Origin of the sequence: Streptomyces sp. NPDC005863 (assembly GCF_042871345.1) — a bacterium.
Lineage (GTDB): Bacteria > Actinomycetota > Actinomycetes > Streptomycetales > Streptomycetaceae > Streptomyces.
This window is the reverse complement of the sequence record NZ_JBIAII010000013.1, coordinates 68,176-122,779: the sequence shown is the minus strand read 5'-3', so window position 1 is coordinate 122,779 and position 54,604 is coordinate 68,176. Positions and strand designations below refer to the sequence as shown.

Below are 54,604 nucleotides of genomic sequence, written 5' to 3'. Positions count from 1 at the left end.
ACTCGGCGAAGCCGGGATCGTCCCTGTCGGAGGCGTACCCGCGGCGCGTCTCCAGGTGCCAGGCCGAGTGCGCGAACGTCTCAAAGAGCTGACCGAACTCTTCGAGATCGATCAGCTTGGGCACTCGCACCATCTCCTTGGGCCCATGGTTGACGAGCAGTTCGCGCGGTACGGCCACGGCGGCGTCGTCCGGACCGAAGTGCTGGAGCTGGGACACGTCGTCGGGGTCACTGACGGGTGTTCCCTGCACGATCACCTGCCCGGAGTCGAGGTCTTCGTGAATCGCCGGGCAGCCGCCGTTCTTGCTGTCCGTGCCGTTGAAGCGCAGTCGTCGCGCCATGCCGCCTCCCTCGGTTCGGCTTGTCGCCACCAGCATCACGCTGCGATGCGCCTCCGCTCCAGAGGGTGCAGCACCCGATACGAGAACACACGAGAACATCCGGCCAGAGTTTGGGAACATTCGAGAACACCGCCTAGGTTCTTGCGGCTGTGCGTCCCTACCGTCCTCGGCATGGCCTCAGCATCCGAGTCGAGCGACGCCGCGAGCGTCGCCCCGTTCACCGCCGTGGAGTCTCTCGGCCAAAGAGATGGCTCGGCCATCTCCGACTGGCTCGCCCGCTCCCTGCAGGAGCCTGCGCAGGCCTGGCGCGAGTGGGCGGCTACCGGAGTGGCCCTGCTCCCGTGCGGCCGCAGGTTCGACGCGGTCCGCCTCCCCGAGCGCCTCGTGCACAGCGCGGTGCGCTCCACCGACCCGAAGGTCGTCGCGGCCCGGCTCACGCAGAGCCTCGACGGCCCGGTGATCTACGACGGCCGCACCATGGGCGGCACGTACTACACCCTGACCAGACGGCGCCGGAAGGGGACCTGGCGGCACCAGGACGTCGCACCGTGGCTGGGGGTCGACTTCTACCTCGGCGTACCGAGGCTCAACCGCACCGAACCACCCGGCACGCACTGGGTGGTGGCGCCCCGCTTCGAGGGCGACCTGTGCGAGCCCCTGGCCGTGAAGGCTCTGAGTCGTGTCGGACGGACAAGCGAGGAAGCAGAGCCGTGTTGACCGGGCGCACGGCCGAGGAGCGTCGGGAGCAGGACACGTACCAACACCTCCTCGCACACCTCGACGGGTGCGCGCCCTGCCACGCGTGGGCGGACTGCGCTGAGGGCGAGAGGATCCGGCGCGCACTCCGCGCCGCACGCGCCGCCACCCGCTCGGCCTCGCGCACCCCCAACTCCCTCCGCGCACACGGGGTTAACCAGCCCTTGGAGGAACCTCATGAGCCGGGTGGAGATCAGCAAGTTCTTCGACGGGGTGATCGCGGGTGAGTTCGACGGGTTCCGGGCGAGCGCAGCGGAACTCGCCGAGGCCAGCGCCGCAGCCTGAAACCGCGGGCGGAGAGCGCGCGGCCTGGACTCCGCCTCGCGACAATCTCCGTTCGCTGGTGGGTGGCCCGGTCTGCTCGCAGCACCCGGGACCGCCTGCCCCGACAGTGCACAGTGCGGCGGGCAGCTACATCTGCCACCTGTGCACGCCGCTCGGCTCTACGCCCGAGCAGACGTGGGCGGCCGTACGACGGCAGAACGCGATCCTGAACAGTCCGTACTGGCGTGAGGGCGGGCCAGCGACCTGACCGCGTTGAAGGTCCGGCTCGTTCGCTGAGTCGGACCCTCTTCAGGTCGGACGAGGTCGCGGAGCGGGACGCCGAGGGCGTCGGCGATACGGATCAGGTTGTCGAGGAGGGGAGAGGCGTGGCCCTGCTCGATGCGGTTGACGGCGTGGCGGTCGAGGCCGGCCTTCTCGGCAAGGCGCTCCCGGCTGAGTTTCGCGCGGAGTCGTGCGACTCGGATGCGATCGCCTACGGCCCGTCGGGCGGCGAGGACTCGGGACGACGGCGGAGCGGGCGGCACCCGCTCAACGCTCGCTGCGGCATGTTCCGGGCGAAGGGCCAGCGGCGCCCCTGCCTCACGGCGGGGGCGGGGGCGGGGGATGGCTACCGTTTGGCCACGGCCAAACCGGAGAGCACGCGATGCGGCGTACCGACACTGACTGACATCGAACTGGCCCTATCTGCACCGACATTCTGCATCGTCGCAGGTCACAATAGGGTCAATTATCTGGTTCAAGTCCCGTCACTCACCCTGATCGGAGAGGCCCGGTCCGCGAGAGCGGGTCGGGCCTTTTCGTGTCGTCGTCGGGCCCCACTAGGGTCGCCACATGATCCGTACCATCGCGTTCGACGTAGGCGAGACCCTCGTACGGGACGACCGGTACTGGGCGGCTTGGGCCGACTGGCTGGGCGTACCGCGCCACACGGTGTCAGCGCTCGTCGGCGCGGTGGTCGCGCAGGGCAAGGACAACGCCGAGGCGCTGCGCCTGATCCGGCCGCACATCGACGTCCCGGCGGAGTACCGGGCCCGCGAAGAGGCCGGCCGGGGCGAGGGCCTCGACGAAAGGGACGTGTACGACGACGTACGTCCGGCCCTCGCCGCGCTGCGCCGAGCCGGTATCCGCGTCATCGTCGCGGGCAACCAGACGGTGAAGGCCGGCGAACTGCTGCGGTCCCTCGACCTGCCGACGGACGTGGTCGCGACGTCTGGGGAGTGGGGCGTCGCCAAGCCCTCGGCCGCGTTCTACGAGCGGCTCGTCTCCGTGTCCGGCACCGCGGCCGAGGAGATCCTCTACGTCGGCGACCACCCGCACAACGACACGTTCCCGGCCCATGCGGCGGGACTGCGCACCGCCCACCTTCGTCGTGGCCCGTGGGGCCATCTGTGGGCGGACGCTCCGGAAGTGATCGCTGCGGCGGACCACCGGATCGACTCACTCATGGATCTCGTGGCCATCGTCCACCGCTGATCGCGGATGAAGCGGTGCCACCAGCTGATGAAAGGCTGCCGTACCCGTACGGGCGTGTGACGACGTGAGTACGGTTCGAAGCGGATGCCTCGAACCGGAGCCAGTATGAGCGCAGTTGACGATCACGTGGGGCGGCGCATCGCCACCACCCGTAAGACGAAGCGCCTGCGACAGGTCGATCTGGCCCGCAGGGCGTACCTGTCCCTGGCCACGATCAAAGGAATCGAGCGGGGCGCACGCCGGCCGAGCGACGCGGCTCTCGAAGCGATCGCAGCCGCGCTCGGCGTCGACCCGACCCGGCTCCTGGCCTCCTACACGGGGACCGAACGCCGCGTGCATGCGGCACTGCCGGACATCTCGGCGAGCATCGCCGGTTACGACATTCCCCCTGTTCCGCCCCGTCGTAGCCCCGACGAGCTGTACGACGCCGTGGGGGACGCCATCGCCTGGCGGCTCGGTGCCCAGTACGGCCGGATCGCCAAGCACGCCCCCGCTCTCCTCGGTGACGCGCTCGCCGCCTTTCACACCGCACCGGACCGCAGGACCGCAGCACGCCTCGTGGTCGGCGCCGCCCGCTCCGCCGACGCCGTCGCCTACAAGTACGGCGCCCGCGACCTCTCGGCCCGCCTCATCGACCTCGTGCGGTGGGCCGTTCCACACGTCGAGGACCCTCTCCTGACGGCATCGGTGGCATACGTACGCACAGAGACGTTCTTCGTCGCCCGGGCTCACGATGCAGGCCTGAAACCCCTGGAGACGGCCATCGACGCCGCGCCGGCCGCGACCGGCCCGCAGGCCTCGGCCGCAAGGGGTGCCCTGCACATGCGCGCCGCCGTCATCGCCGGCAGGGGCGGAGACGCGGACGCAGCGGAGGAACACCTGCGCGCGGCCCGCCAGTTGAGCGAGGGCGTACGCGAGGGAAATTATTTGGGCACGGCGTTCGGGCCTGAATCGGTACGGATTCATGAGGTGTCGGTGGCCGTGAGCCTGGGCAGCGACCACATCGACCGCGCCTTCGCCGTCGCTCGGGATTGGGCGCCGTCCGACGCGCTGCCCGCCGAACGGCGCTCCGGCTTCTGGATCGAGCTCGCCCGCGCGCAGTTGTGGGGAAAACGCTTCGACGAGGCCTTCGAGTCCCTGAAAGCGGCCCGCGCCATCGCTCCTCTGCATACGCGCGAGCATCCGTGGGCCCGCGAGACGGCGGTGACCCTGCGCCGGCTGAAACGAGCGGACGAAGAGTCACTCGACAACTTCGTCGGGTGGCTCGGGGCCGCGTGACGCAAGCGGTTCCGGGGATACAAGGTGTAGTCCTTACCGCCTCGTCCCACTCCCATGATCTGTGCATCGACGCCGACAGGTCAGGGGTCACGATGGGTGAGACGACGAGCGAGGAGAAACTCCTCGCGTCCGTGGAACAGGTAAGCACCGCACAAGTGGGTGGGCCGATGGCTGCCGCCCACCGCGGACGGCCCGCAGGGGTATCGCCATGAGCACCGTGGCGGAACAAGCCGCCGACTGGTTCGCACGTTCCCAGCAGGAGCCGGCGCAGGCCCGGCGCGAATGGGCCGACACCGGCGTGGCCCTGCTGCCCTGCGGTCGCCGGTTCGACGCGGTCCGCCTCCCTGAGCATCTCGTACACAGCGCTGTGCGGTCCACCGACCCGACGGTGATCGCAGCCCGGCTCGCGCAGAACCTCGGCGGACCCGTGATCTACGACGGCCGCACCATGGGCGGCACCTATTACGCGCTGACCAGGCCCCGGCGCCACGGGACTTGGCGGCACCAGGACGCCGCACCGTGGCTGGGGACCGGCACCTACCTCGGCGTACCAAAGCTCACCCGTACCGAACCTCCCGGCACGCACTGGGTGGTGCCGCCCCGCTTCGAGGGCGATCTGTGCGAGCCCCTCGCCGTGGAGGCCCTCAGCCGCATCGGCCGCAGCGCCGGCGAGGGGGCAGAGCAGTGTTGAGGGAGCGGACAGCCGAGGAACGCCAGGAGCAGGAGACGTATCAGCGCCTCCTCGCGCACCTCGACGGGTGCGGTCCCTGCCAGGAGTGGGCGGACTGCGAGGAAGGCGAGCGGATCCGGCGCGCGCTCCGTGCCGCCCGGATGGCCGCCCGTCCGGCGGACTGACCCGCTCCCCCCTTCAGCCCCCTTCGCCCATGCGGAGGGTGACCGGCCCTGGGCTGAACCCAGGGTTCGAACCACTTAAGGAGGCGCCCTATGGGCACGCTCACGAACGGCCGCACCACCACCCCCTACGAGCACCACACCGCACCCGGCCTCGACTGGCGCAAGGCCGGCCGCACCGACCTCGACCCGATCCTGAAGGAGCTGCCTGACGGGGAGGCCATGTCCGGGTCGTCGCGGCCGCCACGCGACAACGGCGCCTCGCTGAAGGCCGGCCCGGTCTGCTCCGAGCACACCGGGCCCCCGGCCCCGACGATCCGCAGCTCGGCGAGGGTGTCCATCTGTCCCATCTGCACGCCGCTTGGGTCCACCCCAGAGCGGACACGAGCGATCGTGCAACGGCAGAACGAGATCCTGGACAACCCGTATTGGCGTGATGGCGGGCCGTGCACCTGACGGTCCGGTCACGGAGCGAGGCGGGCTTCTTCATGAGCTCGTGCGTCGATCCCGTCCGGCACCCGGGTGTCGACGGGAGCCCGTGCGGATCCGTAACGGCGACGGCCGTACTGACCAACCCCCACCATCTTCTGGCGGTGGGGGTTCGTGTCACCCCGGTCAGCCCTTTTCACCCATGACCGCGTGCAGCCAGTCGAGCGGTGCCTGCGCCAGCAGCTGGTCGGCAAGTTGCTGCCCCGACGCCGTGGTGATCCGGGCCCGGCTGTTGTCGACCCAGCGTTGGGCCGACTCGTATCCCTGGGACTTGTACTCCAGGCCTTGCAGGAGACACTCCAGCTTGTCCGCGTCTCGCGCGCAGCGGGCCTCGGGTGACTCCTGCGCCTCGTATTCCGCCACGACTGAGCGCACCGCGATGCGCAGGATCTCGGGCATGCCGTCCGTCTGGTCCGCGGTGACCTCCTGCGGGTCGGCCTTGCGGCCGATGTACTTCCTGCCCAGGTGGTTGACGTCGCCCGTGCGGGATTCCTGGCTGTCGTGCCAGACGGCCAGGTGCGCGGCGCGGGCGGCGTCCGCGCCCTCGAGTGTCGCGATGACCGATGCGATGACGGACGTGCGCCACGAGTGCTCGGCCACGCTCTCCGGGTCGCGAACCCCCGCCATCCACCAGCCTGTCCGGCGAGCCTGCTTCAGCGTGCCCGCCTCCCACAGGAAGTGGGCCACGTCCGCCAGGTCCTCAGCCACGGTGTCCCCTTTCACGCCTCGGCGAGGCGGATTGCGTACCGGATGCCTTCCAGCTCCCGCCGTGTCCGAGCGGAGAGCTGCAAGTCATCCAACATCACGGGGAGCCTGGCGCGTAGCGCCTTCCCCGCCGTTGAGGGGGTGCGCAGCAGGGTGGGGCGCGCCGCCAGGAGCGCCCACAGGGTGTGGACGTTGAGATCAAAGAAGCCATGCCGGGGTGTCAGCCCCTGGACGAGGTGTTCAAGCAGGCGATTCCCATGCCATGGGCCCGGGGCGGGTGAAGCGATGAAGTCGTCCGACAACTGGATGTGTGGCGTCTCGCCGATCCAGTAGGCCCAGTAGTTGAGGTTCGCAGTTTCAGCAGCGTCGTCGTCCGCGAGTGTGCGTGTGATGAAGTGCGCCATCCGGTCTCGGTCGCCTCGGCGGGCTGCAACCGCGGCCACGGACCGGGAGTTGAGCCAGCGGCTCAACCAGTCATCCGGGCGTACGAGCTTCTGCTGGTGGGCCAGCCAGTCGGATGTGTCGGTCTCATCGTCGAATCCCGCCAGGTACAAGGCCTGGCGGCGCAACAGAAAGTTGCTGCTCCCCCGTGCCTGTTCTGCGGTCTCGCGCATGCGGGCGAAGAAGCGAGCGCGGTCCTCGGCGGGGATGTCCGGAGCCCTCAACCGGCCCGCGCCGCACACGCCGTGGTGAGGGGAGGGCTCGGATCAGCGCGGGCGCCACTCCGTTGAGCGGCCAGATCAGAACCTCGACGAGATCGCGCTGCATGACCCAGGCCCCGAGCGGGCCGGTATCGGTGGACGCGCCGTCATCGAGGGCACTGGCCAGAAGGACGTCCGCCTCCGTGGCCCTCTCCAGGGCAGCCAGCAGTTCGGGGCCCACTCCCATGTGCATCAGCCGGTGCCGGTGGACGAGCATCTGCCCGACGGGCACCGATGTCAGCGGCCGTCGCCCGGATTCCCACCCGGCGATGGTGTCCGCCGAGACACCAAAACTCTCGGCGAAGCCGTCCTGCGTGAGGCCCAGTTGCTCGCGGATCACCCGGAACACGTACCCCGAGATGATGCCCGCTCGCCCGCGCTCCACCTTGCCCTGACCCCCGGTCAGGGTAGGTCGCGTGTGCTGCTCCATGTCGCCCCTTCGCCCCGGTCGGGGGCAGGCCTTTACCCGTACCCACGGTCACTTCTGGCGACGATCACCGCTCCCTACTGTCGAAGGGTGATGACCAGCAACTCAGCGTAGTGGGAGTGGTGCCGCCGTGGACGTCGTAGAAGGAACCTCGTTGGCACACCTGAATGCGCCGACGAAGGAAGCAGCAGCATTCGACTGGCTCGCACGTGCGCAGAGGGAGCCGCGCCAAGCGCATCGGGAATGGGCCGAGCGGGGCGTCGCCCTGTTGCCGCTCGGCACCCGGTTCAACGCGGTGCGCCTGCCCGCGCGGACCGTGCACGCGGGCGCCGGGACCGACGATCTCCGGAAGGTGACCGAGACGTTGGCTGAACTGTTCTGCGGGCCGGTCATCCACAGCCGTCCCCAGCACGCGTACTACGCACTGACCGCGCCGCAGCCCACTGCGCGATGGGTCTACCCGGACGAGGCCCCCATGCTGGGCGCCGGACACTTCCTCAGCATCCCCGCCCCCGATCTGCGCGGCCCGTACGGCCTCTACTGGGCCGTGCGGCCCCGCATCGTCGGCGACGTCTGTGCCGTCCCGTCGGTCGCAGCCCTGGTGCACATCGCCCGCGAGGCGCAAGGGAGGCCGCAGTGAGCAGTTCTACCGACTTCACCCTCGGGACGGCCGAACTGGAACAACAGGCTCAGGAGATCTACGAGGTCCTGCTCATGCACACCTTGGAGTGCGGCGTCTGCGGGGCCGACGAGGACTGCGAGGAGGCGCCACGCATCCGACGCGCGCTCCGGGTCACCCGCCTGGTCCTCCGCCACGCTCGGGCAGCCGACACCAACAAGTCGTCGGAGGAGGGCCCATGAGCGCCTCACTGCGAACGGCATGGCCGTGGCTCGCAGGCGCAGGACATGAGTGAGGGCGCGCCGTTCTGCTGGCGCTGTGACGAGCCCATCACCAAAGGACAGCCGCGCAGGCAGTACGTCAAGATCTCGGTATCCGCAGGCGGCGCGACCATCCTCGTCCACGAAGAGTGTCCGCAGCCGCCGAACCCCGCTCGCTGATGAGCGGCGCCGTCTGCTCCGAGCACTAGGGTGCCGTCGCTCACCCCTGAATGCCCAAGGGCCGATCCGTTCGCACGGATCGGCCCTTGGGTATGCCCTCAGTCCTCGCCCGTTCCCGCCGCTAGCGGCGCGGGGCGGGGGCGGGGGTGCGGTTGGCCGCGGCCCTGAGGCCTGCCACCGTGAGCGCCACCACAAGGAGCGCGGCCAGCGTCGCGACCATCGCCGACAGGGCGGGAAGCGGGGGCGCCACCCCGTCGGGCCGCAGCACGTAACCGAGCGTCTTGGAGTTGACGCGGTCGTCGACCAGATGACCCACGGTCAGGGCCCCGGCCACCAGCGTGGCCGCCACCGCCACGAACGGCGAACCGCTCAGCAAGAGCGCCACGCCCGCCACCGCGCAGACGGCGGCGACGCCGACCGCGACGGAGAGACCCACCGTCGGCGTGTGCGACCAGTCCATCGGGACGTGGGCCGCCGCGCAGAGCAGGAACAGCACGCCGGCCACCCGGCGCAGCCACGTCACGGGGGTGCGCTCGCGGCCCCGCCCCGGAGTGGTGGCCGTCGCCACGGCGGGCGAGGGCTGACCGGCACCGGCGGGCTGCGCACCCGGCGTGCCCGGCGCGGCGGAGGTGTCCGCCTCGGCGGGCGCCCGCCTGGTGAGCGCGGCGAGGTTGATGGGGTGCGTGGCGGAGCCGTCGCCCGTGTGGTCGCGCAGGCTGTCCATCAGCTCCATCAGGTCCTCGACGGAGCGCGCCGTACCGGCCGCGTGCACCACCTCGGCGCCGCTGTGCGGGTCGTGCGGGGGGCGCGAGAGCAGCTGGACGAGACGGCTCACCTCGGGGATGGGCCGCTCCTCGGCGGCGTGCCGGATGGCCTCGTCCATGTGGTCGGCCGGGTACTCGGGCGGGCCCAGGAGTTCGACCAGCCGGGTGACGTCCTCGACGGAGCGCGCCACGGCCGCGAGCCGCAGGACCGACCGCGCGGTCGCACGTTCCTCGGGCGACTGCTCCAGGCGGGTGACCAGGTCGACGACGTCGTCCAGCGGACGGGAGACCACAGCGACTCGTATGAGCTCGACCACCGCGTCGTCGTCGGCATCGGCATCGGCTTCGGTGGCGACGTCAGGGGTGGGCGTCGTCTGTTCCGCGGGTCGGTCGGCCGGCGCGTTCGGGGGCCGGCCCGGCTCCTGCGGAGGCCGGTCGGGGTCGGTGGGGGGCCGGTCCGGCTCGTGCGTCGGCCGTTCCGGGAGTACGACGCCGGCCGGCGGACCCGCGACGTGACCCGTGTGGGCGGTGACGTGGCCCGCGTGGTCCGTGGTGTGACCCGTGGGGGCGGTATTGGGGCCCGTGGGGGCAGTGGTGTGGCCCGTGGGGTGGTCACCTGCGGGGTCCGCGGCGGGACGCGTGCCGGGTTCGGCCGTCTGCGGTATCGGGGCGGGCTGGTCACGGGGTGGGGCGCCGAGCTGCGCGGTGCCCCAGTGGAGCGTCGTCGAAACCAGGGGTTCGCCGGGCCCGGACGTCTCCCCGGCGGCAGAGTAAGGCTCAGCGGCCATGTCACTTCTCCATTTCAGCGGGCGTTCTCGCCCCGCATGGTGAGCGTGTGTCTCCCGTTCTATGCACGCTTCCTGCGGCCCGCCACCGGAGACGCCGTGCGGGGCCCCCGATCGAGGTGACGGCGGTTCAGCGACCGCGCTGGCTCGTGGGGCGCTGCGCGGGATACGTCTCGCGGTGCGCGACGGGATACGTCTCGGGGTGCGCGACGGGATACGTCTCGGGGTGCGCGACGGGATACGCCGCTGGATGTGTCACTGGACCCGTCACGGGGCCTCGTGTCGTTCATATGGCCGTCAGCGGTCGCGAGTTGGGCCGGACTGAGGTGAGTTGGACTCGCACGCGTTCCCGAACCCTTGGAGGTCTTCCATGCGCCGTGCCCGAGTTCTCACCGCCGCCGTACTGCTGTCGGGTCTGACCGTTCTGGGAGGAGCCGGGCAGGCTCTGGCCGACGACGGCCCGACCGCGACGACCGGCAACAGCCCCGGCATCCTCTCCGGGACCAACGTCCAGATCCCGGTCGAGGTCCCCGTCAACGCCTGCGGCATCGGCGTGGACGTCCTCGCCCTGCTGAACCCGGCCTCCGGCAACACCTGCGCCAACGTCAACAACTGAGAACCGAGAACACACGACGAGCCCCCGCCTCGATCGAGTCGATCGAGGCGGGGGCTCGTTCACGCATTCACGGGGCTCCACAACAACCCCGCGTTCACGGGACGCCACAGCCGCCACCGTGCGCACGCTGGGGCCCTGGCCATCGGCCGAGGACCTGCCAGGATCGCGCGGTCAGGACTGGAAGCGGTCCCGCGCGTCGTCCGCGGTGTCGCGGAGCTCGTCCTGGCCCTTGCGGGTCCGGTCCTCGGCCTGACGGCCGCGCTCCGACGCCTCGTCCCGGGCGCCGCCTCGCGCCTTCTCGGCCTGCTCCTTGAGCGCCTTGGCCTTGTCCTGGAACTGGTCCTTCATGCCCATGGTGGGTCTCCTTCGCAGTGGGAACTCCTGCCCCCCGCTCACAGCTTCCGGCGCGGCGCGGCGAGGCGCACGTCGAAGCGTCACGCAGCGTGGTGACGGCTGGTCACGGGCCGGTTTCACGCCCCCTGGACCCCAACGGGGCTCAGGACGAGGCCCGCTCCACCAGCTCCGTCGGCAGCACGATCTGCCGACGCCCACCGGACCCGACACCGCCACCGCCACCGGCCCCGGCCCCGGCCCCGGCCCCGGCAGCACTCCGACGCCCCGTCTCTCCGACTCCCCCGGCCTCCCCCCGCGCCGCGATCTCGGCGAGCAGAACCTCCGTCATCGTGCGGCCCATCTCCGTGATCGGCTGGCGCACGCTCGTCAGGGGCGGGTCCATGTGGCGGGCGATGGCCGAGTCGTCGAAGCCGACCAGGGCCACGTCCTGCGGTATGCGGCGCCCCGCCGCCCTCAGCACCTGCCGGGCGCCCGCCGCCATCACGTCGGAGCCCGCGAAGACCGCGTCCAAGTCCGGTGTACGTTCCAGGAGTTCGGCCATCGCACGGCGGCCGCCCTCCTCGGTGAAGTCGCCCCGCACGATCAGCGTCTCGTCGACGGGGTGGCCCGCGGCCCGCAGGCCCTCGCGGTAGCCGTCCAGGCGGCGCTGGGCACCGTACACGTCGAGGCGGCCGGTGATCGTCGCTATCGTGCGGCGGCCGCGCGCCACCAGGTGGGCGACGGCCGCCCGGGCGCCCGCGAAGTTGTCCGAGTCCACCGAGGCCAGCGTCTCGTGGGCCGACCTGCGGCCGCTGATCACCGCGGGGGTGTCGAGCTGCTGGAGGAGGTCGGGCAGCGGGTCGTCGGCGTGCACCGAGACGAGCAGGACGCCGTCCACCCGGTGCGCGGCCAGGTACTGCGCGAGCCGGCGGCGCTCCCGGTCGCCGCCCGCGAAGGTCAGCACCAGCTGCATGTCCGTGTCGGCGAGGGCCTGGCCGACGCCGTGGATGATGTCCGAGAAGTACGGCTCGGCGAAGAACCGCGCCTCCGGTTCGGGCACGACGACCGCGATGGAGTCCGTACGGTTCGCGGCCAGCGCCCGCGCCGCCGTGTTCGGGACGTATCCGAGCTCCGCCACCGCCTCCTCGACCGCCGCACGGGTGTGCTCGCTCACCCGCGGCGAGCCGTTGATCACCCGGGAGACGGTGCCGCGGCCGACTCCGGCGCGCGCCGCCACCTCCTCGAGCGTGGGCCGCCCACCACTGCGCCCCCTGGGCTGACCAGTCCCCATCGTGCCTCCCGTCGACGCGAATCTAACAGCCGGTCCACGACCCGCCCGCCGGCCGGCCCCCGCCGGACAAACGCGGGTCGGACACCGGGCAACCACCGGGGCCGACGCACCGCGGACGCCAAAACCAATGCCTTCAACTCTTGGCGTCCGCTGCCTTGACACCCCCGCGGAGAGCCGCGACTCTTCAAGGCATCACACATGGGAGCGCTCCCACCGTACTCGGCTTTTACCCGACCCGCACGTCCCCCGCCCGCGTTCGACTCTTCAACTCGCAGTCACAGCCGTCGAGTTGGCCGAGGGCGGTCGGCACGTCAGGGGCACGAGGAGGACGTAATGCGCCACAGGACTCGCACATACCGCAGGGTGACCGTCCTCGCGGCCGTCACCGCTCTGGCCGCAGGGCTGCTGGCCGGCTGCGCCGACGACGGAGACGACGCCGGGGGCTCCTCGGGCGGCGGAGGCGGTGGTGGGGGGAAGGGCAAGACGACGCTCACGATCGGCGTCTTCGGTGCCTTCGGCCTCCAGGAGGCCGGTCTTTACAAGGAGTACGAGAAGCTCCACCCGGACATCAAGATCAAACAGAACTCCGTGCAGCGCAACGAGAACTACTGGCCCGCCCTGCTCACCCACCTCAGCAGCGGCAGCGGCCTCTCCGACATCCAGGCCGTCGAGGTCGGCAACATCGCCGAGCTGACCACCACGCACTCCGCCAAGCTGATGGACCTCGGCAAGGTCGACGGCGTCGACAAGAACGACTTCCTGGACTGGAAGTGGCAGCAGGGCACCAGCAAGGACGGCAAGACCATCGCGCTCGGCACCGACATCGGCCCGACCGGCATCTGCTACCGCAAGGACCTCTTCAAGAAGGCCGGCCTGCCCACCGACCGCGAGGAGGTCGGCAAGCTCTGGGCCGGCGACTGGAAGAAGTACCTCGCGGCGGGCAAGCGCTACCAGGCCAAGGCGCCCAAGGGCACCTCCTTCGTGGACGGCGCGACCGGCGTGATGGCCGCCGTGCACGCCTCGGGCAAGGAGAAGTTCTACGACAAGGACGGCGAGCTGATCTACAAGGACAGCGCCACGGTGAAGGAGGGCTGGGACCTCGCCGCCGACTTCGCCGAGGCCGGCCTCACCGCCAAGCTCCAGCAGTTCCAGCCCAGTTGGGACCAGGCCATCTCCAACGGCTCGTTCGCCTCCATCACCTGCCCGCCCTGGATGCTCGGCTACATCAAGGACAAGGCCGGGTCCGGCGGCAAGGACAAGTGGGACGTCGCCCCCTCCCCCAGGCCCGGCAACTGGGGCGGCTCCTTCCTGACCGTGCCCGAGGCCGGCAAGAACAAGGAGGAGGCCGCGAAGCTCGCCGCCTGGCTGACCGAGCCCAAGCAGCTCGCCACCCTCTTCGACCAGCGGGCCAGCTTCCCGAGCGCCGACGCCGCGTACGACCTGCCCGAGGTGAAGGGCGCCAAGAACCCCTACTTCGGCAACGCGCCCGTGGGCCGGATCTTCTCCCGCGCCGCCGAGGGCGTGCCGGTCCAGCCCATCGGCCCCAAGGACGGAATCATCTCCCAGTACCTGGCCGACACCGGGATGCTCGGCGTCGACCAGAAGGGAACCGCTCCCGACGAGGCCTGGGACAAGGCCGTGAAGACGATCGACAACGCTTTGGACCAGTGACCGGGATGACCAGCGACGCCACCACCGCCGCGCCCTCCCACGGGGAGGGCGCGGTCCCCCGCACCGAGGCCACCGCGCGCCCCGTGGACCCGGAGGAACGCCGCCGGGCACGGCGCAGCCGCCGTTACCGCTGGGACGTCAAGTGGAGTCCCTACGCCCTCATCTCCCCCTTCTTCCTCTTCTTCATCGCCTTCGGCCTCTTCCCCCTGCTCTATACGGGGTGGGCCTCGCTGCACCGCGTGGAGCTCGGCACCCCCACCGACATGGAGTGGGTGGGGATGCGCAACTTCACCCGCCTCTGGGGCGACGAGTTCTTCTGGAACGCGCTGGGCAACACCTTCACCATCGGGCTCCTCTCGACCGTGCCCCAGCTCCTGATGGCGCTCGGCCTGGCCCACCTCCTCAACTACCGGCTGCGCGGCTCGATGTTCTTCCGGGTCGCGATCCTCACGCCGTACGCCACCTCGGTGGCCGCGGCGACCCTGGTCTTCGTGCTGATGTTCAGCCGCACCGACCACGGCATGATCAACTGGGGGCTCGGCCTGGTCGGCGTCGACGCCGTCGACTGGCAGAACGGCGACTGGTCGGCGCAGTTCGCCGTCTCCTCCATCGTGATCTGGCGGTGGACCGGCTACAACGCGCTCATCTATCTCGCGGCGATGCAGGCCATCCCGCACGACCTGTACGAGTCGGCGGCGCTGGACGGCGCGAGCCGCTGGCAGCAGTTCCGGCACGTCACGATCCCTTCGCTGCGGCCGACGATCCTGTTCACCTGTGTCGTCTCCACGATCGGCGCGACGCAGCTCTTCGGTGAGCCGCTGCTGTTCAGCCAGGGCGCGAGCCCCACCGGAGGCACCGAGCACCAGTTCCAGACGCTCGGGCTCTACCTCTACGAGCAGGGCTGGTTCAACCAGCACCTCGGCCGGTCCTCGGCGATCGCCTGGACGATGTTCCTGATTCTCGTGCTGATCGGCCTCGTCAACTGGGCCATCAGCAGCCGGATCCGCAAGAGCGTGTGAGGGGATGACGTGACCACCACTCTGTCCACCGGCAAGGGGAACAAGGGGGCCAAGGGCAAGCGGGGGGCCGGACGCCAGCTCCACGGCGGCAGACTGACGTACGCCGTGCTGATCCTGTTCACCGTCGGCTCGCTCTTCCCGCTGGTGTGGACCGCCGTCGCGGCCTCGCGCAACAACACGCGGCTCGCCCAGACGCCCCCTCCCTTCTGGTTCGGCGGCAATCTCTTCAAGAACCTGGAGATCGCCTGGACCGACGCCCACATGGGCACGGCCCTGCTCAACACGCTGGTGGTGGCGGGCTCCATCACCGTCGGCACCGTGCTCTTCTCGACCCTGGCCGGCTTCGCCTTCGCCAAGCTCCGCTTCCGCTTCCGCGGCTTCCTGCTGCTCCTGGTGATCGGCACGATGATGGTGCCGCCCCAGCTCAGCGTCGTCCCCCTGTTCATGGTGGTGGCAAAGCTCGGCTGGACCGACCAGCTGCAGTCCGTCGTGCTGCCCACCCTGGTCAGCGCGTTCGGGGTGTTCTTCATGCGGCAGTACCTCAAGGAGGCGCTGCCCACCGAGCTGATAGAGGCGGCCCGGATGGACGGGGCGAACAGCTGGCGCGTCATCTGGCACGTCGTCTTCCCGGCCGCCCGCCCCGCGATGGCCGTCCTCGCCATGCTCACCTTCGTCATGGCGTGGAACGACTTCTTCTGGCCGATCATCGCCCTGACCCAGGGGGGTGAGCCGACCGTGCAGGTGGCCCTCGCCGGGCTCGGCATGGGGAATATCCCCGACCAGTCCGTGATCATGGCCGGCGCGCTGCTCGGCACGCTGCCCCTGCTGCTCGCCTTCGTGCTGTTCGGCAAGCAGATCGTGGGCGGCATCATGCAGGGCGCGGTCAAGGGCTGAGCCGCTCCCCGGCCGAGCGGATGCCCCCGCCTCCGGCCCTCGTACGACCGGCCCGTCGCCCGCCCCCTCATCGACTCCCCGCACCTCCCCCTTCCGTACCACCCATGGGAGCGCTCCTATGTCTCTGACCTCCGTGAACCCGACCTCCGCCGACCCGACCTTTCCGCCCGGCTTCCTGTGGGGCGCCGCGACCGCCGCGTACCAGATCGAGGGAGCCGTGCGGGAGGACGGGCGCACGCCCTCCATCTGGGACACCTTCAGCCACACGCCGGGCAAGGTGCTCGGCGGTGACACCGGGGACGTCGCCGTCGACCACTACCACCGGTGGCGCGACGACGTGCGGCTCATGGCGGACCTGGGCCTGTCCGCGTACCGCTTCTCGGTGTCGTGGTCGCGGGTGCAGCCCACCGGGCGCGGGCCCGCCGTGCAGCGCGGGCTCGACTTCTACCGCGCGCTCGTCGACGAGCTGCTCGCGCACGGCATCCAGCCGATGGTGACCCTCTACCACTGGGACCTGCCGCAGGAGCTGGAGGACGCCTTCCCCAGCGGCTCGGCGGCCGGCGGCGGCTGGCCGGAGCGGGACACCGCCCACCGCTTCGCGGAGTACGCCGGGATCGTCGCCGGCGCGCTCGGTGACCGCGTGGAGATGTGGTCGACGCTCAACGAGCCGTGGTGCAGCGCGTTCCTCGGCTACGGCTCGGGGGTGCACGCACCGGGCCGCACCGACCCCGCCGCCGCCCTGCGCGCGGCCCACCACCTCAACCTCGCCCACGGCCTGGGCGCACAGGCGCTGCGCGACGGTCTGCCGGGCCGCGCCCGGATCGGCGTCAGCCTCAACCCGAGCGCGGTGCGCCCGCTCACCCCGTCCCCCGCCGACCAGGACGCGCGCCGCCGGATCGACGCGCTGGCCAACCGCGTCTTCACCGGGCCGATGCTGCGTGGCGCGTACGACGACGATCTGCTGGCGGACACCGCCGCCATCACGGACTGGTCGTTCGTCGGCGACAACGACCTGCGCATCGCCCACCACCCGCTGGACTTCCTCGGCATCAACTACTACGCCCCCGCGGTCGTCTCGGCCGCCCCCGCCGACGCGGTGGACCGGCAGCGCGCCGACGGTCACGGCGCGAGCAGCCACTCCCCCTGGCCGGGCGCCGACGAGCACGTCAGCTTCCACCGGGCGCCCGGTGAACTCACCGCCATGGACTGGCCGGTGGACCCGACCGGCCTCAAGGACCTCCTGCTCGACTACACCGCCCAGGCCCCCGGCCTTCCGCTCTACGTGACGGAGAACGGCGCGGCCTTCGACGACGTGCCGGGCGCGGGCGGTCAGGTCCACGACCCCGAGCGCATCCGCTATCTGCACGGCCACCTCACCGCGGTGCGGGAGGCGATCGCCGCGGGCGCGGACGTGCGCGGGTACTACCTCTGGTCACTGCTCGACAACTTCGAATGGGCGTACGGCTACAGCAAGCGGTTCGGCGCGGTCTATGTCGACTACGCGACGCAGGCCCGTACCCCGAAGTCCAGCGCCCACTGGTACGCGAAGGTCGCCGCGGCCGGCGAGCTGCCGCCGAGCCCGACGCTGGACTGAGCCTGGACCGAGCGGGGTGGTGCCCCGGCCGGGTGGGGGGAGGTCCGGCCGGGGCGCCGGCTCACTTGTACGCCGCGAACGCCTTCGTGAACGCGAGCGGCTCCTGCTCGATCGACGAGCACGTCGGCTGCGCGGAGCCCGACGCGCCGCCCTCGCAGGCCTTGTCGCGGGTCGAGGACCACATCGAGAGCCAGCCGATGCCCTTGTCCTTGGCGAAGGTCACGAGCTGGTCGGCGTCGTCGGTCTTGAACACCTCGGTCGCGACGTCGTTGACGCCGATCATCGGGGTGACGGCGACGGCCTTCCACGCGGCCTCGTCCGAGAGGCCGAGCGCGGACTTGATCTGCTTCTGCGTGGCGGTGGCGGCCTGCACGGCGTACGTGCCCATGTCGCCGCTGTACGAGGCCCCGTAGTCCATGGCCATGACGTTCACCGCGTCGATGCGCACGCCGTTCTTCTTGGCGTCGGCGAGCAGGTCCACGCCGGGCTGGGTGAGCCCTTCGGGCATCACGGGCAGCGTGAACGACACGTTCAGGTCCGGGTGCTGCTTCTGCAGGGTGGCGATGGCCTCGGCGCGGCGGGTGTTGGCCGCGGTGTCCGGCAGGGCGGCGCCCTCGATGTCGAAGTCGACCTTCGTCAGCTTGTAGGCGTCGACGACCTTGCCGTACGCCTTCGCCAGCGCGTCCGCGCTGTCACACTTCAGGCCGAGCTCGGAGCCGGCCTGCCCACCGAAGGAGACGCGGACGTCGCCGCCCGCGGCGCGCAGGTCGCCGATCTGCGCGGCCACCTTGTCGTCGCCGAGCCCGGTCGTGCCGCCCCACAGCGGCTCACAGCCGCCGCCGGAGGTGATGAAGGCGAGGTTGAACTCCTTGACGCCGGTCTTCTTCGCCGTGTCCACGAGGTCGTAGGCCGGGGCGAGGGAGGTGTCGACGAAGGGCGCGAACCTGGCGCCGTCCTTCGCCGCGTCCTTCGCCGCTCCGGCCTGCGCGGGCGTCTTCCCGGTGGGGGCCTTGGTCGCGAGGGCCGTCCCGGAGAAGAGGAAGGCGCCGCCGCCGACGAGAGAGGCGGCGACCAGCCCTCCTATGACCTTGGAACGGGTGCTCACCGTGCGCCGGTGCGTGCTGCTCATCGCGTGCCTGCCTTAGCTGTACGGGGGTGGGGGTGCGGCAGCACGCTAGCCGCGCCGGAACCGACAAAACGCCCATGCGGGACGCGGGTTGAGGATCTTAGGGCGCGCTTAAGGAAGGGATGGGGGCCGATTAAAGATCGCGGCCCGGAGAGCCCGAAATGGCCTGTGCGTCTTCAGCAGGACAGACGGGGGCCCAGGAATGAAAATGGGTGTTTTCACCACAATGGCCTCACCTGCGGGAAAGGGAATCATGACCGGAACGCGCAGAGCAGTGCCCGCCGGAGGGTTCGTCCTCCTCCTCGCCGCCATGCTGGCCTGCCCGTCGGCGGCGGCGGCCGAACCGTCACCACCCGACTGGCCCCCGCCGGCCCCGTACGAGCCGTCGGCCGAGGCCCCGCCCTGGTCGACGCCGCTCGCCGCCCCCGAGGGGCACCCCGCGTTCCGGGCGGGATCGTCCGCCCACGTCGTCGCGGAGATCAACCGGCACCGCGCCGGGGCCGGTTGCGCTCCCGTACGGCTGCGGGCCTCGCTCAGCCGGTCCGCCAGGGAGCACAGCGCCGACATGTCGGACCACGAGCGGCTCACCCACGTCGGGACCGACGGCAGCCGGCCGCTGGAGCGGATGCGGGAGGCCGGCTACCGGCCGCGCCGGGCCGGCGAGGTCATCGCGGCCGGTCCGCGCACCCCGGAGGCAGCCGTCAGGGCGTGGATGCGCAGTCCCTCCCATCGGGCCGTCGTCCTCTCCTGCCCCTACACGGACGCGGGCGTCGGCGTGACGCGCGGCTCCGGCGGGCCGTGGTGGACGCTGGATCTGGCCGCGCGGCGCTGAGGCCGGGTGGGTGAGCGGCGCGTCCCAGCGGGCCGAAAAGGGGTGGCAGTTCCCCTCGGTGGGGCGGATGACGGCCGCGCGGGCCGTCAGCTCGGGGTGGGGGTGCGCCTGCGTCGGCGTACCGCGTCCCCGCGGTGGCCCCGGCGGACGTCGGCCGGGCGGCGCGCGTCGCGCTGGATCCAGATGCGGACCTCCGTGCCGCCCAGCACCGAGCTGCCGATCCGGACGTCGCCGCCCGTCGACTCGGCGAGACGCCGCACGATGTCGAGGCCGAGCCCCGTGGAGCCGTCCTCGCCCGATCCGGTGCCCCGGGCGAGCGCGGCCTCGGGGTCGGCGATGCCGGCCCCCGCGTCGGAGACGAGGACGATCACCGCGTCCTCCCCGCTGTGCACGTCGACCGAGAAGGCCGTGCCCTCGCGGGTGTGCCGGAAGACGTTGCCGAGCAACGCGTCGAGCGCGGCGACCAGTTCGGTGCGGGCCACCGGGATGCGGACCGGCCGGTCGAGGCCCGCGACCCGGACCTCGCGCCCCTCGTCCTCGGCGAGCGCCGACCAGAAGGCCATCCGGTCCCGGATCACCTCGGCCGCGTCGCAGCCCGCGCCGGGGCCGACCGTCGCCGTCTGCGGCTTGGCGTCCCGCGCGGTGCGGATGATGGTGTCGACCTCGCGCTCCAGCGTCTCGACCGCGGTGCGGGTCTGTTCGGCCGCGGGCCCTTCGCCGAGCGAGGCCGCGTTGAGCCGCAGCACGGTCAGCGGGGTGCGCAGCCGGTGCGAGAGGTCGGCCGCCAGCTCCCGTTCGTTGGCGAGGAGTTGGACCACCTGGTCGGCCATCGAGTTGAACGCCACGGCGGCCAGCCGCAGTTCGGTCGGCCCCTCCTCGGGTACCCGCGCCCCCAGCTTGCCCTCGCCGAGGTCGTGCGCGGCGCCCACCAGACGTCTGGCCGGCTGGACCATGCGTACGCCCAGGCGGTCCGCGACCGCCACCGAACCGATGACGAGCGCGATGCCGACACCGGCGAGCACCACCCACGCGGTGGTCACGCCGTTGCTGATCTCGGCCTCGGGCACGTAGATCTCCACGACGGCCGTGCCCGAGCTAAGCGCGGTCGGCTGCAGGACGACGAAGCCGCCGGGCACCTCGGTGGTCCTCGCGCGGCCCTCCTTGCGGGTGGCCTCCACGGCCCGTGCCTCGGCGCGCGGGTCGCCGACCTCGAAGGCGGGGTGGTCGTCGACGGCCGGCACGTACACCGCCATCCGCCCGTCGCCGCCCGCCTCGGAGGAGGCGACGGCGCGGGTGAGCTCGGCGCGGTCGGTGGTGATGGAGAGCGTGGGGCCCATGCCCGCGCCGTGCCGCTCCGCGTTGGAGATCGCCCGGTCCCTTGCCATCTCCTTGACGACCAGGCCGAGCGGCACCGCGAAGGCCACCACGACCATCGTCGTGACGGCCAGGCAGACCTTGACGAGCGCCCACCTCACAGCGCCTGCTCCGGCAGCGGCGGCTCCAGCTTCACGCCGACCCCGCGCAGGGTGTGCAGATAGCGCGGCCGGGCGGCCGTCTCACCCAACTTCCGCCGCAGCCACGACAGATGTACGTCGATGGTCTGGTCGTCGCCGTAACTCTGCTGCCACACCTCGGCGAGCAGCTCCTTGCGCGGTACGACGACGCCGGGCCGGCCTGCGAGGAAGGCGAGCAGATCGAACTCGCGGCGGGTCAGGTCGAGGCGGGCGCCGTCCAGCTCGGCCTGGCGGCGCAGCGGGTCGATGCTGAGCCCGCCGACCCGCAGCACGTTGCTGGGCGGCGCCTCGCCGGCGCTGACGCGGGCGCGGCGGAGCACGGCGGCCATCCGCGCCGAGAGGTGCTCGACGGAGAACGGCTTGGTGAGGTAGTCGTCGGCGCCGTCGTTCAGGAGCCGGACGATCTCCGTCTCGTCGTCCCGGGCGGTCGCGATGATCACCGGGACGTCCGTGATGCCGCGCAGCATCTTCAGCGCCTCCGACCCGTCGAGGTCGGGCAGGCCGAGATCCAGGATCACCACGTCGAAACGGAAATGGGCGACCTCGCGCAGCGCCTCCAGGGCGGTGCCGACGCTGCGCACGGTGTGCGATGCCTCGGTCAGATGCCGGATGAGGGCGGAGCGCACGAACTGGTCATCCTCGACGACGAGCACACTTGCCATGGGCGGCACCGTACGCCATACGGAGGAACGCGGTCCTGCCAGGGACGCGCCCGCCCCCGCCGGTCAGGGGCCCGGCCGCCCCACGGGACAGGTGTGCGGGACGTGGTGCAGTATGGCCCGCGATGCACAGAGGACTCGTACACACCATCGCGTGGTCGCTCGCCACGGGCGCGGCGGTCACGCTGTCCTGGTGGGGCGTCCACACGGTGATGGCGGGCACGGCCTACGACCCGCCGCGCGCCCTGCCGCTGACGGCCGACGACGGCGGCCCCGACCGCGCGGAGCCGCTCGCCTCGTCGACCCACCGCACCCCGTCGTCCCCCTCCGACAAGCCGTCGAAGTCCGCCGAGCCGCCCAAGTCGTCCACGTCGCCGAAATCGACCGAATCAAAGGATTCAACCGGAACAGGGCATTCCAAGAAGTCCTCGCCGCCGCCTCCGACGCGTGCGGGCACGGGCACGGTGAAGAGCTACAACACCACCGGCGGCCGGGTCGTCCTCGACCTCGGCAAGGACTCCGCGACGCTGGTCTCCGCGACCCCTGCGGCCGGCTGGTCCGTGCAGACGTGGAAGCAGGACAAGTGGATCCGGGTGGACTTCACCGGGGGCGCGGCCCAGGTCTCGGTCTTCTGCACCTGGCACGACACGGAGCCGCGGGTGGAGATCGAGAAGTCCTGAGCCCGGGGCCCTTCGCCCGGACCGGGCCGGCTCAGCGGAAGACCGACGGGGGCGGCGCGGGTGAGGCCACCGCGCCGGCGTCGGTGACCGCCGCCGCTCCGCCGGTGAAGTCCGTGAGGCCCCGGCCGTGTTCGACCCGGCCGGGGTGTGGGTCGCTCGCGCAGCGGCGGGTCAGCTCGGCGACCGGGAGCGCCTGGTCGGAGCCGAGCAGGACGGCGTTGCCGAAGCGCCGGCCGCGCAGGACGGCCGGGTCGGCGGCGAGCGCGAGTTCGGGGAAGAGCGCGGCGGCGGTGGCGATCTGGCCGCGCAGGTGCGCGAGCGGCGGGCCGTCGGCGAGGTTCGCGGCGTAGTACCCGCCGGGCCTGAGGACCCTGCGGACGTCGGTGAGGAACTCGGTGCTGGTGAGGTGGGCGGGGGTGCGGGCGCCGCTGAAGACATCGGCGATGACGAGGTCGGCCCAGCCGTCGGCGATCTTCGCGAGCCCTTCGCGGGCGTCGGCGGCGCGCACCCGGACCCGGGCCTGGGAGTCCAGCGGCAGTTCGCGGCGGACGAGCCGGACGAGCGCGGTGTCGCGCTCGACGACCTGCTGGGTGGAGCGGGGGCGGGTCGCGGCTATGTAGCGGGCGAGGGTGAAGGCGCCGCCGCCGAGGTGCAGGGCGTGAATCGGCTTGCCGGGCGGGGCGACGAGGTCGGCGATGTGGCCGAGCCTGCGCTGGTACTCGAAGTCGAGGTACGCGGGGTCGTCGAGGTCGACGTGGGACTGCGGGGCGCCGTCCACGAGCAGCGTCCAGGCGCGCGGCCTGTCCCGGTCCGGCATGAGCTCGGCGAGCCCGCCGTCGACGTCCTCGACCACGGCTTCCCGCGCTTCCCGGGCCCGCTTGTTCCTTGCCATCCGACCATTATCGGGGGGTGCGGGGGCGGCGGCCCGGCGGAGGGGGCGGGAGCGGGCCGGAGCGGGGCTCGGAGCACGGGTGCGGGGGCGCGGCGGCGGGTACGGGAGCGGGCGCGCGGGCCGGCGCGGGGTGCGGGTGCGGGCGGGACGGCAGAGAGGGCGGGAGGGGGTGCGCGGGCCGGGGCGGGGGGGCGCGTGCGGCGGGACGGCGGAGAGTACTGGAGGGGGCGCGCGGGCCGGTGGATGGCGGCGCCGGGGGTCAGCGGCAGCTGTCGGCGGCCTCGATGGTGCGGGCGGCCTGGCCGAGGGCGGCGCGCAGGACGGCCGGGTCGGTGACGGGGTCGCTCTCGCCGTCGGGCGGCAGCAGCCAGCCGGTGCCGGCGACCGGCGGGTCGGGGACGACGGGGCCGCTGGGGCCGGGGGCGGGTCCCGCGTACACGCTCAGGCCGCGGCCGAAGGTCTGGGTGCAGGCGCTGCCCGGCAGGTCCCAGCCGTCCGCGGTGCCGGGCGGAACCAGGAAGCCGAGGGTGTCGCCGCCACCGTCGTGCAGCACGGGCCCGATGGTGTCGGCTGCGCCGCGGCGCAGGATGTCGACCGCTTCGAGTCCCTGCCGGGCCGGGACCGTCACCAGGTCGCAGCACTCGTCGTCGCAGGGGGCGGGGGCGGGCGGGGCGCTGGCGTCCGGGGTGGGCCGGTGCCGCGCCGTGGTCAGGGATGCCGGGGACACGCCGCCGCGCACCGCCGGGTACCTGCCGTTCGTACGGGAGTCGCCGTTCTCCGTGCCGATCTCCAACAAGGGGACCCCTCCTCGCAGTGCGGGGACCGCCTGGCTCCCGCTCCTCATGGTTCAACGCGGGTCGGCGTCAACAGGCACTGCGGCTCGCCGCCGCAAAGGATGGCAGTTCATGGCGGATCGTGGGTGAGATATCCGGTTTGTAGCCAAACACCGTGTGGCCGACCGGTCACAGCGGGTACGTTCGTGCTCCGCCGGAACAGGGTGGCCCCGCGAGATCCCGTGCGCGGGTGTGACACCCGGTGCGCGAGCGTGGGCACGTTCCGGCACGCTCCGCACGAGAGGGTCCGGCCATGGCGTCGTCACCGATGGCATCGTCAACTCAGTCCCCACGACCGAACCTTGCCTTCCGCCGACTCCGCGGACAGCGCTCGCCGGGTGAGTTCGCCGCGGCGGTGCGGCGGGCCGCCCGCGAGATCGGCGAGCGGGTCTGCTGCGACGCGCGGTACATCGGGCGCGTGGAGGCGGGTGAGATCCGTTGCCCCAACTACGCCTACGAACGCGTGTTCCTGCACATGTTCCCCGGCCGGACCCTGACGGACCTGGGGTTCGCCCCCCGCGCCCTGGTGCGCGGAAGAGGGGTGCGCGCCGAGTCCCCACCCGCCCCACCTGTCGCACCTGTCCCGCCCACCCCACCAACACCCGTACCAGCGACCACCATCCACCTGTACGAGTCCCATCCGACCGGGTCCGACCCCCGCGCCTGTGATCCGTACGCGGTCCAGACCCACGAGGAGAGCGACGTGCAGCGTCGCGCGTTCATGACCGGCTCCACGGCCACCGTGGTGGCCGCCCTCGGGCCCATCGGGCTCACCCTGGGCGGCCCGGCGGAGGCGGCCGCCCTGCGCGGGCGCCGCGTCGGGGACGCCGAGGCCCGCGCGGTCGAGACGGCCGTGCGCAGGATCAGGCTGCTCGACGACCGGCACGGCGCCGACGGCCTCTACCGGCGGGCCGCCGCGCCGCTGCGCACCGCCTACGCCCTGCTCGACGCGGGCACCACCACCCGGCAGTCCACCTCGGACCGGCTGCACGCCGGCGCCGGTGAACTCGCCATCTCCGTGGGGTGGCTGGCACACGACTCGGGCCGCTTCGGCGACGCCCGCTCGCACTACGCCGAGGCCCTCGCGACGGCCCGGGTCTCCGGGGACGCCGCCTTGGAGGCGCACGCCTTCTGCAACACGGCGTTCCTCGCACGGGACGCCGGGCGCCCCCGGGAGGCGGTACGGGCGGCGCAGGCGGCCACGCACGCCGCCCGCGGGCTGGGCTCGCCCCGGCTGCTCTCGCTGCTCGCGCTGCGGGAGGCCGGCGGCTGGGCGGGGCTCGGCGACCGCGCGGGGTGCGAACAGGCGCTCTCGCGCGCCCACGGCCTCTTCGACCGCGGCGCCCGCGACGAGGACCCGGAGTGGATGACCTTCTACGGGCCCGCCGAGCTCGCGGGTCTTGAGGCGCAGTGCTGGTCGGCGCTGGGCGAGTGGGCGCGGGCCGCCGGGCACGCGCGGCTCGCCGCGACCACCGCCGCCGCGCAGACCCCGCAGTTCACCAGGAACATCGCGCTCTACACCGCCGAGCTCGCCGACGACCTGGCTCGCGCGGGCCGCCCCGACGAGGCCGCGCGGGCGGGACTTCGGGTGCTCGCGCTCCTCGGCGAGGTGCAGTCGTCCCGCATCCAGTCGATACTGGCCGCGACCGCGCGGGTGCTGCTTCCGCACCGCGGCGTCCCCGAGGTGAACGACTTCCTGGAGGGGCACGCCGGGCTGCCCCGCGCCGTGTAGACGTACGGGATGTGCAGACGTACGGGCCCAGTAGACGTACAGGCCGAGGTTGCTAGAACAGGTGGCCCGTCTCGTTCCACGACTCGATGGCGGGCTCTCCGTAGGCCCAGCCGAGGACCGACAGGGACGTCGGGTTGAGGCGGACGCGGGCGGCGAACTCGATGCCGGAGCCCAACCAGCGGGCGGCGATGACGCGCAGGATGTGGCCGTGCGCGAAGACCAGGACATCGCGGTCGGCGCTCCTGGCCCAGTCGACGACCTCGTCCGCGCGCGCGGCGACCTGCCCCAGGGTCTCGCCCGCGGGGACGCCGTCGCGCCAGATGAACCAGCCGGGGCGGACCGCCTGGATGTCGGCGGGGGTCATGCCCTCGTACCCGCCGTAGTCGAACTCCATCAGCGCGTCCCAGGTGCTCGCCCGGTCGCCGAAGCCGGCGATCTCACAGGTCTCCCGCGCGCGGGAGAGCGGGCTCGTGCGCACCTCGACGTCCGGGAGGCCGCCCAGGGGCGCCCGGTGCAGCCGCTCGCCCAGCAGCTTGGCGCCGCGACGGCCCTCCTCCAGGAGGGGGATGTCGGTCCTGCCGGTGTGCTTCCCGGACAGCGACCATTCCGTCTGGCCGTGCCGGGCCAGCAGGATGCGGGGTGCCATGAGCTCTCTCCAACTCCTACGCGTAACCGCCCCGTCACCTGCACCGACGGGACTTTTGCTGCTTTTTGCGGACTGTGGTGGCCCGCCCCCTCCATCATCACCCACCCTGGAGCGGACACCGGCCGTCCCTGGCAACCCGCTCGCCGATCTCTGCGTCTTAGACGGCCGGGGGACTCCTCGACGGCCTTCGCGCGCGCCGTAAAGTGATGCGGCGGCGTACGCCGCATGAACAGAGACGATGGGGGACCGACCGGATGCCGAAGACCGACGTGCCGGGCACCGCGGGCATAACCGGACACCGGCTCCGCTGGTGGACCGAGCTGCCGCTGATCGTCCTGGTGTACGCCGCGTACTCGGCCGGCCGGCTGATCGTCCGCGGTGACGTCGCCGAGGCGGTCGACCACGGCGTGGGGATCCTCAAGGCCGAGCAGTTCCTGCGGCTCAACGCGGAGAGCCCGCTGAACCGGCTCTTCACCGCCAACTCCTGGATCGGCGTCCCCGCCGACTTCTGGTACGCCTCGCTGCACTACCTCGTCACGCCGGCCGTCCTGATCTGGCTGTTCCGCAGCCGCGCGGTCCACTACCGCGCCGCACGCGCGTGGCTGATGATCTCCACCATGATCGGCCTGATCGGCTTCACGCTGCTGCCGACCTGTCCGCCCCGGCTGCTGAGCAAGGGCCACGGCTTCGTCGACACCATGGCGCAGTACAGCGACTTCGGCTGGTGGGGCGGCGAGGCGAGCGCGCCCCGCGGCCTCGGCGGGATGACGAACCAGTACGCGGCCATGCCCAGCCTGCACGTCGGGTGGGCGCTGTGGTGCGGCGTGATGCTGTGGCGCTGCGGGCGCTCGCCGCTGTCCAAGGTGGCCGCCGTCGGCTACCCGCTCATCACGACGCTCGTGGTGATGGGCACCGCCAACCACTACTTCTTCGACGCGCTCGCGGGCTGCGCCGTGATGGGCGTCGGACTGCTCCTCGTGCGGCCCGTGCAGCGGCTCGCGGAGCCGGTGATGGACCGGCTGCGGGAGCGTTTCCTGTCCTCCTCGGCGACCTCGCCCGCCCCAGAGTCCTCATTTGTCGGTGCCGGGTGCCAGACTTCGACGGGTGAGCGAATTCCCCGACAGCGCAAGCAGAGTGCCGCCGCCCCCGGCGCCGAGTCGAGTGCCCGGCCTGCCGACGCAGGCCACCCCGCCGACGCCGGGGACGGCGCCGCGGGATGGGGGCTCCCCCGCCCGAGCGAAGTCGAGAGCTTGGGCAAGGCTCACTGAGCTGCGCGGCGCCGACCTGCCCGCGCGGCCGCTGGACGCCCGCGCCCTCGCCGCCCTCGCGGCCAACCCCGGGTGCCGGCGTCGTGCGCTGCTCGACGGCGCGGGGGTGGACAAGACGGCGCTCGCGCAGTCCCTCGGCGCCGCCTCCGGCTTCGGCCAGTCCCAGTTCGCGTTCGTGCGGGGCAACGCCTTCGAGGCGCGGGTCAAGGCCGACGGCGGCGCGGAGCTGCTGCGCCTGACCCACGCCGGTCTCGGCGGCGGGCCCGAGCCGGTGGCGGGCGAGGCCGCCGTGCCCGACCTGTCGGCGGCCGGCCCCGAGGGCCGCGCCGCGCGTACGGCGCTCGCCCTGCGCGAGGCCACCGCGTCCGGCGGCTGGACGCTGCTCGACCACCCGATGCTGGCCCTGGAGGTCGCGGGCACGCCCGCCTTCCTGGAGCCGGACGCGGTGGTGGTCCAGCCGGACGGCACCTGGACGGTCGTCGAGATCAAGTCCTTCCCGATGATCGACGGCTCGGCGGACGCGGCGAAGGTGGGCGCGGCGGCGCGCCAGGCCGCGGTGTACGTGCTGGCCCTGGAGGGGGTGGCGGCGCGCCTGGACCCGGCCCCGCGCGTCCGGCACCAGGTGCTCCTGGTCTGCCCCAAGGACTTCTCGAACCTGCCGACGGCGTCCGCGATCGACGTCCGCAAGCAGCTGTCGGTGACCCGCAGGCAGCTGGAGCGGCTGACTCGGGTCGAGGACATCGCGGCGGAGCTCCCTGAGGGCACCACCTTCGACGTACGGCGGCCCGCCGACGAGCTGACCGCGGCGGTCGAGTCGGTCCCCGCGACGTACGCCCCCGAGTGCCTGGCCGCCTGCGAGCTGGCCTTTCACTGCCGGGAGCGGGCCCGCGAGCGCGGCGACGTGACGTCCCTGGGGCGGTCGATCCGGGGCGACCTCGGCGGCTTGACGCAGGTCGAGGACGTCCTCGCGGCGGCCTCGGGGGCGGCGGGCGACCCGGCGGATCCGGCGGTGGCGGCGCTGCGGAGGGCGGCGGTGCTGCGGCGTGAGGCGGTTTCTGGCGGGGGCGCCTTGGGGGGATTCTCTTGCTGAGCCGCGTCGTGCCGTGCCGCGCCTCGGCCGGGTGGGGCGTCCGTTGTGTCGCGGCTTACTGTCCTGCCGCTTCGCGGCGGATTTTCCCCACCCACCCGCCCTATTCTCCGGAAGGGGTTCCGTGTCTCTGATCGACAGTCTTGCTCGGCTCGAAGCTGTCTCCTCCGGGCGGGCGCAGGTGCGGGCCACCGTGCGGCATCGGCATATCTCGCAGCGGCCCCTCGTTCTCGTGCCGCTCACCACCGCCGGTGAGACGGGTGCGCCGCTGGGTGCCCTTGTCGGGACCGAGCGGACCTCGCCGCGGCTCCTCACCGTCCCGCAGCCGCGCGACCGCGACCTGCGCTTCGCCTTCCTCGCGGAGCTCGCCGAGGTCGTCCTGCCGTACGTGGACTCCTTCGCGCAGGACGTCGAGGCCGCCGAGCGCAACGAAACCGACCCGGAGACCGGCAAGCGCGTCAAGGTCGAGGTCGAACTCTGCGCGGACGCCCCGCAGATCATCGTGCCGAGCCGCGCCGGCATCGAGTTCGTCCGGCTCCTCGGCCGCTCCATGCGCTTTCGCCGCACCGCCGAGCAGGACCCCGACGCGCCCTACCCCGCCCCGGCCCGCGTCCCCCTCCTCGGCCGCTGGCTGACGCACTACGGGGAGCGCGCCCGGGTGCCCGGCTCGTCGCTGCTCGCCGCCATGACCGAGCTGCTCTCCCGGCACTGGGCCACCGGGCAGTCCAGCCTGGAGGACCAGCACCTGGGCGCCCTGCTCGCCTGGATCGAGGCGCCCGGCGGCACGTCCGGCGCCGCGGCGGCCCGCCGCGCCGAACTCGCCCGCGACCGGGACGGCCAGCTGCTGTGCCCGCCCGCGGGCCCGGCCACCGACCCGGCGTTCGACAACGACCTGCTGGCCCCTGCCATCGAGCGGTACGACCGCGCGCGGACCGCGCTGGCGGCCGCCGAGGACGGCGTCGAGGCGGACGAGCGGCTCGCGCTGCTGACCGGCGCCGAGCGGGAGATCCACGCCCTGATCGAGAGCAGGACCCGCCCCACCTGGGACGCCGTCTGGCGCGGCCTCGACGCCCTGTGCACGCTCCCCGAGGCGCCGCGCGCCGCCGAGCGGTGGACCCGCGACCGCTGGTCGTTCACCGGCCACCGCGACCGCGTGACGGCGGGCGAACCGCCGCAGCCCCGCGTGGACGACGCGGTCACCGCGGCCAACAAACTCGCCACCCGCGAGCGCGAACAGGCCCGCCTCGACGCCCAGGAGGCCCTCGACGATCCCCTGGTGATGGCGGGCCGCCGGCTCGCGGGCGAGGCCTTCGCCGGGGAGGTGACGGAGGTCGTGATGGCGTACAACGACGCCAAGAGCCCCCGGCCGCGCCCCCTGGTCACCGTCCGCACGGACGACCGGCCGCACCTCGGCGAGCGCACCAAGGTGTACCGCTCCCTCCAAGGCAAGCCGCAGACCGCGGAGTTCGTGGCGTACGAGGGTGAGGCGGGCGGCGGGACCGTCGTCCTGCGCATCGTCGACAAGATGGGCCGCGGCAAGGAGCCCGAGCCGGGTTCCGTGCCCGCGAAGGGTGACCGGATCTGCTGGACCCTGTTCGAGCACGAGCAGCGCGGCGGCCCCCAGCTGCCCGACCCCGAGGCCACCCCGTGGACGCACGGCGGGCCGCCCGCCGACTCCGCCGACGCCGCGGAGCGCCCCGACCCCGTGACCGCGGAGGACACCCTGTGATGCAGCTCGCCCCGCCCGCCGGCGGCTCCCTCGACCCCGGCGCCGAGGCCGCGCGCGCCACCGCGGCGATCCTCCACGACACGCTGCACGGCACCCACCGCGGCGTCGTCGTCGACTCGCCGCCCGGCGCGGGAAAGTCGACGCTGGTGGTCCGCGCGGCCCTCGAACTGGCCGCGGCGGGACGCCCGTTGATGATCATCGCGCAGACCAACGCGCAGGTGGACGACCTGGTCCTGCGCCTCGCCGAGAAGGACCCCGAGCTGCCGGTCGGCCGCCTGCACAGCAGCGACCCCGATCCGTACGACAAGGCGCTCGACGACCTGGCGAACGTGCGCAAGTCGACGAAGCCGGGTGACCTGGCCGGCCTCGACGTGGTCATCTCGACGGCCGCGAAGTGGGCGCACGTGAAGGTGGAGCAGCTCGACGCGCCGTGGGGTCACGCCATTGTCGACGAGGCGTACCAGATGCGCTCGGACGCGCTGCTCGCCGTGGCGGGGCTCTTCGAACGGGCGCTGTTCGTGGGCGATCCGGGGCAGTTGGACCCGTTCTCGATCGTCGGCGCGGATCAGTGGGCGGGTCTTTCGTACGACCCGTCGGCGTCCGCGGTGACGACGCTGCTCGCCCACAATCCCGAGCTGCCGCAGCACCGGTTGCCGGTCTCCTGGCGGCTGCCCGCGTCGGCGGCGCCGCTCGTCTCGGACGCGTTCTACCCGTACACGCCGTTCCGCAGCGGGACGGGTCACGGGGACCGGGCGCTGCGTTTCGCGGTGGCGTCGGACGGTTCGGGGCCGGACCGGGTGATCGACGAGGCGGCGGAGTCGGGCTGGGGTCTGCTGGAGCTGCCCGCGCGCAACACGCCGCGCACGGATCCGGAGGCGGTGCGGGCGCTGGCCCAGGTCGTCCGCCGCCTCCTGGATCGGGGCGGTGCGGCCACGTCCGAGCGCGGCCCCGATCCCGCCCCGCTCACCGCCGACCGCATCGCGGTCGGCACCGCCCACCGCGACCAGGCGGCGGCGGTCCGCGCGGCCCTCGCCGACCTCGGCGTCATGGACGTCACGGTGGACACCGCGAACCGGTTGCAGGGCCGTGAGTACGACGTGACGGTCGTCCTGCACCCGCTCTCCGGCCGCCCCGACGCGACCGCCTTCCACCTGGAGACGGGCCGCCTGTGCGTGCTGACGTCCCGTCACCGGCACGCGTGCATCGTCGTCTGCCGCGCGGGGGTGGGCGCCCTGCTGGACGACCATCCGTCGACGGAACCGGTGCAGCTGGGCGTCACGGTGAAGTTCCCGGACGGCTGGGAGGCGAACCACGCGGTGTTGGCGCGGCTGTCGGAACACCGGGTGGCGTGGCCTGGTTAGGGGTTCGCGCAGTTCCCCGCGCCCCTTGTGTCATCCCCGGGTGGGGGGCGGGTACGTGGTCGGCGCCGCACCCCTCCGAGGGCGAAACCCGCACGCGGGGTGGTGGGGATTCCCGGGGGCGCGTCCGCAGGCAGACCGTGGTTGCTCGCGCAGTTCCCCGCGCCCCTGAGCACCACACCGCCCCGCCCCCGCCAAGGCGCCCCCACCCCAACGGGGGCCGAGCCCCGTCAGGGGCGCGGGGAACTGCGCGCCCAGCCCCCACCAAGCAAAAGCCGCGCACCCGACGGTGGGGATCCCCCACGGTCGCGTCCGCACGCCGAGCGCCACGCCGCGCCGCCCCCACCGCCCCCGCCAGAGCCCCGCCCCCTTGTGCCGCAAGGGAGAATGGGAGGCGGCCGGACACCGGACGGACGGCCGCACCGTACGAGGAGGAACCACCATGGCGGAGCCCGAGCGGCCCCGGAGCGAACAGCGCATGCGACCCGCGCCCCTGCTCTTCGAGCCGGCCGAGGCCACTGCGGACCCCGAGCACTTCTTCGACCTGGAGTCGATGGAGGACCCGCGCGAACTGCTCGACCGCGCGACCGAGCTGACCCACGCGTTCCGCGCGGCGACGGACCGGTCCGTCGAGTTCCAGGCCATCGCGGCCGCCCAGCTCGCCGACCCCCGCCGGTTCGACCGGCTGACGCTCGCGGTGATCGCGGAGCGCGCGGAGTGGACCGAGGACTACGCGAAGAAGATGGTCGAGTTCGGCCGGGACCTGCTGCGCGGCCGCGGCGCCGAGCGCCAGTAGGTCGTAGAGCGTGGGCCGTAGGCAGGGGCCACCGTAGGGCTGCTTTGGCATATGCCAAGGGGCAAGGTACCCCACACCACCCCCTACTGTCCCGGTTTCCCGCAACTCTCGGAGATGACCTCTTCACCCTCGGTACACCTTGCCGTCATGAGCAGTCTCTCCCTCCACACCACCGCGACCCCGTTCCCCGCCGGCCCCGCCCCCGCCCACGACGCCTGCGCCGTCACCCCCGAGGGAGCCGCCTGGCTCGCCTCCGCGGAGGCGTATCCGCGCAGCGCCCTCGCCCTGTGGCGCAGCGAGCCCACCGCCCCCGCCGTACTCCCCTGCGGCACCGCCTTCGACGTGGTGAGCGTTCCCGCGGTGTTCGGGCGGCGGATGCTGGACCGGTTATGGGCCGAGGGGCCCGGCTCGGGGCCGGTCGCCGCCCACCGCGGCCGCGTCCTGCTCTTCACCGCCCCCGGCACCGCCCAGCGGCTGCCCTCCCTCCTGGAGTGGGAGGAGTGGGGCCGCGCCGTCCCCTCCGTGCTCTGCCACGGCACGGGCGACGCGGTCACCGTGCCACCGCTCGCGACCTGCGCCGACGCCGGCGCAGGCGCCCCGGGCGCGCCCCGCGGCGACCGCCTCGGATCGCGGTGGCTGGTGGCCCCCGGCACCCGTCACCCCTGGCTCCCGGGACCCGAGGTCGTCCTCTGGGCCTGTGTCCGGGCGGCACGGGCCGCGGCCTCCTCCGCCGTGCGCATATCGATTTTTCCTGGCGGCGATCAGGATGCTAAGGTCTACGACGTCAGCAGGCGCCGCTAGCTCAGTTGGTTAGAGCAGCTGACTCTTAATCAGCGGGTCCGGGGTTCGAGTCCCTGGCGGCGCACAGACGGTGAGAAGCCCCTCGCGAAAGCGAGGGGCTTCTTGCGTCTCAGCCCGTCCTCATCGGCCCCGTCGTTCTCAGCCCGTCGTGACGTTCACCGTCCACGCCCCGGACGCCGTCCGTCCCGCCACCTCGACGCGGATCTCCTCGCCCGGCACCGTGAAGCTCTCGCCCTCGCGCACCGGAGCGTCGGCCAGTTGCGGGTAGACCGACTCGCCCCAGCAGGACTCGGAGTCCGGATGGGCGTCGACGACCTCGACCGGACCGCTGCCGGACGCCGCCTCGTTCCGTACCCGGTACAGGAGCACCCCCTCCGTACACGCGGCCTGGTCGATGCCCTGGGGGCCGCGCGCCTCCAGGGCGAGCGCCGCGCCCCGGCCGGTACGGATCACGGCGAGCCGGGTGCCGCCCAGGGCGCCCGGCGGCTGCGGCGCCGCCAGCGGGTCCAGGGTGAGCCGCTCCGTCCCGGCCCGCAGACACCGCACCTGCCGCCGCTCCAGCCAGCCCAGCTTCCACTTGTGCCAGCCGAAGAGGTCGGGGGCGAGGCCGAACTGGCTGCCCATGACGTCCCAGTCGCCGACGTGGGTGTCCCAGTCGCCCTTGCCGTCGGTGGGGCGGTGGTACAGGTCGGGCAGGTCGAAGACGTGGCCCGTCTCGTGGGCCAGGACGTTGCGGTCCGGCGGGTGGCGCTCGAAGACGGTGACGACGCGCCGGATGTCCGTGCCGTCGGCGCGCAGGGGGCGGTCGAGGTTCACGACCTTCGTGGCGTCCGAGTCGACGCCGGGCGCGTCCGGGTCGGCGACGAAGTACACGAGGTCGTACCGCGAGAAGTCCACGTGCGGATCGGCGGCCGCCATCGCGTCGCGCAGATAGGCGGCGCGGCGCTGGGCGTTCCAGTCGCGCCGTATGGCGTACGAGAGGGAGCCGTGCGGCATCTCCACCCACTCGCGCCGCGGGTGCGGGGCCAGCTTGAACCTGCCGTACGAGGCCCGCTCGAAGAACTGGCTGGTGGCCGGGAAGTAGTCGGCGGTCAGCTCGTCGGGGGTGGTGAGCGGCGGCGAGTCGGGGAAGGAGAGAAACACCATGACCGCGTTCAGCGTCCGCACGGGACGCGGGTAGGAGGTGTTCCAGGTGTCCAGGCCCTCCGAGTGGTGTGCGGTGGTGCGGCGCAGGGCGCACGGGCCCCCGGGCGACTCGGCGATCGCGGGGCCCGCGACCAGGGAGGTGGCGGCCAGGGCGGTCAGGGAGGTGAGCAGGGCGGCGGTGCTGCGCAGACGGGTCGGACGGGAGTTCTCCCCTCCACGGGTGAGTCCCCAAGGGGGGAGCTGACGCGGCACGTCGACCTCCGGGTGCGGAATGCGGGACACCCCACCCACCCTGTGGTGATTTGTTGAAGCTCGCCCTGTTTGTCTGGCCCTTCCGAGTGACGGTGCGGCGAGAGGGCGACACCCCGAGTGCTCACGGAACGTCACAAGCGATCGGGTCGCATCGGAACCAGTTCAGGGCCGAGCAGAAACGATCTGTCGACGGCGGTGGGCCCCGCCCGCCCCGGCGGTACGGCTGGAACAGCCCTCTGGCCAGCCTCTATGATCGGCACACTTTCCAGCGCGGGCCCGGTCCCCACACCACCGCCCGCCGAGACCGCCGGCCGACGAGACCTGTTCGAGAACAACCTGCACTGCGGGAGCAAGCGGTGAACGGAACGTCCCAAGGGCCCACCCCCACGACGGTCACAGCACCCGGCCGGGCCCGAGCCGACCTCACGGAGCGTCGCCGCACCGAGCGGTCCGACTACCGCGGTGCCTTCGCGGCCGCCCCGCTGCCCCTCGCCGTCGTGGACGGCGAGGGCCTGGTGCTCAGCGCCAACGACGCGCTCGCCGCCCTCTTCGGCGCGGCGCCCGGCTCGCTCACCGGCAGCGTCGCCGCCGATCTGGTCGACCTCTCCTCCGACGCCCGCACCTGGCACGCGTACCGCGAGGTGCTCCGCGGCCGGCAGGCCAGGCTGCGCTGCACGCGGCGCCTGAAGCACCCCGACGGGCACTCGATGTGGGTGCAGATCACCGTCTCGCCGATGCCGGCGCCCGCAGGGCGGCCCCCCGAGACCGGGGCGGGGCGGGGCGAGAGCGGCGCGGGGCGGGGTGAGCCGCGGACGGTGCTGCTCGCCGCCGCCGACATCAGCGCGCGGCGCGAGTTGCAGGCCCGGCTGCGCCATGTGCAGATGCACGACCCGGTCACCCGGCTGCCCAACCGCAACCTCTTCTTCGAGCGGCTCGCCGCCGCGCTGGAGGCGGGCACGTACGACGACACGAGCACCGGGCGGATCGGGCTCTGCTACCTCGACCTCGACGGGTTCAAGGCGGTCAACGACACGCTCGGCCACCGGGTCGGCGACCGGCTGCTCGCCGCCGTCGCGGACCGGCTCACCCGGTGCGCGGACCGGCTCACCCGCCGCTCGGACCGGGCCGGATACGGCGGGACGGGGGCGCCCCTGGTCGCGCGGCTCGGCGGCGACGAGTTCGCGCTGCTCGTCGAGGACTCGACCGGCACGGACCAGCTCACGGATCTCGCCGAGACGACGCTGACGGCGCTGCAGGAACCGTTCGACCTGTCCGGGCAGCGGCTCTCCGTCTCCGCGTCCATCGGCGTCGTCGAACGGCGCGCCGCGGGCACCACCACGACGGGGCTCATGCAGGCCGCCGACACCACGCTGTACTGGGCGAAGACGGACGGCAAGGCCCGCTGGACGCTGTTCGACCCGGAGCGCAACGCGCACCGCATGACCCGTCAGGCACTGGCCAGTTCACTGCGGCCCGCCGTCGAGCGCGACGAATTCGTCCTGGAGTACCAGCCGTTGGTGGGCCTCGACGACGAGGGGCTGCACGGCGTCGAGGCGCTGGTGCGGTGGCAGCATCCGCAGTTCGGCCTGCTGACGCCGAATCGGTTCATCGGACTGGCCGAGGAGGACGGCTCGATCGTGCAGCTCGGCCGGTGGGTGCTGCGGAGTGCCTGCCGGCAGGCGGTGCGCTGGCAGATGGAGCACCCGGAGCGTGAACCGGTGTTCGTCAGCGTCAATGTGGCGGTGCGTCAGGTGTGGGACTCGGACCTGGTCGCGGACGTCGCGGAGATCCTCGCGGAGACGGGGCTGCCGGCGCGGCTGCTGCAGCTGGAGCTCACCGAGTCCGCGGTCATGGGCTCGGCGGGGCGCCCGCTGCAGGCCCTGCAGGCGCTGAGCGACATGGGGGTGCGGATCGCCATCGACGACTTCGGTACGGGGTACTCGAACCTGGCGTATCTGAGCCGGCTTCCGGTCTCCGTCCTGAAGCTGGACGGGTCGTTCGTGCGGGGCTTCCAGTACGAGGAGGGCGAGACGCACACGAACCCCGCCGACGAGGTCATCGTCGAGGCGATGGTGCAGCTCGCGCATCGGCTGGGGCTCACGGTGACGGCGGAGTGCGTGGAGACTGCGTCTCAGGCTGAGCGGTTGCGGAGGATCGGGTGCGATACGGGGCAGGGGTGGCTGTACTCGCGCCCGGTGGCGCCGGATCGTATCTCCGCGCTCCTCAGCTCCCGCTAGGGGGAACCGTAGGGGCCGCCTGCCGGGCGCTCGCGGCTGCGGGCTCGTGTCGCTTGCGCGCGCGCCGGTCAGCCCCGGTAGGGGCGCGGGGAACTGCGCGCCCAGCCACAACCGGGCCGCACCCGGCACCCAGCCGCAACCGCGCAGACGCGTCTGCGTGGCACCGGACCACCGGCGGCTGCGGGTCCAGGGGGGTGCTCGCGCAGTTCCCCGCGCCCCTAACGGGGCGCACCCGGCACCCGAGCGCCACCACGCAGACGCGTCTGCCACGCAACGGCCCGCCCGCGGCTGCGGGCCCACGGCGGTCGCTCGCGCAGTTCCCCGCGCCCCTATCGGGGCACGTCACCGGCGCCGGTCAGCCCCGACAGGGGCGCGGGGAACTGCGCGGCCAGCCACAGCCGGGCCGCACCCGGCACCCGAGAAGGCGCCCCGCCCCGCGCAGGGGGCCCGCATCAGGCCGAAGGCAACCCGTACTCGTTGGCGAGCAGTTCGTACGAGCGCAAGCGGACCTCGCCCCCGTGCGCGTTCGCCGTGAGCATCAACTCGTCCGCGCCCGTGCGCTTGGCCAAATCGTCCAGGCCCGTGCGGACCTGGTCGGGGGTGCCGTGGATGACGTTGGCGTTCCAGCTGTTGATGAACTCCCGTTCCATCTCCGAGAATTCGTGGGCCGCCGCCTCCTCCGGCGTGGGGACCAGGCCGGGGCGGCCCGTGCGCAGGCGGACCATGTTCAGGGCCGCGGCCATCACCTGGCGACGGGCCTCGTTCTCGTCCTCGGTCGCCAGCGCCGAGACGCCGATGAGGGCGTAGGGGGCATCCAGGAGCGCGGAGGGGCGGAACGACTCCCGGTAGAGGTCCAGCGCCGGAATCGTGTTCTGCGCGGAGAAGTGGTGCGCGAAGGCGAACGGCAGCCCCAGCGTGCCCGCGAGCCGCGCACTGAAGCCGGAGGAGCCGAGCAGCCAGAGCGGCGGGCGGTGCGGGGACTGGACGCCGCCGGGCGAGGTCGACTGGACGGGGCCGGGGACGGCGTGGATGCGCCCGTAGGGGTGCCCGTCGGGGAAGTCGTCGTCCAGGAAGCGGGTGAGCTCCGCGAGTTGCTGCGGGAAGTCGTCGGCGCCTTCGTTCAGGCGGTCCGTGCGGCGCAGCGCCGCGGCGGTCGCACCGTCCGTGCCCGGCGCGCGGCCGAGGCCCAGGTCGACGCGGCCCGGCGCCATCGCCTCCAACGTGCCGAACTGCTCGGCGATGACGAGCGGCGCGTGATTGGGCAGCATGACCCCGCCCGAGCCGAGCCGGATGCGGCCGGTGTGCGCGGCGAGGTGGGCGAGGATCACGGCGGGTGAGGACGAGGCGACGCCCGGCATGGAGTGGTGCTCGGCGACCCAGTAGCGGTGGTAGCCCCTGGCCTCGGCCAGCTTGGCGATCTCCACGCTGGTGCGCAGCGCGTCGGTGGCGGTGCGCCCCGCGCCGACGGTGACGAGGTCGAGCACGGACAGCGGCACAGGCGCGCTGCCGTGTCGCTCGCCGCGGATGCCGTCGCTGGTCGGGTCCACTGTCACTGGGGGTGCCTCCTGCGCTGCGTACGTACGTCACATAGGTATGGAGGCGACAACAGGAGGGTCACTCCGTTTTATTCCCCGGACGTCCCCCACCCCGCCATTTCCCGCCCCTGGGCGCCCCCGCCCGGATACCGTGCCGACCATGGCTGATCCCCTGAAGACCCTCGTCGACGGAGTCGAGGTCGAGGTGCCCAACACCCTGCCGGACATCCGCGCCGCCCTGCCCGAGGGACGGCGCACCGAGTTCGACCGGGCCATCAACGCCGCCGGGGTCGACGAGATCCACGCCGTGATGCGGCACTGGATGCTGGAGGCCGTGCCCGACCCGGACGCCGAGGCCCGGCTCGCCCGGCTCGCCTCCGACGAGGCCGAGCGGCGGGGCACCGCGTGAGCCCCCGCCACCGCCGGGCCCACCGCGTCACCTACGCGCCGCCCGCCGACGACACCCTCGCCAAGATGGGCGACGCCGACGCCTTCCGCGCCGCGCTGACCCGGACCCTGGGCCGGGACCCGTACGGCCACGGCTCCACACCCGTACGGGACGACCCCGACCGCCGCGAGGCGACGGTCGACGGCGCCATCGTCCTCTATTACGTCTCCGGGTCGGTCCAGACGTTAACGGTGGTACGGCTGATCCTCAGCCCGTAGGGGCCGGTAAGGGCCCGTAAGGGCTGGACCGCCCTCAGACCTCGACCTGGACCAGCGGCTCCTTCGTGAACAGATGGCCCAGCTCCGGCGCGTTGACCCGCCGTCGGGCCAGCCGCAGCGCCTCCCACACCGAGACCTGATTGGCCGTCAGGACCGGCTTGCCGAGCTCCGCTTCGAGCTCCGCGACATACGCCGCCGTGTGCAGCGCGGTGTCCGGCAGGAGCAGCGCCTGGGCGTCCGGGTGGTCGCCGGCGCGGGCCAGCGCGAGCACCTCGTCGCGGCCCCATGTGCCGACCTCGGCCGCCGTGACGATGCCGCTGCCGCGCGCCGAGACGACCTCCGCACCGGAGTCCTTCAGGAAGGACGCGAAGAGCCCGGCCACGTCGTCCGGATACGTCGCCGCGACCGCGACGCGGGCCGCGCCCACCTCGCGTACCGCGTGGGCGAAGGCGAACGAGGTCGAGGAGGCGGGCAGGCCCGCCGCCGTCGCCAGCTTGCGCACCTGGTCGTGCGCGCCGTCCCAGCCGAAGACGAAGCTGGCGCTGGTGCACGCCCACACCACCGCCTCCGCGCCGGAGAGCCGCAGCTCCTCGACGCCCGCGGTGAGCCGCGCGTCCGAGCCCATCTCCAGGAGCGCGTCGACCCGGTGCGCGTCCTCGCCGATGTCCGTGTGGACGACCTGCAGCCGGACATCGCTGCCGAGCATCTGCTCCATGCGGGGGTAGTCGTCCTCGGCCGAGTGCCCCGGGTAGAGAAATCCGAGTGCCGTCACGTCCAGCCTCCTCCTTCTGCGGGTGGTACTTCGGGCAGGCCCTGCCCCTGCGGTGGGGCCGGCGGGGCGAGCGGGCTCGCGCCCGGCCGCGCCGTCGGATCGATCAGTGCCTGATAGGGCCCTACCGCACGCGTACCCAGCCGACGCAGTGCGGACCACATCGTCACCTGGTTCGCGGAGATCACCGGCATCCGCAGCTCCGCTTCCAGTTGCGGGATGACGTCGTACGTCGGGAGGTTCGTACAGCTGATGAAGAGCGCGTCGCAGCCACCCGCGCTGCCCTGGAGCGCCCGGCGCGCCATGTCCGCCACGTCCCGGTAGGGCACCTTCCAGATGTGCCGGGTCAGGCCCAGATAGGCGCGGGCCGAGACAAAGACGTGCGCCTCTGCGAGGTACTCCTCCAGGGACTGGGTCACCGACCAGGTGTAGGGCGTGACGAGCGCGATACGGCGCACGCCCAGCTCGTCGAGGGCCTCCAGGAGCGCGCCCGACGTGGTCACCGAGGCCACCGCGCCCTCGCGCGTCATCGCCTCGCACATCGCACGCTCCCCCGCGATGCCGCCGACGAAACTGCCCGACGTACAGGCGTACGCGAGGACTTCGGGCTCCGCGGCGGTCAGCGCGCGGACCGCCTCCTGGAGGGTCTCGTGCTCGCTGACCAGGCGGGCCAGGTCGAGGCTGACCTCGACGGGCACATAGGGGGTGCGGGTCAGATGGAGGGAGATCTCGTCCGGGATCCACCGCCACAGTTCACGGTCGAGGACGAAGTCGAAAGGGGCAACGACACCTACACCGCGCTGAGGGTGCGGTCCGCCGAGGAAAGAGACGTCCATGAACAGTCCCCAAGTTCGTGCGTGCATTCAGGGACCGGCCGGGGGCCGGGACGAGCGAAGCCGGCGACGCGCCGGGACGGCGGGACGGGGATGCTGCGCGGCGTACCGCACAGAGTGGGGGAGCGGCTGCACGGAGAGTACTGGTTCGGTACACAGCCGGTACAGCAGTGCCTCTGTTGACGAAGGTAGGTTCGGGTGCGAGCGTGGTCAATCCGCACATCTCAGACGGCTGAAGTCGTGTCCGTGTCACGCCGGAGCCGTACCTCCGACAGGGAAGCGGAACCTCATTGCGAAACGGTTTCCCCTCGATGTCCGATACGACCGTCCTCGTCCTTGACGCCCCGCCCCCGGCGCCTCCCCCGCGCCTCGGCGAACTGACCGGCCGGGCCCGGATCCTGCACGCCGACGCGGCCACCCTGGCCGAGCGGCTGCCGCTCGCCGACGCGTTGCTGGTGTGGGACTTCAGCTCGGACGCGGTGCGCCGCGCCTGGCCCGGCGAGGGGCCCAGACCCCGCTGGGTGCACACCGCGAGCGCCGGCGTGGACCATCTGATGTGTCCCGAACTCGCCGCGTCCGACACGGTGGTGACCAACGCGCGCGGCGTCTTCGACCAGCCCATCGCGGAGTACGTGGCCGCGCTGGTGCTCGCCCTCGGCAAGGACCTGCCGCGCACCCTGGAGCTGCAGCGCGAGCGCACCTGGCGCCACCGCGAGTCGCACCGGATCGCCGGCACGCGCGCGTGCGTGGTCGGCTCGGGGCCGATCGGCCGGGCGATCGCGCGCACGCTGGAGGCGCTCGGCATCACCACCGCGCTGGTGGGACGCACCGAGCGCCCCGGTCTGCACGGACCCGACGACCTCGACCCGCTGCTCGCCCGCGCCGACTGGGTGGTGTGCGCGGCGCCGCTCACGGACGCCACCCGCGGCATGTTCGACGCCCGGCGCTTCGGGCTCATGCAGCCGTCGGCGCGGTTCATCAACATCGGGCGCGGCCCGCTCGTCGTCGAGGACGACCTGGTGGACGCCCTGTCCAAGCGGTGGATCGCGGGCGCGGCGCTCGACGTCTTCGAGCGGGAGCCGCTGCCCGCGGACAGCCCTCTGTGGACCACTCCCGGCCTGCTCGTCTCCCCGCACATGAGCGGCGACACGATCGGCTGGCGTGACGAACTGGGCCGCCAGTTCGTCGAGTTGTACGAGGCGTGGGAGGCCGGACGGCCGCTGACGAACGTGGTCGACAAAGAACGCGGATACGTCCCCGGACACTGACCCGGACACTGAGGAGCGTGCATGACCGAGCTCACGGATCTCACCGCAGTACAACTCGTCGACGGCTACCGCAAGGGCGAATTCAGCCCGGTCGACGCGGTCGCCGCCGCGCTGCGCCGGGCCGAGGAGACCCAGCCTGCGGTGAACGCGTTCGTGCGGATCGAGCCGGAGAGCGCCTTGGCCCAGGCCGAGGCCAGTGCGGAGCGGTGGCGGCGGGGTGCGCCGCAGGGTCTGGTGGACGGCGTTCCGACCACGGTGAAGGATCTTCTGCTGATGCGCGGCGGGCCCACCCTGCGCGGGTCGCGGACCGTGCGTCCCGAGGGGAAGTGGAACGAGGACGCGCCGTCGGTCGCCCGGCTGCGCGAGCACGGCGCGGTGTTCATCGGCCGCACCACGACGCCGGAGTTCGGATGGAAGGCCGTCACGGACGGTCCGCAGAGCGGGATCACCCGCAATCCGTACGACACGGCCCGCACCTCGGGCGGCTCCAGCGGGGGCAGCGCGGTGGCCGTCGCGGTCGGCGCGGGCCCGCTGTCGCTCGGCACGGACGGCGGCGGCTCGGTGCGGATCCCGGCGTCGTTCTGCGGGATCTTCGGCATGAAGCCGACGTACGGGCGCGTGCCGCTGTATCCGGCAAGCCCGTTCGGGACGCTCGCCCATGTGGGCCCGATGACGCGGGACGCGGCGGACGCGGCGCTGATGATGGAGGTGATCACCGGGCCCGATCCGCGCGACTGGTCCCAACTGGGCGCGGTGGCGGGGAGTTTCCGGTCCGGCCTGGACGGCGGGGTGCGCGGGCTGCGCATCGCCTATTCGCCCTCGCTGGGCGGCCAGGTGGCGGTGCGGCCCGCGGTCGCGGCGGCGGTGCGGCGGGCGGTGGAGTCGCTGGCGGCGCAGGGCGCGTACGTCGAGGAGGCCGACCCCGACTTCTCCGATCCGGTCGAGGCCTTCCACACCCTGTGGTTCAGCGGGGCGGCGCGCGTCGTGCAGCATCTGGCGCCCGCGCAACGGCAGTTGCTCGACCCGGGGCTGCGCGAGATCTGCGGGCAGGGCGCCCGGTACAGCGCGCTGGACTATCTGGCGGCCGTCGACGTCCGGATGGACCTCGGGCGCCGGATGGGCCACTTCCACTCGACGTACGACCTGCTGGTCACGCCGACGCTGCCGCTCACGGCGTTCGAGGCGGGCGCCGAGGTGCCGCGCGGCTCGGGGCACCGGCGCTGGACGGGGTGGACCCCGTTCACGTACCCCTTCAACCTCACCCAGCAGCCCGCCGCGACGGTTCCCTGCGGGGTGGACGGGGACGGGCTGCCGATCGGGGTGCAGATCGTGGGCGCGCGCCACGCGGACACGGTGGTGCTTCGTGCTGCGCACGCTTTGTACGAGGCGGGGTCCGGGGGCGTCGCACCGCCCGCCTTGGCTTAGGCACCCCGGGGGCTCTGCCCCCGGACCCCCGGTCCTCAATCGCCGGACGGCTTCAATTACGCCTGCGGAAGTTCAGCGTCTCCCCCTGTGCGCCCGCGCGCCACAGGTCGTTGCAGGCCTCGGCCATCCGGTCGAGGCCTTCGACGATCTGGCCCCAGACGATGCCGGGGACCCAGCCGACGTCGCCGTTGAGGAGCAGGTTGTTCCGTTCGTAGAAGAGGGCGAGGTCCACCACGGTGGTGCCCGCCCGCACGTCGGCCTCCGCCTCGTATCCGTACGCCTGGGTGCCCAGTTCCGTACCGGAGAAGGAGAAATAGCAGAGATCTCCCGGAATGGGAGTGACGGTCGGGTTCTCCAGGGGTGGCTCCCGGTCCGCGAAGGCCGGGAAAAGGGCATAGATCTCGTTGCGCGCATACTTCGCGTGATAGACGTCCGAGCCGAGCGGCAGTGCCTCCCACACCGCCGCGCAGGTCACCGGGGCCCGGTCGTCGAGCAGCTTCGCCGTGCACTGAACTCCCCGCTGGGCGAGGGAGACTTCGATGAATCGGTCTGCCATGTGTCCCATGCTCCTCCCTGGGTCAAGACCACAACGATTGCATCAGCGGCCGGAATTCATCGGCATATGTTGCTTCGAGTCGGGTAGCCGCGCGCCCATGGCTCCACCACTTGGGAACAACGAGGGATTCATCGGCAGAGCGGTCCGCCGCCGCGCCCTGCTCACCGGAGCGGGCGGGGCGGCGCTGGGCGCTCTCGGGGTCTCGGCATGCAGCCGGGTCCCCGACGAGGGGAAGGTTGAGGGGGGCGATCTGCTGGACCGCCTGCGCGACAGCGGCACGGTCAGGATCGGTGTCGCGGGCGAGGTCCCGTTCGGATACATCGACGAGAACGGCGAGGTCACGGGCGAGGCACCGGCGATCGCCAAGGTCATCTTCCCCCGTCTCGGCATACCCGAGGTCAAGGCGGTGCCCACCAAGTTCGGCGCACTGATCCCCGGCCTCACCCAGGCCCGGCAGTTCGACGTGGTGTCGGCGGGCATGTACATCAACCCGACCCGCTGCGCACAGGTGCTCTTCTCCGATCCCGACTACCTCATGCTCGACTCCTTCATCGTGAAGAAGGGCAATCCGCACGGGATCAAGCGATACGAGGACATCGCCAAGAAGGGCCTGAAGCTGGCGAGCGGCACCGCCTACGCGGAGATCGACTACGCGAAGGCGGCCGGCGTGAAGTCCGTCCTCGTCCTGCCCGACCAGGTGGCGGGCCTCGACGCCGTGGCCCAGGGCCGCGTCGACGCCTTCGCCGGCACCAACGTCACCGTACGCACGGTGATCAAGAAGAACCCGCGGGTCGAGGCGACCGAGCCCTTCCAGCCGGTCGTCGACGGCGAACCGGCCTACGGCGCCGGTGGTTTCGCCTTCCGGCTCTCCGAGAAGAACCTCCGGGACGCCTTCAACAAGGAGCTGCACAAGCTCAAGGAGAGCGGCGAACTCCTGCGCATCGTCAAGCCGTTCGGCTTCACGCGGGCGGAGATGACCGATCTGACCGTGCGGAAACTGTGCCCACCGGCGAAGGGGGCCTCCTCATGATGTCGTCGGAGTTCCTCAAGAACTGGTTCCTGCCCGGTGTCTGGATCACCGTCCAGGTCACCTTCCTCAGCGCCGCCCTCGCCTTCGTGATCGCCTTCCCGATCGGCGTGCTGCGCACCAACCGGCTGTGGATCGTGCGGTTCCTCGCCGGGGCCTACTTCGAGATCTTCCGCAGCACCTCGTCGCTGGTCTTCATGTTCTGGATCGCGTTCACGGTGCCGCCGGTCTTCAACATCAGCTTCCAGCCGATGTTCGCGGGCATCCTCGCGCTCGGCATCACCTACGGCGCGTACGCCTCCGAGATCGTGCGCGGCGCGCTCGCCGCGGTGCCGCCCGCGCAGCGCGAGGCGGGCATCGCCCTGAACTTCACGCCGGCGCAGCGGCTGCGCCGCATCGAACTGCCGCAGGCCTGGCCGGAGATGATCCCGCCGTTCAACAACCTGCTCATCGAACTGCTCAAGGGCACCTCGCTGGTCTCCCTCATCGCGGTGGCCGACATGACCTTCGCGGGTGACCTGCTGCGCCTGGTGAAGAACGAGAGCGCGCCGATCTACACCCTGCTGCTCGCCCTGTACTTCGTCCTCGCGTTCGTCCTCACCCGCGCCATGCGGGTCCTGGAGCGGCACGCCAAGAAGCGGGTCGGGCAGGCGCCGGAGAAGACGGGCCTGTTCGGCGGGTTGCGCTCCAAGTCGTCGATCGACGTCATCACGGGTTCGGGGGCCGCCAAGTGAACTGGAACTGGTCGCACGTCGACGACTTCATGCCGCTCTTCTGGGACGGCCTGGAGCTCACCCTCAAGGCGCTGCTCTTCGGCACCCTGATCGCCTTCTCGCTCGGCCTGGTCTGGGCGATCGCCCAGCGCTCCGAGAAGAAGTGGATCCGCTGGCCGGTCACGGTGGTCACCGAGTTCATCCGGAACACCCCGCTCCTGGTGCAGCTGTTCTTCCTTTTCTACGTGGTGCCGGAGTGGGGGCCCTCGATGTCCCCGCTCACCACGGGCATCGTCGGGCTCGGGCTGCACTACTCGACGTACACCTCGGAGGTCTACCGCGCCGGGATCGACGGTGTGCCGGCCGGGCAGTGGGAGGCGGCGACCGCGCTCAGCCTCTCCAAGCGCCGCACCTGGACGTCCGTGATCCTGCCGCAGGCGGTGCGCCGGGTGATCCCCGCCCTCGGCAACTACGTGATCGTCATGCTGAAGGAGTCGCCGCAGATGGCCGCCATCGGCGCGCTCGACATGCTGGGCCAGGCCCAGGGCTACAGCCAGACGACCTTCACCTACGAGGCGATCAGCGTGGTCGGTGTCGCCTTCATCGTCATCGCCTACCCGGCCTCTCTTCTTCTGCGAGTTTTGGAGCGTCGTCTTGTCCGCTGACAGCAGCACTTCCCAGGAAATCCCCAACCCCGCCGTCGACGGCAGCGAGCTGATCCGCTTCGACAAGGTCGTCAAGCGCTACGGCTCGAACACGGTCCTCGACGAGCTGGACTTCTCGGTCGCCTCCGGCAAGCACGTGACCCTGATCGGCCCCTCCGGATCCGGCAAGACGACGATCCTGCGCCTGCTCATGACGCTGGTGAAACCGGAGCAGGGCACGATCAAGGTGGGCGGCAGATACCTCACCCACGAGGAGAAGAACGGCAAGCTCGTCCCGGCCGGCGAGAAGCACGTCCGCGAGGTCCGCAAGAACATCGGCATGGTGTTCCAGCAGTTCAACCTCTTCCCGAACATGAAGGTGCTCAGAAACATCACCGAGGCGCCCGTCTCCGTCCTCGGCATGTCCAAGGACGAGGCCGACGTACGCGCCCGCGAACTGCTCGACCTGGTCGGGCTCGGCGACCGCTGCGACGCGTATCCGAGCCAGCTCTCCGGCGGCCAACAGCAGCGCGTCGCCATCGCCCGCGCCCTGGCGATGCGCCCCCAGGTGCTGCTGCTCGACGAGGTGACGTCCGCGCTCGACCCGGAGCTGGTGGCGGGCGTCCTCGACGTGCTCCGCGACATCGCGCACACCACGGACATCACCATGCTGTGCGTGACCCACGAGATGAACTTCGCCCGGGACATCTCGGACCAGGTGCTCATGTTCGACTCGGGCCGCGTCATCGAGTCCGGCTCCCCGGAGAAGATCTTCACGGAGCCCGAGCACGAGCGGACCCGGGAGTTCCTGAGCGCGGTGCTGTGAGTCCGCACCGGGCTTGACTTGGGCATATGCCAAGGTGGCGCGTTCCCGCCGGTGCGGCGGGAGCGCGTCACCAATATCGTCAACCGACGCTCCAAATGCGCCACTTGGCGGCTATCGTGGGGTGGAGCCCAGCTGTCCGGAACCGTTCCACGCAGGGGGATGCCGTGGCGTCGCAGCACGAGGTGACCTCCCCGCACCGCTCCGTCCAGAGCGCCCTGCGGGTGCTTGAGACGGTCGCCCGGCACGGCACCGGGGTGACCGCCGCCCACATCTCCCGCGACACCGGCCTGCCCGCCGACCGGCTCACCCCGCTCCTGCACATGCTGCGCGCCGAGGGGTACGTGGAGCAGCTCGCCGACGACACCTCCGGGGCGTACGTGACCGGGGAGGCCCTCAGCCGCCTCGGCTCGGCCCAGCACCACGCGCAGGCGCTGCGCGAGAAGCTCCAGCGCACCCTGGACGGACTGCGCGACTCCATCGGCGCCGCGGTCTACATCAGCCGGTACGTGGACGGCGAGGTCCGCGTCACCGAATTCGCCGCGGGACCCGGCACCCCTGCGGTCAACGAGTGGGTGGACTTCCGCTCCTCCGCCCACGCCAGCGCGGTCGGCAAGAGCCTGCTCACCCAGCTCGACGTCGACGGCCGCAGGGACCACCTCTCCCGGCACAAGATGGCGCGGCTCACCTCCCGGACGATCACGAACGAACGGGTCCTCCTGAACCGGCTCGCCGCCCAGCCCGCGACGGTGCCGGTCCTCGACCTCCAGGAGTACGCGGTCGGCACGGTGTGCGCGGCGGTGCCGATCACCGCGGGGTCCGCGGTGGGGTGCCTCGCCCTGTCCCTGCCGGTCGAGCACGCGCACCGGCTGCGGGAGGCCGCGGACACCCTGAACCGCGGGGCGGCGCCGGTGCTGCTCTCGCTCGCGATCTAGGACCGGGGCGCCGGTACGCCGAAAGGGCGCCCCCGGAGACCGGGAACGCCCTTTCGGCATTCGCAAGTGCGCCGCCAGGGACTCGAACCCCGGACCCGCTGATTAAGAGTCAGCTGCTCTAACCAACTGAGCTAGCGGCGCCTGCTGACTCGTTAATACTACCTGGTCCCGAGGGGTGCTCCGACCAGCCGCCGACCGGCCCCCGCCGGGGTGCGGGAAACCGCACCCTTACTCGACGGCAACCCTCATACCGCTGCTGACCTGCGCTTTCTAGCGTTGCTGCCATGGACCTCACGACTCTCGCCCTCCCCCAGGAACCCGCGGGCGGCATCGCGGGCTGGGCCGCCGACCTCGTCGACGTGCTGGGCGGCCCGGGCGCCGGGCTCGCCATCGCCCTGGAGAACCTCTTCCCGCCGCTGCCCAGCGAGGTGATCCTGCCGCTCACCGGCTTCGCCGCGGGCCAGGGCGTGATCAGTCTGTTCTCCGCGCTGTTCTGGACCACGCTCGGCTCCGTGGTCGGCGCCGCCGCCCTCTACGGGATCGGCGTCCTCTTCGGGCGCGAGCGCATGCACGCCCTGTGGGCGCGGCTGCCGCTGGTCAAGACGGCCGACCTGGAACGGACCGAGGCGTGGTTCGCGCGGCACGGCACCAAGGCGGTGCTCCTGGGCCGGATGGTGCCAATCTTCCGCAGCCTGATCTCCGTACCGGCCGGCGTGGAGCGCATGCGGCTGCCGCTCTTCCTCGCCCTGACCACCGCGGGCAGCCTGGTCTGGAACTCCGTCCTCGTCCTGGCGGGCTACTGGCTGGGCGACCGGTGGGACACGGTCGGGACGTACGTGGGGTTCCTCTCCAAGGCCGTCCTCGTCCTCGTCGTCGGGGCGGCGGCGGTGTACGTGGCGGTACGGGTGCGCTCGCGGGGCAGGCCGGGGGCCCGCGCGGGAGCCCGCCACCGTCGTGCCGAATAGGGCTCGGCTAGTGTCGGACGGCGTGAAGGAGCCCGTGGCCGCCCCATTTCTGCTCAGGGTCTCCGGCGTGCTCGTCGGCTGCCTCACCGCCCTGCTCGGGCTGCTGTACTTCGTCGTCGCCGGCGCGGCCCTCGGCGCCTTCCTGCTCTGGCCGCGCACCCGCCGCCGCGCCCACGCGCTGCTCGCCGCGGGCGCCCGCAGGCTCACCGCCCTCGAACGGAGGCGCCGCTCCCTCTTCTTCCGCGACACCTTCCCCGAGCACCGCGCCGACGACGGGCAGATCCTGCGCTACCTCGCGGCCCGTACGTACTCCGGGCTGCTCTGCGCCGTCGTGGTCGGCCTGGTCGACTTCGGCGCGGTCCTCGCCGGGATCTTCGCCGTTTCGCTCCCCCACACCTCGATGACGTGGGTCGACGTGGCCGGTCAGCTCGTCCTCGGCGGCACCCTGCTCTTCCTCGCCGTCCAGGGGCTGCGCGCGCTGACCGACCAGGACGCCCGCCTCGCCCGCGCGTGCTTCGGCCCCTCCGAGGAGGAACTCCTTCGCCGCCGCATCGATGAACTGGCCACCAGCCGGGCGGCGGTGGTCCGTGCGGTCGACGTGGAGCGGCGCCGGGTCGAGCGCGATCTGCACGACGGCGTCCAGCAGCGGCTCGTCGCCCTCGCCATGCTGCTCGGCCGGGCCCGCCGCGGCCGCACCCCGGAGCGGGCGGACGCGCTGCTCGAACAGGCCCACAAGGAGGCGCAGGAGGTCCTCACCGAACTGCGCGAGGTGGCCTGGCGGGTCTACCCCACCGCCCTCGACAGCCTGGGCCTGCGCGAGGCGCTCGGCGGGGTGTCGGAGCGGTGCGCGGTCCCCGTACGCATGGAGTACGACGTGCCGGGCGCCGAGCCGCTGCCCTCGCCGGTCGAGACCGCCGCGTACTTCGTGGTCTCGGAGGCCGTGAACAACGCGGCCAAGCACGCGGCCGCCGACGAGGTATTCGTACGGGTGCGCAGAGCCGGCGCCACCCTCACCGTCCTCGTCCGCGACAGCGGCACCGGCGGCGCGGACCCGGCGGGCAGCGGGCTCACCGGGCTGCGCAGCCGGGTCGCCGCGCTCGACGGCACCCTGCACGTGGCAAGCCCCCTCGGGGGACCCACCACGATCACCGCGGAGCTGCCGTGCGCGTAATTCTCGCCGAGGACTCGACCCTGCTGCGGGAGGGCCTCGTCCGGCTGCTCGCCGAGGAGGGCCACGAGGTCCTCGCCGCCGTGGGCGACGGCGACGCCCTGTTGCGCGCGGTCGAGGCGCACGCCCCCGGCGTCGACGTCGTCGTCACCGACATCCGCATGCCGCCGGACCACACCGACGAGGGCCTGCGGGCCGCGGTACGGATCCGTGAACTGCGCCCGGAGATCGGCGTGGTCGTCCTCTCCCAGTACGTGGAGCGCAACTACGCGGCGCAGCTGCTCACTTCGAGCGCCGAGCGGGTCGGCTACCTCCTCAAGGACCGGGTGGCGCAGGTCGAGGAGTTCCTCGACGCGCTGGAGCGGGTGCATGCGGGCGGCGCGGCCATCGACCCCGAAGTCGTACGGCAGTTGCTCATCCGCACCACGCACGCCGACCCGCTGACCCGGCTCACGCCGCGGGAGCGGACGGTCCTGGAGGCGCTGGCGGAGGGGCACACCAACGCGGCCATCGGGGAGAAGCTGCACATCTCGCTGAGCGCGGTCGAGAAGAACCTCAACGCGATCTTCGACAAGCTCGGGCTCTCCCGGACCACGGGGTACAGCCGGCGGGTGCTGGCGGTGCTGCGGTATCTGGAGTCGTGAGCGACCGGGGGTCGACTACGAGAGGACGAAGCCGTCCATGACGAGGGCCGCGGCCAGGCCCGCGGCCAGCAGATAGGTGCCGAGCCGGGTGCGGCCGCGGCGGCTCAGTTCGATCACCACGCCGCAGAGGATGAGCAGCAGGCCGTAGACGCCGACGACGAGCACGGAGGAGCGGCTGGCCAGGCGCAGCGCGAGCACGATCGCCGCGGCGGCCATGAGGAGCGAGGCCGCGGCGATCCGGGCCCTGCGGGCGCGGGCGGCCGGGGTGGGGGCGGTGTCGGTGGCCTCGTCGGCCAGGGTGGGGGCCGGGGCCTCGTCCGGGGCGGCGGGTGTTCCGGGGTGTTCGGGCGCGCTCATGGGTCTGGATCGTAATAGGTCAGGCGAGCGGTTTTACCGACTTGTGTTCCTTCCGCACGGATTCCTCACGGGGGACGGCCGTCGGTGGTCCTACGCCCGGAGATACGCGAGGACCGCGAGGACCCTGCGGTGTGTTCCGTCCCCCTGGGGCAGGCCCAGTTTGCCGAGGATGTTGCCGATGTGTTTGCCCACGGCGGCCTCGGAGACGACGAGTTCGGCGGCGATCGCCGCGTTCGACTTCCCCTCGGCGATGAGGCCGAGCACCTCGCGCTCCCGCGGCGTCAGCCGCTCCAGCGGATCGCGGCGGCGGCGCAGCAACTGCCGTACGACCTCCGGGTCGACGACCGTTCCGCCCTCCGCGACCTGCGTCAGGCCCGCGACGAACTGCTCGACCTGGCCGACGCGGTCCTTGAGCAGATAGCCCACGCCGGTGCCGTCGCCGGAGTCCAACAGCTCGGCGGCGTAGGACCGTTGGACGTACTGGCTCAGTACGAGGACGGGCAGCGCGGGCCGTTGTTCCCTGAGCGCGACCGCCGCGCGCAGGCCCTCGTCGTGGAAGCTCGGCGGCATCCGTACGTCGGTCACCACGATGTCCGGCTCGTACGCGGACACGGCGTCCCGCAGCGCGTCCGCGTCGCCCACCGCCGCGACCGTCTCGTGCCCGAACCTGCCGAGCACCGCGACGAGTCCCTCGCGCAACAGCACGCTGTCCTCGGCGAGGACGACTCTCAATTTCCTGCCGGGCAAGGGGACTCCACGGGTATTTCCACGGACACGGTGGTGGGGCCGCCCTGCGGGCTGGCGACCGTCAGTGTGCCATCGAGGACGGCGAGCCGGTCGGCGAGGCCCGTCAGACCGGTGCCGCGGGCGGGGTCGGCGCCGCCTCGGCCGTCGTCGTGGACCTCTATGCGGAGGACTCCGTCGGCGGTGGTGTGGGTGGCGGCGGTGTGGATGCCGGTGGTGTGGGTGGTGGTGACGCGGGCATGGGTGGCGCCGCTGTGTTTGCCGACGTTGGCGAGGATCTCGCGGACGGCGAAGTAGGCGGCGGACTCTATGGCTCGGGGGAAGCGGGGTAGTGGGGGGCGGTTTGGGTTGGGGCTGGGGGTGTTGTGAGTGTCGTGGGTGGTGTGGGCGTTGTGGGCCTTGTCGTCTTCGGTGTTTTCCGTCCGGACCGGGATGGCCGAGCGGTCGGCGATGTCCTCGATGGCCGCGGTGAGGCCGTGGTCGGCGAGAACCTGGGGGTGGATGCCGTGGATGAGCTCGCGCAGTTCGGCGAGGACGCGGCCCGCCTCGTCGTGCGCGGTGGCGAGCCGGTCGGCGAGGGGGCCTTCCGGGGGTGCGTCGAGGCGGGCGAGGCCCAGGGTCATGGTCAGCGCGACGAGGCGCTGTTGTGCGCCGTCGTGCAAGTCCCGTTCGATGCGGCGTCGTTCGGCCTCGAAGGCGTCGACGAGGCGGGCCCGGGAGCGGGTGACCTCGGCGAGGATGTCGGCGAGTTCCGTTTCGCGGGGGGCGAGGAAGAAGTGGGTGAGGCGGGCGCGGGGGGCGGCGTAGGCGCGGAGGGGGTACGCGAGGAGGAGCAGGAGCGCGAGGCCCAGCAGGGCGGTGCCGGCGGCCTCCGGGTAACTGTCGACGACCCACAGCTTGGCGGGGCGGACGCCTCCGTGGCCGGGGGCCAGGGCGAGATGGGCGGGGGCGACGAGGAGGAGGGCGGGGAGGGCCGCGGTGCAGGCCAGGACGAGGAGGTCCAGGGGCCACAGGACGAGGGCGAGCAGGGCGGTGTACGCGAGTTCGCGCCAGGTCGCCTGTTCCTTGAGGCGGAGGCGGAGCCAGGCGGGGATGCCGGGGGTGGTGGGGGTGCGGTGGGGGGTGGCGGGTGGGGGTGCGGCGGGGTCGAGGAGGTGGAGGCGGCGGCGTTCCAGGGCGGCGACGGGGAGGCCGGAGAGGGGGATGGCGGCGAGGAGGGGGAGGCCGATGAGGACGAGGGTGAGGGCGAGGCCTGAGGCGGTGAGGGCGAGGGCGAGCACGAGGACGGTGGCGCCCAGGAGGGCGCCGGTGAGCAGGTAGGCGGCGCTACGCCAGGGCCATGTGCGTGGCCGCTGCCGTGTGAGTTTCCCCCGGATCATGGGCCTACGGTATGCGGGGGCGTGGGCGTCTGCGCTTGGGGTCTGGTTCTTGGGGCCGGTTCGTGTGTGCGGGGGCGTGGGCGCCTGCTCGCCTCGGGTCCGGTTCTTGGGTGCGGGGCATGGGCGCCTGCGCCTGAGGCCCGGTTCTTGGGGCCGTTCTCGGGTGCGGGGGCGTGGGCGTCTGCTCGCCTCGGGTCCGGTTCTTGGGTGCGGGGCCGCGGGCGTCTGCGCCTGAAGGCCGGTTCTCGGGTGCGGGGTCGCGGGGGCGTGGCGTCTGCGCCTTCGGTTCGTTTGTGGGTGCGGGGCCGCGGGGGTATGTGCGTACTCGCTACCCACTGTTCGCCACGCCTCGCGGACAACATTGCTACAGCGTGCTCGGTGCTCCGTGCGCACATACCCCCACGTCCCCTCCCGAGCGTTTGCGCCTGCAGCCCGGTGGGTGGTGCACGCCCCTCCGCGCCTCCCAATTCCCGCAGCGCGCCCCAGGCCCCCACCGCATGTCGCGGAGCACACCATCGACCCCCATCCCAGCCGGACTTCACGGCACACCCGCCCCCCCTCCCACTCCCGTCAGACATCGCAGAACACACCCGCCACCCCACACCGCGCGCCACGGGGTAGACCCACCACGCGTCCCAGGGCACCCGACCGACCCCCCGCCGCACGCCGCGGGCCCCCCGTCCCCACTACCGCCACTCGCCCCGGGGGGGAACCCCACCCCACCGCACGACCCGGGGCACACCAACCGACATCCACTCCCGCGACACGTCGTGGGTCACACCCACCCCCACTCCCGCCACCTGACACGAGGCACACCCACCCACCCCGTCCCGCCACACGTCACGGGGCACACCCACCCACCCCGCTCCCCCACATCACGGACCACACCCACCCACCCCGCCCGTACTTCCTCTGGACGTCACGGGGGCGCACCCACCCACCCCGCCCGTACTCCCACCGCACGTCACGAGGGGGACACCCACCCACCCCGTCCGTACTCCCACCGGACGTCGCCGGGCGCGCTCGCCCACCCGCCCCTACTCCGACCATGCGGCGCGGGGTAAACGGGTGGGTGGGTGGGGAGCATCCGCCGCGGAGCGGCGGGACTGTTTGTGGCCGCAGGCAAGAGGGAGGGGGAGCCCCCCCCCCGCCCCCCCCCCCCCCCCCCCCCCCCCCCCCCCCCGCCCCCCCCCCCCCGCGCCCCCCCCCCCCCCCCCCCCCCCCCCCCCGCCC

Annotated in this window: 55 protein-coding genes, 2 tRNA genes and 1 pseudogene (1 of these 58 cut by a window edge); 36 read left to right on the top strand and 22 right to left on the bottom strand. The window is 72.4% G+C overall.

The genetic code is table 11. The features are described from left to right. Positions 1 to 340 carry the 5' end (the start) of a DUF6879 family protein gene (locus ACFYO9_RS33510; protein WP_358778292.1) on the bottom strand. Its footprint begins 410 nt before the window's first position, so the window shows 340 of its 750 coding nt (coding positions 1–340); the start codon lies at positions 338 to 340; its stop codon lies off the left edge, out of view. A 171-nt stretch (positions 341 to 511) separates the two neighbouring features. Here ACFYO9_RS33510 and ACFYO9_RS33505 point away from each other — a divergent pair, with 171 nt between their 5' ends. Beyond that, positions 512 to 1,057, top strand: a complete 546-nt coding sequence (locus ACFYO9_RS33505; RefSeq protein ID WP_358778293.1) for a hypothetical protein — start codon at positions 512 to 514, stop codon at positions 1,055 to 1,057. Positions 1,058 to 1,539: 482 nt separating this feature from the next. Here the strand turns inward: ACFYO9_RS33505 and ACFYO9_RS33500 are convergent, their stop codons facing one another. After that, on the bottom strand, positions 1,540 to 1,905 hold the full coding sequence (locus ACFYO9_RS33500) for a helix-turn-helix transcriptional regulator (RefSeq protein ID WP_358778294.1): 366 nt from the start codon (positions 1,903 to 1,905) through the stop codon (positions 1,540 to 1,542). Between the two features lie 307 nt (positions 1,906 to 2,212). On the opposite strand from ACFYO9_RS33500, the gene ACFYO9_RS33495 reads away from it, so the two are divergent. From ACFYO9_RS33495 to ACFYO9_RS33475, 5 genes are all read left to right on the top strand, one after another. Further along, positions 2,213 to 2,854, top strand: coding sequence for an HAD family hydrolase (locus tag ACFYO9_RS33495; protein WP_355819819.1), 642 nt, complete (start codon positions 2,213 to 2,215; stop codon positions 2,852 to 2,854). Positions 2,855 to 2,959: 105 nt separating this feature from the next. After that, a complete protein-coding gene (locus ACFYO9_RS33490; RefSeq protein WP_358778295.1) occupies positions 2,960 to 4,132 on the top strand; it encodes a helix-turn-helix transcriptional regulator in 1,173 nt (390 codons plus the stop codon). 208 nt (positions 4,133 to 4,340) lie between these two features. Next, a complete protein-coding gene (locus ACFYO9_RS33485) occupies positions 4,341 to 4,823 on the top strand; it encodes a hypothetical protein (RefSeq protein WP_355819815.1) in 483 nt (160 codons plus the stop codon). Next, the gene (locus ACFYO9_RS33480; protein WP_358778296.1) at positions 4,820 to 4,987 is read left to right on the top strand and encodes a hypothetical protein; all 168 of its coding nucleotides are present in this window, start codon (positions 4,820 to 4,822) and stop codon (positions 4,985 to 4,987) included. Before ACFYO9_RS33485 ends, ACFYO9_RS33480 begins: the two co-directional genes overlap by 4 nt. Positions 4,988 to 5,077: 90 nt before the next feature. After that, the gene (locus ACFYO9_RS33475) at positions 5,078 to 5,440 is read left to right on the top strand and encodes a hypothetical protein (protein ID WP_358778297.1); all 363 of its coding nucleotides are present in this window, start codon (positions 5,078 to 5,080) and stop codon (positions 5,438 to 5,440) included. 159 nt (positions 5,441 to 5,599) lie between these two features. Here ACFYO9_RS33475 and ACFYO9_RS33470 read toward each other — a convergent pair whose 3' ends face one another. Beyond that, positions 5,600 to 6,181 (bottom strand): HD domain-containing protein, encoded by a 582-nt coding sequence (locus ACFYO9_RS33470; protein ID WP_355819809.1) that lies wholly within the window; start codon positions 6,179 to 6,181, stop codon positions 5,600 to 5,602. An 11-nt stretch (positions 6,182 to 6,192) separates the two neighbouring features. Further along, positions 6,193 to 7,309 (bottom strand): annotated as a pseudogene (locus tag ACFYO9_RS33465) (helix-turn-helix domain-containing protein). 151 nt (positions 7,310 to 7,460) lie between these two features. Between ACFYO9_RS33465 and ACFYO9_RS33460 the strand changes: the two are divergent. Continuing rightward, positions 7,461 to 7,946 carry a hypothetical protein gene (locus ACFYO9_RS33460; RefSeq protein WP_355819806.1) on the top strand — a complete coding sequence of 162 codons (486 nt, stop codon included), beginning with the start codon at positions 7,461 to 7,463 and terminating at the stop codon, positions 7,944 to 7,946. After that, positions 7,943 to 8,167 carry a hypothetical protein gene (locus ACFYO9_RS33455; protein WP_355819804.1) on the top strand — a complete coding sequence of 75 codons (225 nt, stop codon included), beginning with the start codon at positions 7,943 to 7,945 and terminating at the stop codon, positions 8,165 to 8,167. The genes ACFYO9_RS33460 and ACFYO9_RS33455 overlap by 4 nt, the downstream gene beginning before the upstream one ends. A 319-nt stretch (positions 8,168 to 8,486) precedes the next feature. On the opposite strand, the gene ACFYO9_RS33450 is transcribed toward ACFYO9_RS33455, so the two are convergent. Next, positions 8,487 to 9,917, bottom strand: a complete 1,431-nt coding sequence (locus ACFYO9_RS33450) for a hypothetical protein (protein ID WP_358778298.1) — start codon at positions 9,915 to 9,917, stop codon at positions 8,487 to 8,489. A 367-nt stretch (positions 9,918 to 10,284) separates the two neighbouring features. On the opposite strand from ACFYO9_RS33450, the gene ACFYO9_RS33445 reads away from it, so the two are divergent. Next, a complete protein-coding gene (locus ACFYO9_RS33445; RefSeq protein ID WP_355819799.1) occupies positions 10,285 to 10,530 on the top strand; it encodes a chaplin in 246 nt (81 codons plus the stop codon). 171 nt (positions 10,531 to 10,701) lie between these two features. Here ACFYO9_RS33445 and ACFYO9_RS33440 read toward each other — a convergent pair whose 3' ends face one another. Then, complete coding sequence (locus ACFYO9_RS33440) at positions 10,702 to 10,884, bottom strand: hypothetical protein (RefSeq protein WP_355819796.1); 183 nt, start codon at positions 10,882 to 10,884, stop codon at positions 10,702 to 10,704. Between the two features lie 142 nt (positions 10,885 to 11,026). Further along, complete coding sequence (locus ACFYO9_RS33435; RefSeq protein WP_358778299.1) at positions 11,027 to 12,154, bottom strand: LacI family DNA-binding transcriptional regulator; 1,128 nt, start codon at positions 12,152 to 12,154, stop codon at positions 11,027 to 11,029. A gap of 333 nt (positions 12,155 to 12,487) precedes the next feature. Between ACFYO9_RS33435 and ACFYO9_RS33430 the strand changes: the two genes are divergently transcribed. The 4 genes from ACFYO9_RS33430 (at position 12,488) to ACFYO9_RS33415 (ending at position 17,332) form a co-directional block, all read left to right on the top strand. Next, positions 12,488 to 13,825 carry an ABC transporter substrate-binding protein gene (locus tag ACFYO9_RS33430; protein WP_358778300.1) on the top strand — a complete coding sequence of 446 codons (1,338 nt, stop codon included), beginning with the start codon at positions 12,488 to 12,490 and terminating at the stop codon, positions 13,823 to 13,825. 5 nt (positions 13,826 to 13,830) lie between these two features. Next, positions 13,831 to 14,844, top strand: a complete 1,014-nt coding sequence (locus ACFYO9_RS33425; protein ID WP_358778301.1) for a sugar ABC transporter permease — start codon at positions 13,831 to 13,833, stop codon at positions 14,842 to 14,844. A 9-nt stretch (positions 14,845 to 14,853) separates the two neighbouring features. Beyond that, complete coding sequence (locus ACFYO9_RS33420; protein WP_358778302.1) at positions 14,854 to 15,738, top strand: carbohydrate ABC transporter permease; 885 nt, start codon at positions 14,854 to 14,856, stop codon at positions 15,736 to 15,738. 118 nt (positions 15,739 to 15,856) lie between these two features. Beyond that, positions 15,857 to 17,332 (top strand): GH1 family beta-glucosidase, encoded by a 1,476-nt coding sequence (locus tag ACFYO9_RS33415; RefSeq protein WP_358778303.1) that lies wholly within the window; start codon positions 15,857 to 15,859, stop codon positions 17,330 to 17,332. Positions 17,333 to 17,393: 61 nt separating this feature from the next. Here ACFYO9_RS33415 and ACFYO9_RS33410 read toward each other — a convergent pair whose 3' ends face one another. Beyond that, positions 17,394 to 18,461 carry a chitinase gene (locus ACFYO9_RS33410; protein ID WP_388666812.1) on the bottom strand — a complete coding sequence of 356 codons (1,068 nt, stop codon included), beginning with the start codon at positions 18,459 to 18,461 and terminating at the stop codon, positions 17,394 to 17,396. A gap of 250 nt (positions 18,462 to 18,711) precedes the next feature. Here ACFYO9_RS33410 and ACFYO9_RS33405 point away from each other — a divergent pair, with 250 nt between their 5' ends. After that, on the top strand, positions 18,712 to 19,290 hold the full coding sequence (locus ACFYO9_RS33405; protein WP_358778304.1) for a CAP domain-containing protein: 579 nt from the start codon (positions 18,712 to 18,714) through the stop codon (positions 19,288 to 19,290). Between the two features lie 86 nt (positions 19,291 to 19,376). Here the strand turns inward: ACFYO9_RS33405 and ACFYO9_RS33400 are convergent, their stop codons facing one another. Together ACFYO9_RS33400 and ACFYO9_RS33395 are read right to left on the bottom strand one after the other, a co-directional pair. Continuing rightward, complete coding sequence (locus ACFYO9_RS33400; RefSeq protein WP_358778305.1) at positions 19,377 to 20,765, bottom strand: HAMP domain-containing sensor histidine kinase; 1,389 nt, start codon at positions 20,763 to 20,765, stop codon at positions 19,377 to 19,379. Beyond that, complete coding sequence (locus ACFYO9_RS33395; RefSeq protein ID WP_358705454.1) at positions 20,762 to 21,466, bottom strand: response regulator transcription factor; 705 nt, start codon at positions 21,464 to 21,466, stop codon at positions 20,762 to 20,764. The genes ACFYO9_RS33400 and ACFYO9_RS33395 overlap by 4 nt, the downstream gene beginning before the upstream one ends. A gap of 122 nt (positions 21,467 to 21,588) precedes the next feature. Here ACFYO9_RS33395 and ACFYO9_RS33390 point away from each other — a divergent pair, with 122 nt between their 5' ends. After that, positions 21,589 to 22,143, top strand: a complete 555-nt coding sequence (locus ACFYO9_RS33390) for a hypothetical protein (protein ID WP_355819773.1) — start codon at positions 21,589 to 21,591, stop codon at positions 22,141 to 22,143. Between the two features lie 31 nt (positions 22,144 to 22,174). Here ACFYO9_RS33390 and ACFYO9_RS33385 read toward each other — a convergent pair whose 3' ends face one another. Both ACFYO9_RS33385 and ACFYO9_RS33380 read right to left on the bottom strand, forming a co-directional pair. Next, entirely contained in the window at positions 22,175 to 23,035 is an 861-nt protein-coding gene (locus ACFYO9_RS33385) for a fused MFS/spermidine synthase (RefSeq protein ID WP_355819770.1), read from the bottom strand. A 259-nt stretch (positions 23,036 to 23,294) separates the two neighbouring features. After that, positions 23,295 to 23,831: a hypothetical protein gene (locus ACFYO9_RS33380; RefSeq protein ID WP_388666809.1), complete on the bottom strand. Its 537-nt coding sequence runs from the start codon at positions 23,829 to 23,831 to the stop codon at positions 23,295 to 23,297. Positions 23,832 to 24,121: 290 nt separating this feature from the next. Between ACFYO9_RS33380 and ACFYO9_RS33375 the strand changes: the two genes are divergently transcribed. Further along, the gene (locus ACFYO9_RS33375; protein WP_358778306.1) at positions 24,122 to 25,600 is read left to right on the top strand and encodes a tetratricopeptide repeat protein; all 1,479 of its coding nucleotides are present in this window, start codon (positions 24,122 to 24,124) and stop codon (positions 25,598 to 25,600) included. A 52-nt stretch (positions 25,601 to 25,652) separates the two neighbouring features. Here ACFYO9_RS33375 and ACFYO9_RS33370 read toward each other — a convergent pair whose 3' ends face one another. After that, positions 25,653 to 26,246 (bottom strand): histidine phosphatase family protein, encoded by a 594-nt coding sequence (locus ACFYO9_RS33370; RefSeq protein ID WP_358778307.1) that lies wholly within the window; start codon positions 26,244 to 26,246, stop codon positions 25,653 to 25,655. A 254-nt stretch (positions 26,247 to 26,500) separates the two neighbouring features. Between ACFYO9_RS33370 and ACFYO9_RS33365 the strand changes: the two genes are divergently transcribed. The 7 genes from ACFYO9_RS33365 (at position 26,501) to ACFYO9_RS33335 (ending at position 33,349) form a co-directional block, all read left to right on the top strand. After that, positions 26,501 to 27,514, top strand: a complete 1,014-nt coding sequence (locus tag ACFYO9_RS33365; protein ID WP_355819760.1) for a phosphatase PAP2 family protein — start codon at positions 26,501 to 26,503, stop codon at positions 27,512 to 27,514. Then, entirely contained in the window at positions 27,408 to 28,604 is a 1,197-nt protein-coding gene (locus ACFYO9_RS33360; RefSeq protein ID WP_388666806.1) for a hypothetical protein, read from the top strand. Before ACFYO9_RS33365 ends, ACFYO9_RS33360 begins: the two co-directional genes overlap by 107 nt. Before the next feature lie 121 nt (positions 28,605 to 28,725). Then, the gene (locus ACFYO9_RS33355; RefSeq protein WP_358778308.1) at positions 28,726 to 30,330 is read left to right on the top strand and encodes a hypothetical protein; all 1,605 of its coding nucleotides are present in this window, start codon (positions 28,726 to 28,728) and stop codon (positions 30,328 to 30,330) included. Further along, positions 30,330 to 31,691, top strand: a complete 1,362-nt coding sequence (locus ACFYO9_RS33350; protein ID WP_358778309.1) for an AAA domain-containing protein — start codon at positions 30,330 to 30,332, stop codon at positions 31,689 to 31,691. The genes ACFYO9_RS33355 and ACFYO9_RS33350 overlap by 1 nt, the downstream gene beginning before the upstream one ends. A 439-nt stretch (positions 31,692 to 32,130) precedes the next feature. Continuing rightward, on the top strand, positions 32,131 to 32,484 hold the full coding sequence (locus ACFYO9_RS33345; RefSeq protein ID WP_355816604.1) for a hypothetical protein: 354 nt from the start codon (positions 32,131 to 32,133) through the stop codon (positions 32,482 to 32,484). A gap of 147 nt (positions 32,485 to 32,631) precedes the next feature. Next, positions 32,632 to 33,285 (top strand): bifunctional DNA primase/polymerase, encoded by a 654-nt coding sequence (locus ACFYO9_RS33340; protein ID WP_358778310.1) that lies wholly within the window; start codon positions 32,632 to 32,634, stop codon positions 33,283 to 33,285. Then, positions 33,276 to 33,349: transfer RNA gene (locus ACFYO9_RS33335), tRNA-Lys, on the top strand. The genes ACFYO9_RS33340 and ACFYO9_RS33335 overlap by 10 nt, the downstream gene beginning before the upstream one ends. 74 nt (positions 33,350 to 33,423) lie before the next feature. Here ACFYO9_RS33335 and ACFYO9_RS33330 read toward each other — a convergent pair. Continuing rightward, positions 33,424 to 34,713 (bottom strand): M6 family metalloprotease domain-containing protein, encoded by a 1,290-nt coding sequence (locus ACFYO9_RS33330; RefSeq protein WP_355816599.1) that lies wholly within the window; start codon positions 34,711 to 34,713, stop codon positions 33,424 to 33,426. Positions 34,714 to 35,039: 326 nt separating this feature from the next. Between ACFYO9_RS33330 and ACFYO9_RS33325 the strand changes: the two genes are divergently transcribed. Next, the gene (locus tag ACFYO9_RS33325; protein ID WP_358778311.1) at positions 35,040 to 36,920 is read left to right on the top strand and encodes an EAL domain-containing protein; all 1,881 of its coding nucleotides are present in this window, start codon (positions 35,040 to 35,042) and stop codon (positions 36,918 to 36,920) included. 452 nt (positions 36,921 to 37,372) lie between these two features. Here the strand turns inward: ACFYO9_RS33325 and ACFYO9_RS33320 are convergent, their stop codons facing one another. Beyond that, positions 37,373 to 38,467 (bottom strand): LLM class flavin-dependent oxidoreductase, encoded by a 1,095-nt coding sequence (locus ACFYO9_RS33320; RefSeq protein ID WP_358778322.1) that lies wholly within the window; start codon positions 38,465 to 38,467, stop codon positions 37,373 to 37,375. Between the two features lie 148 nt (positions 38,468 to 38,615). On the opposite strand from ACFYO9_RS33320, the gene ACFYO9_RS33315 reads away from it, so the two are divergent. Together ACFYO9_RS33315 and ACFYO9_RS33310 are read left to right on the top strand one after the other, a co-directional pair. Beyond that, positions 38,616 to 38,864, top strand: a complete 249-nt coding sequence (locus ACFYO9_RS33315) for a hypothetical protein (RefSeq protein ID WP_355816594.1) — start codon at positions 38,616 to 38,618, stop codon at positions 38,862 to 38,864. Between the two features lie 65 nt (positions 38,865 to 38,929). Next, a complete protein-coding gene (locus ACFYO9_RS33310; protein WP_355816592.1) occupies positions 38,930 to 39,121 on the top strand; it encodes a hypothetical protein in 192 nt (63 codons plus the stop codon). 34 nt (positions 39,122 to 39,155) lie between these two features. On the opposite strand, the gene ACFYO9_RS33305 is transcribed toward ACFYO9_RS33310, so the two are convergent. Next, positions 39,156 to 39,893, bottom strand: a complete 738-nt coding sequence (locus ACFYO9_RS33305; protein WP_358778312.1) for a decarboxylase — start codon at positions 39,891 to 39,893, stop codon at positions 39,156 to 39,158. After that, positions 39,890 to 40,726 (bottom strand): decarboxylase, encoded by an 837-nt coding sequence (locus tag ACFYO9_RS33300; protein ID WP_355816588.1) that lies wholly within the window; start codon positions 40,724 to 40,726, stop codon positions 39,890 to 39,892. Before ACFYO9_RS33300 ends, ACFYO9_RS33305 begins: the two co-directional genes overlap by 4 nt. Positions 40,727 to 41,034: 308 nt before the next feature. Here ACFYO9_RS33300 and ACFYO9_RS33295 point away from each other — a divergent pair, with 308 nt between their 5' ends. Both ACFYO9_RS33295 and ACFYO9_RS33290 read left to right on the top strand, forming a co-directional pair. Next, positions 41,035 to 41,991, top strand: a complete 957-nt coding sequence (locus ACFYO9_RS33295) for a D-2-hydroxyacid dehydrogenase (RefSeq protein WP_358705474.1) — start codon at positions 41,035 to 41,037, stop codon at positions 41,989 to 41,991. A gap of 21 nt (positions 41,992 to 42,012) precedes the next feature. Beyond that, positions 42,013 to 43,416, top strand: coding sequence for an amidase (locus tag ACFYO9_RS33290; protein WP_358778313.1), 1,404 nt, complete (start codon positions 42,013 to 42,015; stop codon positions 43,414 to 43,416). 52 nt (positions 43,417 to 43,468) lie between these two features. Here the strand turns inward: ACFYO9_RS33290 and ACFYO9_RS33285 are convergent, their stop codons facing one another. Further along, complete coding sequence (locus ACFYO9_RS33285) at positions 43,469 to 43,972, bottom strand: DUF3830 family protein (RefSeq protein ID WP_358778314.1); 504 nt, start codon at positions 43,970 to 43,972, stop codon at positions 43,469 to 43,471. A 97-nt stretch (positions 43,973 to 44,069) separates the two neighbouring features. Between ACFYO9_RS33285 and ehuB the strand changes: the two genes are divergently transcribed. From ehuB to ACFYO9_RS33260, 5 genes are all read left to right on the top strand, one after another. Further along, a complete protein-coding gene (gene ehuB, locus ACFYO9_RS33280) occupies positions 44,070 to 45,002 on the top strand; it encodes an ectoine/hydroxyectoine ABC transporter substrate-binding protein EhuB (RefSeq protein ID WP_358705480.1) in 933 nt (310 codons plus the stop codon). After that, positions 44,999 to 45,733, top strand: a complete 735-nt coding sequence (gene ehuC / locus ACFYO9_RS33275) for an ectoine/hydroxyectoine ABC transporter permease subunit EhuC (RefSeq protein ID WP_355816574.1) — start codon at positions 44,999 to 45,001, stop codon at positions 45,731 to 45,733. Before ehuB ends, ehuC begins: the two co-directional genes overlap by 4 nt. Beyond that, positions 45,730 to 46,377, top strand: a complete 648-nt coding sequence (gene ehuD / locus ACFYO9_RS33270; protein ID WP_355816571.1) for an ectoine/hydroxyectoine ABC transporter permease subunit EhuD — start codon at positions 45,730 to 45,732, stop codon at positions 46,375 to 46,377. The genes ehuC and ehuD overlap by 4 nt, the downstream gene beginning before the upstream one ends. Further along, complete coding sequence (ehuA, locus tag ACFYO9_RS33265) at positions 46,367 to 47,182, top strand: ectoine/hydroxyectoine ABC transporter ATP-binding protein EhuA (protein ID WP_355816569.1); 816 nt, start codon at positions 46,367 to 46,369, stop codon at positions 47,180 to 47,182. Before ehuD ends, ehuA begins: the two co-directional genes overlap by 11 nt. Before the next feature lie 164 nt (positions 47,183 to 47,346). Continuing rightward, the gene (locus ACFYO9_RS33260) at positions 47,347 to 48,114 is read left to right on the top strand and encodes an IclR family transcriptional regulator C-terminal domain-containing protein (RefSeq protein WP_358778315.1); all 768 of its coding nucleotides are present in this window, start codon (positions 47,347 to 47,349) and stop codon (positions 48,112 to 48,114) included. A gap of 67 nt (positions 48,115 to 48,181) precedes the next feature. Here ACFYO9_RS33260 and ACFYO9_RS33255 read toward each other — a convergent pair. After that, positions 48,182 to 48,255: transfer RNA gene (locus ACFYO9_RS33255), tRNA-Lys, on the bottom strand. 143 nt (positions 48,256 to 48,398) lie between these two features. Between ACFYO9_RS33255 and ACFYO9_RS33250 the strand changes: the two genes are divergently transcribed. The 3 genes from ACFYO9_RS33250 to ACFYO9_RS33240 are packed head-to-tail and all read left to right on the top strand — an operon-like array spanning position 48,399 to position 50,891. Continuing rightward, positions 48,399 to 49,079, top strand: coding sequence for a DedA family protein (locus ACFYO9_RS33250; RefSeq protein WP_355816563.1), 681 nt, complete (start codon positions 48,399 to 48,401; stop codon positions 49,077 to 49,079). Between the two features lie 22 nt (positions 49,080 to 49,101). Beyond that, positions 49,102 to 50,250 carry a histidine kinase gene (locus ACFYO9_RS33245; protein ID WP_358778316.1) on the top strand — a complete coding sequence of 383 codons (1,149 nt, stop codon included), beginning with the start codon at positions 49,102 to 49,104 and terminating at the stop codon, positions 50,248 to 50,250. Next, positions 50,241 to 50,891: a response regulator transcription factor gene (locus tag ACFYO9_RS33240; protein WP_355816557.1), complete on the top strand. Its 651-nt coding sequence runs from the start codon at positions 50,241 to 50,243 to the stop codon at positions 50,889 to 50,891. Before ACFYO9_RS33245 ends, ACFYO9_RS33240 begins: the two co-directional genes overlap by 10 nt. A 15-nt stretch (positions 50,892 to 50,906) precedes the next feature. On the opposite strand, the gene ACFYO9_RS33235 is transcribed toward ACFYO9_RS33240, so the two are convergent. From ACFYO9_RS33235 to ACFYO9_RS33225, 3 genes are all read right to left on the bottom strand, one after another. Further along, positions 50,907 to 51,248, bottom strand: coding sequence for a hypothetical protein (locus ACFYO9_RS33235; RefSeq protein ID WP_358778317.1), 342 nt, complete (start codon positions 51,246 to 51,248; stop codon positions 50,907 to 50,909). A gap of 90 nt (positions 51,249 to 51,338) precedes the next feature. Then, a complete protein-coding gene (locus ACFYO9_RS33230; protein ID WP_355816551.1) occupies positions 51,339 to 51,995 on the bottom strand; it encodes a response regulator transcription factor in 657 nt (218 codons plus the stop codon). Continuing rightward, positions 51,977 to 53,371 (bottom strand): sensor domain-containing protein, encoded by a 1,395-nt coding sequence (locus tag ACFYO9_RS33225; protein WP_358778318.1) that lies wholly within the window; start codon positions 53,369 to 53,371, stop codon positions 51,977 to 51,979. The genes ACFYO9_RS33230 and ACFYO9_RS33225 overlap by 19 nt, the downstream gene beginning before the upstream one ends. Positions 53,372 to 54,604 lie beyond the last annotated feature (1,233 nt).

Bases quoted from the DNA above. Each gene is read 5' to 3' on its own strand.
- ACFYO9_RS33505 (WP_358778293.1), top strand. From the start codon at position 512: ATGGCCTCAGCATCCGAGTCGAGCGACGCCGCGAGCGTCGCCCCGTTC.
- ACFYO9_RS33495 (WP_355819819.1), top strand. From the start codon at position 2,213: ATGATCCGTACCATCGCGTTCGACGTAGGCGAGACCCTCGTACGGGAC.
- ACFYO9_RS33490 (WP_358778295.1), top strand. From the start codon at position 2,960: ATGAGCGCAGTTGACGATCACGTGGGGCGGCGCATCGCCACCACCCGT.
- ACFYO9_RS33485 (WP_355819815.1), top strand. From the start codon at position 4,341: ATGAGCACCGTGGCGGAACAAGCCGCCGACTGGTTCGCACGTTCCCAG.
- ACFYO9_RS33475 (WP_358778297.1), top strand. From the start codon at position 5,078: ATGGGCACGCTCACGAACGGCCGCACCACCACCCCCTACGAGCACCAC.
- ACFYO9_RS33450 (WP_358778298.1), bottom strand. From the start codon at position 9,917: ATGGCCGCTGAGCCTTACTCTGCCGCCGGGGAGACGTCCGGGCCCGGC.
- ACFYO9_RS33445 (WP_355819799.1), top strand. From the start codon at position 10,285: ATGCGCCGTGCCCGAGTTCTCACCGCCGCCGTACTGCTGTCGGGTCTG.
- ACFYO9_RS33440 (WP_355819796.1), bottom strand. From the start codon at position 10,884: ATGGGCATGAAGGACCAGTTCCAGGACAAGGCCAAGGCGCTCAAGGAG.
- ACFYO9_RS33435 (WP_358778299.1), bottom strand. From the start codon at position 12,154: ATGGGGACTGGTCAGCCCAGGGGGCGCAGTGGTGGGCGGCCCACGCTC.
- ACFYO9_RS33430 (WP_358778300.1), top strand. From the start codon at position 12,488: ATGCGCCACAGGACTCGCACATACCGCAGGGTGACCGTCCTCGCGGCC.
- ACFYO9_RS33425 (WP_358778301.1), top strand. From the start codon at position 13,831: ATGACCAGCGACGCCACCACCGCCGCGCCCTCCCACGGGGAGGGCGCG.
- ACFYO9_RS33415 (WP_358778303.1), top strand. From the start codon at position 15,857: ATGTCTCTGACCTCCGTGAACCCGACCTCCGCCGACCCGACCTTTCCG.
- ACFYO9_RS33410 (WP_388666812.1), bottom strand. From the start codon at position 18,461: ATGAGCAGCACGCACCGGCGCACGGTGAGCACCCGTTCCAAGGTCATA.
- ACFYO9_RS33405 (WP_358778304.1), top strand. From the start codon at position 18,712: ATGACCGGAACGCGCAGAGCAGTGCCCGCCGGAGGGTTCGTCCTCCTC.
- ACFYO9_RS33395 (WP_358705454.1), bottom strand. From the start codon at position 21,466: ATGGCAAGTGTGCTCGTCGTCGAGGATGACCAGTTCGTGCGCTCCGCC.
- ACFYO9_RS33390 (WP_355819773.1), top strand. From the start codon at position 21,589: ATGCACAGAGGACTCGTACACACCATCGCGTGGTCGCTCGCCACGGGC.
- ACFYO9_RS33385 (WP_355819770.1), bottom strand. From the start codon at position 23,035: ATGGCAAGGAACAAGCGGGCCCGGGAAGCGCGGGAAGCCGTGGTCGAG.
- ACFYO9_RS33375 (WP_358778306.1), top strand. From the start codon at position 24,122: ATGGCGTCGTCACCGATGGCATCGTCAACTCAGTCCCCACGACCGAAC.
- ACFYO9_RS33370 (WP_358778307.1), bottom strand. From the start codon at position 26,246: ATGGCACCCCGCATCCTGCTGGCCCGGCACGGCCAGACGGAATGGTCG.
- ACFYO9_RS33365 (WP_355819760.1), top strand. From the start codon at position 26,501: ATGCCGAAGACCGACGTGCCGGGCACCGCGGGCATAACCGGACACCGG.
- ACFYO9_RS33350 (WP_358778309.1), top strand. From the start codon at position 30,330: ATGCAGCTCGCCCCGCCCGCCGGCGGCTCCCTCGACCCCGGCGCCGAG.
- ACFYO9_RS33345 (WP_355816604.1), top strand. From the start codon at position 32,131: ATGGCGGAGCCCGAGCGGCCCCGGAGCGAACAGCGCATGCGACCCGCG.
- ACFYO9_RS33340 (WP_358778310.1), top strand. From the start codon at position 32,632: ATGAGCAGTCTCTCCCTCCACACCACCGCGACCCCGTTCCCCGCCGGC.
- ACFYO9_RS33315 (WP_355816594.1), top strand. From the start codon at position 38,616: ATGGCTGATCCCCTGAAGACCCTCGTCGACGGAGTCGAGGTCGAGGTG.
- ACFYO9_RS33310 (WP_355816592.1), top strand. From the start codon at position 38,930: ATGGGCGACGCCGACGCCTTCCGCGCCGCGCTGACCCGGACCCTGGGC.
- ACFYO9_RS33300 (WP_355816588.1), bottom strand. From the start codon at position 40,726: ATGGACGTCTCTTTCCTCGGCGGACCGCACCCTCAGCGCGGTGTAGGT.
- ACFYO9_RS33295 (WP_358705474.1), top strand. From the start codon at position 41,035: ATGTCCGATACGACCGTCCTCGTCCTTGACGCCCCGCCCCCGGCGCCT.
- ACFYO9_RS33290 (WP_358778313.1), top strand. From the start codon at position 42,013: ATGACCGAGCTCACGGATCTCACCGCAGTACAACTCGTCGACGGCTAC.
- ACFYO9_RS33285 (WP_358778314.1), bottom strand. From the start codon at position 43,972: ATGGCAGACCGATTCATCGAAGTCTCCCTCGCCCAGCGGGGAGTTCAG.
- ehuB (WP_358705480.1), top strand. From the start codon at position 44,070: ATGGCTCCACCACTTGGGAACAACGAGGGATTCATCGGCAGAGCGGTC.
- ehuC (WP_355816574.1), top strand. From the start codon at position 44,999: ATGATGTCGTCGGAGTTCCTCAAGAACTGGTTCCTGCCCGGTGTCTGG.
- ACFYO9_RS33250 (WP_355816563.1), top strand. From the start codon at position 48,399: ATGGACCTCACGACTCTCGCCCTCCCCCAGGAACCCGCGGGCGGCATC.
- ACFYO9_RS33235 (WP_358778317.1), bottom strand. From the start codon at position 51,248: ATGAGCGCGCCCGAACACCCCGGAACACCCGCCGCCCCGGACGAGGCC.
- ACFYO9_RS33225 (WP_358778318.1), bottom strand. From the start codon at position 53,371: ATGATCCGGGGGAAACTCACACGGCAGCGGCCACGCACATGGCCCTGG.